58 protein-coding genes, 1 tRNA gene and 1 riboswitch (1 of these 60 running past the window's edge) are annotated in these 57,671 nt (G+C 48.4%); of the genes, 55 read left to right on the top strand and 4 right to left on the bottom strand.

Annotated elements, in window-relative coordinates:
* Nucleotides 1–233: 233 nt before the first annotated feature.
* The 25 genes from hrcA (at nucleotide 234) to DHAF_RS21360 (ending at nucleotide 24,980) form a co-directional block, all read left to right on the top strand.
* On the top strand, nucleotides 234–1,271 hold the full coding sequence (gene hrcA, locus DHAF_RS21480) for a heat-inducible transcriptional repressor HrcA (protein ID WP_005816480.1): 1,038 nt from the start codon (nucleotides 234–236) through the stop codon (nucleotides 1,269–1,271).
* Between the two features lie 17 nt (nucleotides 1,272–1,288).
* Nucleotides 1,289–1,930, top strand: coding sequence for a nucleotide exchange factor GrpE (grpE, locus tag DHAF_RS21475; RefSeq protein WP_005816478.1), 642 nt, complete (start codon nucleotides 1,289–1,291; stop codon nucleotides 1,928–1,930).
* A 25-nt stretch (nucleotides 1,931–1,955) separates the two neighbouring features.
* A complete protein-coding gene (dnaK, locus tag DHAF_RS21470) occupies nucleotides 1,956–3,800 on the top strand; it encodes a molecular chaperone DnaK (protein WP_005816476.1) in 1,845 nt (614 codons plus the stop codon).
* Between the two features lie 111 nt (nucleotides 3,801–3,911).
* Nucleotides 3,912–5,045, top strand: a complete 1,134-nt coding sequence (gene dnaJ, locus DHAF_RS21465; RefSeq protein WP_005816474.1) for a molecular chaperone DnaJ — start codon at nucleotides 3,912–3,914, stop codon at nucleotides 5,043–5,045.
* A gap of 103 nt (nucleotides 5,046–5,148) precedes the next feature.
* Entirely contained in the window at nucleotides 5,149–6,087 is a 939-nt protein-coding gene (gene prmA / locus DHAF_RS21460) for a 50S ribosomal protein L11 methyltransferase (RefSeq protein WP_015945154.1), read from the top strand.
* On the top strand, nucleotides 6,074–6,811 hold the full coding sequence (locus DHAF_RS21455) for an RsmE family RNA methyltransferase (protein WP_011460869.1): 738 nt from the start codon (nucleotides 6,074–6,076) through the stop codon (nucleotides 6,809–6,811). Before prmA ends, DHAF_RS21455 begins: the two co-directional genes overlap by 14 nt.
* A 50-nt stretch (nucleotides 6,812–6,861) precedes the next feature.
* Nucleotides 6,862–8,181 carry a tRNA (N(6)-L-threonylcarbamoyladenosine(37)-C(2))-methylthiotransferase MtaB gene (gene mtaB, locus DHAF_RS21450; RefSeq protein WP_005816469.1) on the top strand — a complete coding sequence of 440 codons (1,320 nt, stop codon included), beginning with the start codon at nucleotides 6,862–6,864 and terminating at the stop codon, nucleotides 8,179–8,181.
* Between the two features lie 37 nt (nucleotides 8,182–8,218).
* A complete protein-coding gene (locus DHAF_RS21445; protein ID WP_011460867.1) occupies nucleotides 8,219–9,349 on the top strand; it encodes a PEGA domain-containing protein in 1,131 nt (376 codons plus the stop codon).
* A gap of 43 nt (nucleotides 9,350–9,392) precedes the next feature.
* On the top strand, nucleotides 9,393–9,737 hold the full coding sequence (locus DHAF_RS21440) for a histidine triad nucleotide-binding protein (protein ID WP_005816465.1): 345 nt from the start codon (nucleotides 9,393–9,395) through the stop codon (nucleotides 9,735–9,737).
* Nucleotides 9,738–9,826: 89 nt separating this feature from the next.
* Entirely contained in the window at nucleotides 9,827–10,003 is a 177-nt protein-coding gene (gene rpsU / locus DHAF_RS21435) for a 30S ribosomal protein S21 (protein ID WP_005816464.1), read from the top strand.
* A 14-nt stretch (nucleotides 10,004–10,017) separates the two neighbouring features.
* Entirely contained in the window at nucleotides 10,018–10,470 is a 453-nt protein-coding gene (locus tag DHAF_RS21430; RefSeq protein ID WP_011460866.1) for a GatB/YqeY domain-containing protein, read from the top strand.
* A gap of 62 nt (nucleotides 10,471–10,532) precedes the next feature.
* Nucleotides 10,533–10,991, top strand: coding sequence for a YbaK/EbsC family protein (locus DHAF_RS21425; protein ID WP_015945153.1), 459 nt, complete (start codon nucleotides 10,533–10,535; stop codon nucleotides 10,989–10,991).
* Between the two features lie 70 nt (nucleotides 10,992–11,061).
* The gene (locus DHAF_RS21420; RefSeq protein ID WP_005816457.1) at nucleotides 11,062–11,673 is read left to right on the top strand and encodes an SGNH/GDSL hydrolase family protein; all 612 of its coding nucleotides are present in this window, start codon (nucleotides 11,062–11,064) and stop codon (nucleotides 11,671–11,673) included.
* 313 nt (nucleotides 11,674–11,986) lie between these two features.
* Nucleotides 11,987–13,900, top strand: coding sequence for a proton-conducting transporter transmembrane domain-containing protein (locus DHAF_RS21415; RefSeq protein WP_015945152.1), 1,914 nt, complete (start codon nucleotides 11,987–11,989; stop codon nucleotides 13,898–13,900).
* Between the two features lie 12 nt (nucleotides 13,901–13,912).
* Nucleotides 13,913–14,899, top strand: a complete 987-nt coding sequence (locus tag DHAF_RS21410; protein WP_015945151.1) for a respiratory chain complex I subunit 1 family protein — start codon at nucleotides 13,913–13,915, stop codon at nucleotides 14,897–14,899.
* 1 nt (nucleotide 14,900) lies between these two features.
* Nucleotides 14,901–15,557: a hydrogenase gene (locus tag DHAF_RS21405; RefSeq protein ID WP_005816453.1), complete on the top strand. Its 657-nt coding sequence runs from the start codon at nucleotides 14,901–14,903 to the stop codon at nucleotides 15,555–15,557.
* Between the two features lie 9 nt (nucleotides 15,558–15,566).
* Complete coding sequence (locus DHAF_RS21400; protein WP_015945150.1) at nucleotides 15,567–17,066, top strand: hydrogenase 4 subunit F; 1,500 nt, start codon at nucleotides 15,567–15,569, stop codon at nucleotides 17,064–17,066.
* Nucleotides 17,032–18,687, top strand: coding sequence for a hydrogenase large subunit (locus DHAF_RS21395; RefSeq protein WP_015945149.1), 1,656 nt, complete (start codon nucleotides 17,032–17,034; stop codon nucleotides 18,685–18,687). Before DHAF_RS21400 ends, DHAF_RS21395 begins: the two co-directional genes overlap by 35 nt.
* Nucleotides 18,688–18,704: 17 nt before the next feature.
* A complete protein-coding gene (locus DHAF_RS21390; RefSeq protein WP_015945148.1) occupies nucleotides 18,705–19,172 on the top strand; it encodes an NADH-quinone oxidoreductase subunit B family protein in 468 nt (155 codons plus the stop codon).
* 116 nt (nucleotides 19,173–19,288) lie between these two features.
* Nucleotides 19,289–19,561, top strand: a complete 273-nt coding sequence (locus DHAF_RS21385; protein ID WP_015945147.1) for a YabP/YqfC family sporulation protein — start codon at nucleotides 19,289–19,291, stop codon at nucleotides 19,559–19,561.
* A gap of 32 nt (nucleotides 19,562–19,593) precedes the next feature.
* Nucleotides 19,594–20,805 (top strand): sporulation protein YqfD, encoded by a 1,212-nt coding sequence (gene yqfD / locus DHAF_RS21380; RefSeq protein ID WP_011460858.1) that lies wholly within the window; start codon nucleotides 19,594–19,596, stop codon nucleotides 20,803–20,805.
* A gap of 35 nt (nucleotides 20,806–20,840) precedes the next feature.
* Entirely contained in the window at nucleotides 20,841–21,812 is a 972-nt protein-coding gene (locus tag DHAF_RS21375) for a PhoH family protein (RefSeq protein WP_005816443.1), read from the top strand.
* A gap of 13 nt (nucleotides 21,813–21,825) precedes the next feature.
* Nucleotides 21,826–24,066 carry an HD family phosphohydrolase gene (locus DHAF_RS21370; RefSeq protein ID WP_015945146.1) on the top strand — a complete coding sequence of 747 codons (2,241 nt, stop codon included), beginning with the start codon at nucleotides 21,826–21,828 and terminating at the stop codon, nucleotides 24,064–24,066.
* A gap of 39 nt (nucleotides 24,067–24,105) precedes the next feature.
* On the top strand, nucleotides 24,106–24,579 hold the full coding sequence (ybeY, locus tag DHAF_RS21365) for an rRNA maturation RNase YbeY (RefSeq protein WP_015945145.1): 474 nt from the start codon (nucleotides 24,106–24,108) through the stop codon (nucleotides 24,577–24,579).
* 17 nt (nucleotides 24,580–24,596) lie between these two features.
* Nucleotides 24,597–24,980 carry a diacylglycerol kinase family protein gene (locus DHAF_RS21360; RefSeq protein ID WP_015945144.1) on the top strand — a complete coding sequence of 128 codons (384 nt, stop codon included), beginning with the start codon at nucleotides 24,597–24,599 and terminating at the stop codon, nucleotides 24,978–24,980.
* Nucleotides 24,981–25,031: 51 nt separating this feature from the next.
* Here DHAF_RS21360 and DHAF_RS26205 read toward each other — a convergent pair whose 3' ends face one another.
* Entirely contained in the window at nucleotides 25,032–25,199 is a 168-nt protein-coding gene (locus DHAF_RS26205) for a hypothetical protein (RefSeq protein ID WP_193345574.1), read from the bottom strand.
* 342 nt (nucleotides 25,200–25,541) lie between these two features.
* Here DHAF_RS26205 and DHAF_RS21355 point away from each other — a divergent pair, with 342 nt between their 5' ends.
* From DHAF_RS21355 to selB, 12 genes are all read left to right on the top strand, one after another.
* On the top strand, nucleotides 25,542–25,961 hold the full coding sequence (locus DHAF_RS21355) for a cytidine deaminase (RefSeq protein WP_005816436.1): 420 nt from the start codon (nucleotides 25,542–25,544) through the stop codon (nucleotides 25,959–25,961).
* A 322-nt stretch (nucleotides 25,962–26,283) separates the two neighbouring features.
* On the top strand, nucleotides 26,284–27,195 hold the full coding sequence (gene era / locus DHAF_RS21350) for a GTPase Era (protein ID WP_015945143.1): 912 nt from the start codon (nucleotides 26,284–26,286) through the stop codon (nucleotides 27,193–27,195).
* Between the two features lie 5 nt (nucleotides 27,196–27,200).
* On the top strand, nucleotides 27,201–27,857 hold the full coding sequence (deoC, locus tag DHAF_RS21345; protein ID WP_015945142.1) for a deoxyribose-phosphate aldolase: 657 nt from the start codon (nucleotides 27,201–27,203) through the stop codon (nucleotides 27,855–27,857).
* Between the two features lie 35 nt (nucleotides 27,858–27,892).
* A complete protein-coding gene (gene recO / locus DHAF_RS21340) occupies nucleotides 27,893–28,714 on the top strand; it encodes a DNA repair protein RecO (protein WP_005816431.1) in 822 nt (273 codons plus the stop codon).
* Nucleotides 28,677–29,138 carry a UBA domain-containing protein gene (locus DHAF_RS21335; protein ID WP_011460851.1) on the top strand — a complete coding sequence of 154 codons (462 nt, stop codon included), beginning with the start codon at nucleotides 28,677–28,679 and terminating at the stop codon, nucleotides 29,136–29,138. Before recO ends, DHAF_RS21335 begins: the two co-directional genes overlap by 38 nt.
* A gap of 362 nt (nucleotides 29,139–29,500) precedes the next feature.
* Complete coding sequence (gene fdnG / locus DHAF_RS21325) at nucleotides 29,501–32,551, top strand: formate dehydrogenase-N subunit alpha (protein WP_015945141.1); 3,051 nt, start codon at nucleotides 29,501–29,503, stop codon at nucleotides 32,549–32,551.
* A 3-nt stretch (nucleotides 32,552–32,554) separates the two neighbouring features.
* Nucleotides 32,555–33,370: a 4Fe-4S dicluster domain-containing protein gene (locus tag DHAF_RS21320; protein ID WP_005816422.1), complete on the top strand. Its 816-nt coding sequence runs from the start codon at nucleotides 32,555–32,557 to the stop codon at nucleotides 33,368–33,370.
* Complete coding sequence (locus DHAF_RS21315) at nucleotides 33,370–34,053, top strand: formate dehydrogenase subunit gamma (protein ID WP_005816420.1); 684 nt, start codon at nucleotides 33,370–33,372, stop codon at nucleotides 34,051–34,053. The genes DHAF_RS21320 and DHAF_RS21315 overlap by 1 nt, the downstream gene beginning before the upstream one ends.
* A gap of 41 nt (nucleotides 34,054–34,094) precedes the next feature.
* Nucleotides 34,095–34,901 (top strand): formate dehydrogenase accessory protein FdhE domain-containing protein, encoded by an 807-nt coding sequence (locus tag DHAF_RS21310; protein WP_011460848.1) that lies wholly within the window; start codon nucleotides 34,095–34,097, stop codon nucleotides 34,899–34,901.
* Between the two features lie 64 nt (nucleotides 34,902–34,965).
* Nucleotides 34,966–35,062, top strand: a tRNA-Sec gene (locus DHAF_RS25855).
* A gap of 90 nt (nucleotides 35,063–35,152) precedes the next feature.
* Nucleotides 35,153–36,583 (top strand): L-seryl-tRNA(Sec) selenium transferase, encoded by a 1,431-nt coding sequence (gene selA / locus DHAF_RS21305; protein WP_015945139.1) that lies wholly within the window; start codon nucleotides 35,153–35,155, stop codon nucleotides 36,581–36,583.
* Nucleotides 36,584–36,587: 4 nt separating this feature from the next.
* Nucleotides 36,588–38,492 carry a selenocysteine-specific translation elongation factor gene (selB, locus tag DHAF_RS21300; RefSeq protein ID WP_015945138.1) on the top strand — a complete coding sequence of 635 codons (1,905 nt, stop codon included), beginning with the start codon at nucleotides 36,588–36,590 and terminating at the stop codon, nucleotides 38,490–38,492.
* Between the two features lie 230 nt (nucleotides 38,493–38,722).
* On the opposite strand, the gene DHAF_RS21295 is transcribed toward selB, so the two are convergent.
* Genes DHAF_RS21295 through DHAF_RS21285 form a run of 3 tightly spaced genes read right to left on the bottom strand, consistent with a single transcriptional unit; the run spans nucleotide 38,723 to nucleotide 41,704 of the window.
* Nucleotides 38,723–39,904, bottom strand: coding sequence for an ABC transporter substrate-binding protein (locus DHAF_RS21295; RefSeq protein ID WP_015945137.1), 1,182 nt, complete (start codon nucleotides 39,902–39,904; stop codon nucleotides 38,723–38,725).
* On the bottom strand, nucleotides 39,888–40,694 hold the full coding sequence (locus DHAF_RS21290; RefSeq protein ID WP_005816411.1) for an ABC transporter ATP-binding protein: 807 nt from the start codon (nucleotides 40,692–40,694) through the stop codon (nucleotides 39,888–39,890). Before DHAF_RS21290 ends, DHAF_RS21295 begins: the two co-directional genes overlap by 17 nt.
* Nucleotides 40,691–41,704: a FecCD family ABC transporter permease gene (locus DHAF_RS21285; RefSeq protein ID WP_011460845.1), complete on the bottom strand. Its 1,014-nt coding sequence runs from the start codon at nucleotides 41,702–41,704 to the stop codon at nucleotides 40,691–40,693. The genes DHAF_RS21290 and DHAF_RS21285 overlap by 4 nt, the downstream gene beginning before the upstream one ends.
* A gap of 346 nt (nucleotides 41,705–42,050) precedes the next feature.
* Between DHAF_RS21285 and DHAF_RS21280 the strand changes: the two genes are divergently transcribed.
* From DHAF_RS21280 to DHAF_RS21195, 18 genes are all read left to right on the top strand, one after another.
* Nucleotides 42,051–42,749: a GTP-binding protein gene (locus tag DHAF_RS21280; RefSeq protein ID WP_005816408.1), complete on the top strand. Its 699-nt coding sequence runs from the start codon at nucleotides 42,051–42,053 to the stop codon at nucleotides 42,747–42,749.
* Nucleotides 42,736–43,767 carry an ATP-binding cassette domain-containing protein gene (locus DHAF_RS21275; protein WP_015945136.1) on the top strand — a complete coding sequence of 344 codons (1,032 nt, stop codon included), beginning with the start codon at nucleotides 42,736–42,738 and terminating at the stop codon, nucleotides 43,765–43,767. Before DHAF_RS21280 ends, DHAF_RS21275 begins: the two co-directional genes overlap by 14 nt.
* A gap of 32 nt (nucleotides 43,768–43,799) precedes the next feature.
* Nucleotides 43,800–44,555, top strand: a complete 756-nt coding sequence (locus tag DHAF_RS21270) for a DUF364 domain-containing protein (protein WP_015945135.1) — start codon at nucleotides 43,800–43,802, stop codon at nucleotides 44,553–44,555.
* Nucleotides 44,556–44,570: 15 nt separating this feature from the next.
* Nucleotides 44,571–45,269, top strand: coding sequence for a class I SAM-dependent methyltransferase (locus tag DHAF_RS21265; RefSeq protein WP_015945134.1), 699 nt, complete (start codon nucleotides 44,571–44,573; stop codon nucleotides 45,267–45,269).
* On the top strand, nucleotides 45,270–45,788 hold the full coding sequence (locus DHAF_RS21260; protein WP_005816401.1) for a nucleoside-triphosphatase: 519 nt from the start codon (nucleotides 45,270–45,272) through the stop codon (nucleotides 45,786–45,788).
* 78 nt (nucleotides 45,789–45,866) lie between these two features.
* A riboswitch (molybdenum cofactor riboswitch) is annotated at nucleotides 45,867–45,999 on the top strand.
* Nucleotides 46,000–46,079: 80 nt separating this feature from the next.
* Complete coding sequence (locus DHAF_RS21255) at nucleotides 46,080–46,529, top strand: heterodisulfide reductase-related iron-sulfur binding cluster (protein WP_011460841.1); 450 nt, start codon at nucleotides 46,080–46,082, stop codon at nucleotides 46,527–46,529.
* A gap of 1 nt (nucleotide 46,530) precedes the next feature.
* Nucleotides 46,531–46,836, top strand: a complete 306-nt coding sequence (locus DHAF_RS21250) for a DUF2325 domain-containing protein (RefSeq protein WP_011460840.1) — start codon at nucleotides 46,531–46,533, stop codon at nucleotides 46,834–46,836.
* A gap of 395 nt (nucleotides 46,837–47,231) precedes the next feature.
* Nucleotides 47,232–48,122 (top strand): glycine--tRNA ligase subunit alpha, encoded by an 891-nt coding sequence (gene glyQ, locus DHAF_RS21240; protein WP_005816395.1) that lies wholly within the window; start codon nucleotides 47,232–47,234, stop codon nucleotides 48,120–48,122.
* A gap of 1 nt (nucleotide 48,123) precedes the next feature.
* Nucleotides 48,124–50,196, top strand: a complete 2,073-nt coding sequence (gene glyS / locus DHAF_RS21235; protein WP_005816394.1) for a glycine--tRNA ligase subunit beta — start codon at nucleotides 48,124–48,126, stop codon at nucleotides 50,194–50,196.
* Nucleotides 50,197–50,395: 199 nt separating this feature from the next.
* A complete protein-coding gene (gene ccpN / locus DHAF_RS21230; protein WP_005816391.1) occupies nucleotides 50,396–51,043 on the top strand; it encodes a transcriptional regulator CcpN in 648 nt (215 codons plus the stop codon).
* A 37-nt stretch (nucleotides 51,044–51,080) separates the two neighbouring features.
* Nucleotides 51,081–51,902, top strand: coding sequence for a pyruvate, water dikinase regulatory protein (locus DHAF_RS21225; RefSeq protein WP_015945133.1), 822 nt, complete (start codon nucleotides 51,081–51,083; stop codon nucleotides 51,900–51,902).
* Entirely contained in the window at nucleotides 51,895–54,543 is a 2,649-nt protein-coding gene (gene ppdK / locus DHAF_RS21220; protein ID WP_015945132.1) for a pyruvate, phosphate dikinase, read from the top strand. Before DHAF_RS21225 ends, ppdK begins: the two co-directional genes overlap by 8 nt.
* A gap of 214 nt (nucleotides 54,544–54,757) precedes the next feature.
* The gene (locus DHAF_RS21215; RefSeq protein WP_005816387.1) at nucleotides 54,758–54,925 is read left to right on the top strand and encodes a type II toxin-antitoxin system YafQ family toxin; all 168 of its coding nucleotides are present in this window, start codon (nucleotides 54,758–54,760) and stop codon (nucleotides 54,923–54,925) included.
* Between the two features lie 115 nt (nucleotides 54,926–55,040).
* Nucleotides 55,041–55,250: a hypothetical protein gene (locus DHAF_RS21210; RefSeq protein WP_005816386.1), complete on the top strand. Its 210-nt coding sequence runs from the start codon at nucleotides 55,041–55,043 to the stop codon at nucleotides 55,248–55,250.
* Nucleotides 55,178–55,330, top strand: coding sequence for a GNAT family N-acetyltransferase (locus DHAF_RS26830; RefSeq protein ID WP_080518312.1), 153 nt, complete (start codon nucleotides 55,178–55,180; stop codon nucleotides 55,328–55,330). Before DHAF_RS21210 ends, DHAF_RS26830 begins: the two co-directional genes overlap by 73 nt.
* Nucleotides 55,331–55,369: 39 nt before the next feature.
* Entirely contained in the window at nucleotides 55,370–55,852 is a 483-nt protein-coding gene (locus DHAF_RS21205) for a DUF3795 domain-containing protein (RefSeq protein ID WP_015945131.1), read from the top strand.
* Nucleotides 55,853–56,054: 202 nt separating this feature from the next.
* Nucleotides 56,055–56,747, top strand: coding sequence for a hypothetical protein (locus tag DHAF_RS21200; RefSeq protein ID WP_015945130.1), 693 nt, complete (start codon nucleotides 56,055–56,057; stop codon nucleotides 56,745–56,747).
* A 180-nt stretch (nucleotides 56,748–56,927) separates the two neighbouring features.
* A protein-coding gene (locus DHAF_RS21195; protein ID WP_015945129.1) for a hypothetical protein crosses the window boundary here: on the top strand, nucleotides 56,928–57,671 show its 5' portion. The gene runs 153 nt beyond the window's last position; 744 of the gene's 897 nt are visible here — the first part of the coding sequence; it begins with the start codon at nucleotides 56,928–56,930; its stop codon lies off the right edge, out of view.

The raw sequence follows: 57,671 nt of genomic DNA, 5'->3' as shown, positions 1-57,671 counted from the left end.
TCCGATAGCTGGAGAAATTGAATTTAAATTCAATTTCTCCGGCTATCGAAATTTTACCCGTGAAATTCCATCCAAAAAGCTGAAGAAGATAATGCCGTCCAAACCATTTTTTTACCTTGTCTGCTACTTGACAATATAAATAGTGAGAGGTACTATAATATCATAAATCGTTAGCACTCATTAAGGTCGAGTGCTAACAAGAGGAAAACGAGGGTGGAAAGGCGGTTATGTGTATGCAGATGGACGAGCGAAAAAAGAAGATCCTGCGGGCTATCGTACAGGATTATATCAGTACTGCTGAGCCTGTCGGTTCACGAACCATCGCCCGGAAATTTGATTTAGGCATCTCGCCGGCCACCATTCGTAACGAAATGTCCGATATGGAAGAGTTGGGTCTTATTGAGCAGCCCCATACTTCAGCAGGCCGCATTCCCTCGGATGCGGGTTATCGGTATTATGTGGACTGTCTCCTGGAGAAATCCAGTATTGCCGATGATGTCAAGGATGTTATTGAAAAAGAGACCACGAAAAGAATTGCGGAGATTCAGACGGTCATTGCCCATTCCAGCAAGCTCCTTTCTGAACTCACCCATTTGACCAGTATCGTCATCGGGCCGGACAAGGGAAAGAGCGCCTTTAATCAGATGCACTTCCTGCCTTATGAACCCGGCAAAGCCATCATGGTGGTCGTCAAGGAAAATGGCGTGGTGGAGAATCAGATTGTCGAGATTGGGGAAAATGTAACAGCCGAGGAGCTTCAGAGAATTGCCAACGTATTTAACCATAAGATGCGTGGGCATTCTATGGAAGAAGTGAAACGGGATATGCTTCATGAGATATACAGCGAACTGACTCGTCAACGCTTCCTGATTGACAATGCCTTAGAGCTTCTTTCCGCCGTTCTGAGCAATAGCCCTGAAGAGTCCAGTAAAGTCTACCTGGGTGGAACTCTGAACATGTTGAACCAACCTGAATTCCGGGATGTAGAAAAGATCAGAAACCTCTTCCAGATTTTCGAAGAGGGAGCCCAAATCATCAAAGTATTGCATCCTCAGAAAGAAGGTTTGGCAGTGACTATCGGTGGGGAAAATAAACTGAAGGAACTTCGGGACTGCAGTATTATTACCGGGACCTATTGGATTGATGGAGAGCCTTTGGGAACGATCGGCTTGATTGGACCTACCCGTATGGATTATGGGAAGGCTATGGCCATGGTGGATTACATGACAAGAACGCTCACAGAGCTGCTTACTGTGCGACGAAGGAATTAGGAGAGGTGGTTTCAATAATGGTGAACTGGGGCGGGAAAACCCCCCCATCGGGTCAGACCGAATGGGAAACTAAAAATACTCAAGAGTCAAAGGAAAATTTGACCGATACTGTTGAAGAAATCCTTAGCGAAGCTGTCCAAGAGGAAGAAGTGGGGAATGAATCTTCTCCGGAGCAGGATGTTTCTTTAGAAGAAAAAATACTCACTCTTCAGGCAGAACTTGACCAGACCAAGAACCAGGCAGAGGAATACTATACTCATCTCCAGCGCTTGCAGGCTGAGTTTGACAACTATCGCAAACGGACCCAAAAGGAGAAGGAGGATTTCGCCAAATATGCCTCAGAGCGTGTTGTAGAAGGGTTGCTGCCTGTATTGGACAATTTTGAACGGGCAGTGGAAGCTTCCAAGACCACTCAAGATATGAAGTCCTTTTCCCAAGGAGTAGAGATGATTTTCAAACAACTGCAAGGCATTCTTGCCAAGGAAGGATTGGCGGCGATTGAAGCCGTGGGGCAGCCTTTCGATCCCAACCTACATGAAGCCGTCCTTCAGGTGGATTCAGAAGACTATCCGGAGAGCACCGTGGTGGAGGAGCTTCAAAAAGGTTATTATCTTAAAGAAAAAGTAATACGTCCTAGCATGGTCAAAGTGTCCCGCTAGGTGCGATAAGGAGGAAATAGTGAACATGGGTAAAGTGATTGGCATTGACTTAGGAACCACCAACTCTTGTGTGGCAGTTATGGAAGGCGGCGAGGCTGTCGTTATCACCAATGCGGAAGGGAATCGGACGACTCCTTCTGTAGTTGGTTTTTCCAAGACCGGAGAACGCTTGGCCGGTCAAGTGGCTAAGCGTCAGGCGGTTTCTAATCCGGATAAGACCGTCATCTCCATTAAGAGACATATGGGAACAGATTACAAAGTGAAAATTGACGATAAGAGCTATTCTCCCCAGGAGATTTCCGCAATGATTCTGCAAAAGCTGAAAGCAGATGCCGAAGCTTATCTGGGACAGACGGTCACAGAGGCCGTCATTACCGTACCGGCTTATTTCACCGATGCCCAGCGGCAGGCTACCAAAGATGCGGGAACCATCGCCGGTCTGGATGTTAAGCGGATTATCAACGAGCCTACAGCGGCGGCTTTGGCCTATGGTTTAGACAAGCAAGAGGATCAAACCGTTCTGGTCTTTGACTTAGGGGGAGGAACCTTCGACGTATCCCTGCTGGAGCTTTCCCAGGGTATGGTTGAGGTTAAAGCCACCAGCGGCAACAATAAACTGGGTGGGGACGACTTTGACCAACGCCTGATTGACTATATGGTAGCTGAGTTTAAAAAAGATCAAGGTGTGGATTTGGCCAAAGACCGTGTTGCCCTCCAACGCTTGAAAGAAGCAGCCGAGAAAGCCAAAGTGGAGCTTTCCGGAGTGAGCACCACCAATGTGAACCTGCCCTTTATCACCATGACTGGCGAGGGACCGGCTCACTTGGATATGAATATTACACGGGCTAAATTTGAGGAATTGACCGCGGATCTGGTCGAGGCTACCCTTGGACCTACCCGTCAGGCTTTAGCCGATGCCAAACTCTCTTGGAACGAAGTGAATCAAGTCATTCTCGTAGGCGGATCCACCCGGATTCCTGCCGTACAGGAAGCTATCAAAAAGCTGAGCGGCAAGGAGCCCCATAAAGGTGTCAATCCGGATGAAGTGGTAGCCTTGGGTGCTGCCATTCAAGGCGGAGTTCTGGCCGGGGAAGTGAAGGATATTATTCTCGTGGACGTTACTCCCCTGTCCTTGGGTATTGAAACCCTGGGTGGTGTCTTTACCCGGATTATCGATCGCAATACCACCGTTCCTACCACGAAGAGCCAGGTTTTCTCTACTGCGGCGGACAGCCAAACTTCTGTGGATATCCACGTCCTCCAAGGAGAGCGTGAAATGGCGGCCTATAACAAAACCTTAGGCCGGTTCCAACTTTCCGGAATCCCCCCCGCTCCTCGTGGCATCCCTCAAATCGAAGTGAAGTTCGATATTGATGCCAATGGTATCGTCCATGTTTCCGCTAAGGATATGGCTACAGGTAATGAACAAAAGGTCACCATTACCGCTTCCACAGGCTTAAGCCAGGAAGAAATCGAGAAGATGAAAAAAGATGCCGAAGCTCATGCCGATGAAGATAAAAAGCGCAAAGAATTGATTGACGCTAAGAACCAAGCAGACTCTATGGTCTACCAAACCGAAAAGACCCTGAAGGATTTTGAAGGCAAGATCCCTGACAATGAAGCAGAGCCCATCAAGAAAGCTCTTGAAGAATTAAAGACCGCAGCCGCCGGGGAAAATATCGAGCTGATCAAAGAAAAGACCGAAGGGGTAACCAAGGTCCTCTATCCCATCATCGAGAAGATGTATCAGCAAACCGGCGGAGCAGCACCGGGACCGGACATGGGAGCAGACCCCGGAGCGGGCGGCGCTCAAGGGGATGACAATGTGGTGGATGCCGAATATACTGAAGTAGATAAGGATCAAAAATAATCAGAGTGAAGGAAAGAATTGGGTACAGGGGTTTTCCCCTGTGCCCAATCATCATGTGCTGAAGGCTGATAAGGCTTCAGGAGGGAGAATCAGGAGTGATGGAGGAATAACATGAAACGGGATTATTATGAAGTACTTGGTGTCTCTAAAAGCGCAGACGAACAAGAAATCAAAAAGGCCTATCGAAAACTGGCCCGCCAATATCATCCTGATGTGAACCCGGGAGATAAAGACGCGGAAGAAAAATTCAAAGAGGCAACTGAAGCCTATGATGTTTTAAGCGATACTGAAAAACGTGCCCGCTACGATCAAATGGGCCATTCCGCCTTCGATCCCAACCAACAAGGTTTTGGCGGGTTCGGCGGAGATTTCGGCGGCTTTGGGGATATCTTCGATATGTTTTTCGGCGGCGGCGGTGGCGGTGGTCAGCGGCGGCAGGGTCCTACCCGGGGGAATGACCTTCGCTATGACTTAACCATTACTTTTGAAGAGGCTGCCTTTGGTACCGAGAAAGAGATTCAGGTTCCCCGTCAAGAAACCTGCACGGAATGCCATGGCTCCGGTTCAGCCCCCGGCACCCATCCTACCACCTGTTCCCAATGTCACGGAACAGGGCAGGTTAAAGCTACCCAACGGACTCCTTTTGGCGCGATTCAAACAGCAAGAACTTGCCCTGCCTGCAATGGCTCAGGTCAATTTATATCTTCTCCATGTAAGGAATGCAGTGGCAAGGGAACCACACGGAAGGTCAAAACCATTAAAGTCACTGTCCCCCCAGGGTCGGAGGATGGCCTTAACCTTCGTTTCAGCGGCAATGGGGAAGCAGGGCTGCGGGGAGGCCCATCAGGAGACCTTTATGTGGTCCTCAATGTGAAAGCCCATAAATTCTTTGAAAGAGAAGGGAACGACGTCTATTGCGAGATTCCCATAACCTTTGTACAGGCCGCCCTCGGGTCGGAGCTCGATGTTCCCACCTTGGATGGCAAAGTCAAAATGAAGATACCCGAAGGCACCCAGACTGCTACGGTGTTCCGGCTGAGGGGTCATGGTATTCCTTACCGCCGCGGCAACGGGAGAGGGGATCAGCATGTGAGAGTAGTTGTGGCCACTCCGACTAAACTCACCGACCGCCAAAAGGAGCTGCTGCGTGAGTTCGGGGAAGTCACCAGCGATCAGCAGCAGATGGGCAAAAAATCCTTCTTCGAGAAGGTCAAAGAAAATATCCGGGACGCTATAGATCTGTAGGGCGAATCAGGGGGAATCAAAGGGACAGGTCCCTTGATTCATAGTCGTCCTGAAAACTGAAAAATGGGACCTGTCCCCCTGATTCAAAAAGGAGCACTGAAGCATGAATTGGCGTGAAATTGCGGTAACTGTTTCATCGGTAGGAGAGGAAGCTGTTGCCGATCTTTTTTATCAACTGGGCTGCCCAGGGGTGAGTGTGGAAGATCCGGAGCTTCTCCAAAGTTATGTGGAATCCGGGAATTGGGATTACCATGATTTTGGCGAGATTGCCTTGACCGGAACTTCTGTGGTCAAAGGATATATCTGTGAAGATCACGAACTCCAGCCTAAGCTCCGTCAGCTTGACGAAGGGCTGAAGGAATTGCTTCAGCGCTTTCCGGAGTGGGTTCTCCAGGTGAAAGGCCTGACTGTGCAGGAAGAAGATTGGGCTACCTCTTGGAAAGCTTATTTTAAGCCCGTGCGCATTGGCCGGCATTTTTTGATCAAACCCTCTTGGGAAGAAGTAACCCCTCTGCCTGAGGACATTATCCTGGAGCTGGATCCTGGGATGGCTTTTGGTACGGGAACTCATGCCACCACCTCCTTGTGTTTGGAGACCCTGGAGGAGACGGTGAAGCCGGATATGCGGATCTTTGATCTGGGAACAGGCTCAGGGATTCTGGCTATCGCAGCAGCAAAATTAGGCGCTCAGGTGGAGGCCATCGATTTGGACTCCGTTGCCGTAAAAGTAGCCCAGGAGAACGTGGAGCTCAATCAGGTAGCAGACCGGATCAGTGTCCGGCAAGGAGATCTAGGAACAGTGCTGCAGGGACAGGCCGATTTAGTGGTGGCCAATATCATTGCCGATGTTATTCTGATGCTGATCCCTGACTTAAAGCGCATCATGAAAGAGGATGGAGAGTTCCTCGCTTCGGGGATTATCGGACACCGTTCTTCCGATGTGGAAGCAGGATTGGGCGAGCATGGTTTGGAAGTTCTGGAGAAGAAGGAAGATTCAGGCTGGGTCCTCTTGCGGGCGAGGTGGCAACGTGCATCGCTTTAAAATCTCCGAACTGGGGAACCATGTCTTCTGGCTTAAGGGACCGGAAAGAGAACATCTTGTCCGGGTCCTGCGTCTTGCGGTGGGTGACCGGATCATCGGTTTTGACAACACGGGGGCGGAGTACAAGGCAGTCGTTAATAAAATAGAAGAGCAAAGCGTAACCTGCGGCATCCTGGAGCAGGATTACCCGGAAGTAGAAGCGGTTACCCGGATTTATCTGGCAGCCGGCCTCTCGAAAGGGGAAAAGATGGAGTGGGTCATCCAAAAGGGAACGGAATTGGGAATGGCGGGTTTAATCCCCCTGCGCACCAAACGGGCTGTGATGAAGCTGGAAGGGAGCAAGGCTGCAGACCGGGTGGAACGCTGGCAAAAGATCTCCGGCGAGGCGGCTAAGCAATCCCACCGGGTCCGGGAACCGCAGATCTTTTCCGTAACCGATTGGCAGGGGCTTAAAGCTCTGCTTCCGCCAACTACCCAGTGGCTAATTCCTTATGAAAACGAGAAAACCAGGACCCTCTCCTCGGTGCTGAAGGACTTCAGTTCACAAGAGCCGATAGCACTGATCATCGGCCCGGAAGGGGGCTTCGAGGAAGGGGAAGTTCTTTGGGCTCAGGAGCACCTCAACGCCCAAAGCATCTCCTTAGGCCCGCGCATTCTCCGGGCGGAGACGGCGGCCCTTGCCGCTCTGACCTTGGTGTTAGGGCATTATGGTGATTTGGGCTGAACCCTTAATCCGTCTGCCTTCAGGCCTAAAAACTATCTGCGGGGGTGACTATGAGTACATTACAGCAAAAAAATCCAGCGTCGGTGTGTTTTGTTACCCTTGGGTGCAAAGTGAATCAGACCGAGAGTGAGGCCTTAGGGCAGCTGTTTCGAAATAACGGCTATCATGTGGTGTCTTCCACAGAGAAGGCGGATGTGGTGGTGGTCAATACATGCACCGTGACCAATACCGGGGGTGCTAAGTCCCGGCAAACCATCCGGCGTATGGTCAAGGCTCATCCTGACGCTTTCGTGGTGGTTATGGGGTGTTATGCTCAGACCGCCCCGGGAGAAATCCTCGGAATTGCGGGAGTCGATCTGGTCTTAGGAACCCAGGATCGGGGAAAGATCCTGGAACTGATTGATCAGGTGAAAAAGGAACAGCAGCCCAAGAGCAGCGTCCGCACCATCTGGGATGCGAAAACCTTTGAAGAACTGCCCTTGATCGAAGAGGAAAGCAGGACAAGGGCGACCTTAAAAATCCAGGAGGGGTGTAATCAATTTTGCACCTATTGCATTATCCCTTATGCCCGGGGACCGGTCAGAAGCAGAATCCCTGAGAATGCCGTCACAGAGGCGGAAAAGCTGGTTGCGGCAGGGTATAAAGAGATCGTGTTGACAGGAATTCATACAGGGTCTTATGGAGAGGATCTGGGAGAGGATTGGGATTTGGCCCGGCTGGTCAAGGCGCTTGCTCAGATTAAAGGGCTGCACCGTTTGCGCTTGAGTTCTATTGAACCTATGGAATTTACCCCTGAACTGATCGATGTGATCATCAATTATCCCGCGGTCTGCCCCCACCTGCATATTCCTTTGCAATGCGGCAGCGATGCCATTTTAACTCGCATGAAAAGACCTTATACTGTAAAGGAGTTCAAAGAGCTCATTCAACGCTTAACGAGCCTGCAGCCGGGGATTGCCATTACCACGGACGTGATCGTTGGTTTTCCGGGGGAGACGGAGCAAAATTTTCAGGAGACGCTGGAGACAGTTCGTTCCTGCGGTTTTTCCGGAATTCATGTCTTTCCTTATTCCAAGCGCGAAGGAACTCCTGCTGCCAAGTATCCTGAGCAGATCCCCAACAAAATCAAAGAGGAACGTGTCAAAGCTCTCCTGGAAGTGGCCAGAGAGAGCCAGGAAGACTATGTCCGCAGATTTATCGGGCAGAGGGTGGAAGTCTTGATCGAGCGGGTCAGTCCGGAAGGAGTAGCGGCAGGTCATACAGGGAACTATATTCAGGTGCACTTGCCTCCCCGTGAAGGAAAACCCTGGGAAGGCGGCGAATTGGTAGAGTGCGTACTGGAAAAAAACCATGTGCGGGTTAATGGATAACTTTATAGGGTAGCCAACTTTATGGGGGGAAAACCACATGAAAAAAGACAGCCCTTCTGCAAAAGAACGGTTTTTTAAGCCAACAGGGTGGAAAATTACAGGTTTGGTTTTAGTTCTCGTTATCTTACTGGGCCTGGGCGCTTTTTTGATGATGCCCCCAGTGACCTTTCCCGCGCCCCATCTGGTATTCAACCGGCATACCATTCCCCCTTTCATAACTATGGTTGAATCCGGCGGGAAAGTTGCAACCTGGAATAAAGCCAAGGGCGAAATGACCATCGAAAAGACTGGGGACAGTATAAAGCTTCATATCGATACCGACCGGAGCCGGAAAATCCCCATCTATATCAATGGCAGTTATGTGGGGAAATCGCCCTTGAATAAGCGCCTTTTTCCCGGAAAATATGAAATCGTAGCTAAACCTCCCGGATATATGGGCTCTATCCGGCATTTGAAGCTGACCAATGAGTATCCCAAGGATAAACAGGTCACCTTGCCGGTGGATGAACATCATTATCAGGATTACCTGGACGAGATTCTTCGGCTCGGTTATACTCCCATAAGAGTAATGGATTACTATAACCATGTTCCAATAACGGATAAAACCCTTATTCTAAGGCATGATGTGGATGAAGTGGCGGATTATGCCTTAAAAATGGCGGAAATAGAACAGACCCGGGGAGTCAAAAGCACCTACTATTTCCGGTGGCGCACTGCTGATCCGGAAGTGATCCGGAAAGTAAAGGCCATGGGTCATGAAGTGGGGCTGCATTATGAGACGTTGGCTTTCTACGCTCAGGAGATGGGCTTAAAATCAGCCGATGAGGTAACTCCCGCTGTCCGGCAGGAGCTGAGGAGACGCCTGAAATTTGAAATAGCTGAATTCGAACGACTCCATGGGGATATCTATACCATCGCCTCCCATGGAGCGGAAGAGAACAGGCAGCTGAAACTTACCAATTTTCAGGCTGTTATGGAAGGAGAAAATCCTTTGGATTATGGCCTTATCGGAACAGCTTATGGAGCGATCATCGAAAAGTTCACTTATGCCAGTGATGTGGGCGGTATCTGGGAACCGTTCCCCTATCTGCAATTAGAGGATAATAAAGGACCATTTTATTTCCTCATCCATCCTATTCATTGGGCTTCAAGTTTCTCTGAAGATTAGCGAACAGCGGGATTTTTGCATATAATATAGAGGGAGGGTTTTTATGTCGGAGTGCATCTTTTGCAAAATAATCAATAAAGAGATTCCCAGTCAGGTTGTTTTCGAGGATGAGCATGTGTTGGCTTTTAAGGATATTAATCCTGTAGCCCCGGTACATCTGCTTGTGATTCCTAAAAAACATAGGGAAAGCCTCAATGACATCGACGTTGCGGATGAAGCTTTATTAGGGCACATTTTGGTGGTGGCTAAAAAACTGGCACAAGAGTCGGGTATCGCTGATTCAGGTTATCGTGTGGTCAACAATTGTGGTGACGATGGAGGTCAGGTGGTGAAGCATTTGCATTTTCACGTGATTGGCGGACAGCCTTTGGGTGTAAAAATCTGTTGAAAAGCTTTCAGAACTTGACGCAGTCCATCTCATCCAGTATAATTATCTAGTATATCTGTACATGATCCAGTGGAGGGAGGGATAAGATAATGAGCGAAATTAAAGTCGGTAAAAACGAATCCCTGGATAGCGCACTCCGCCGGTTCAAGCGTACTTGTCAGCGTGCAGGCGTATTATCAGAGGCTCGTAAACATGAGCATTATGAAAAGCCTAGTGTTAAGCGGAAGAAAAAATCCGAAGCTGCGCGTAAACGTAAGTTCAAATAAGGAGTTGCACTGAATTGTCCCTGAAAGAACGCCTCGTTGAGGATATGAAGGTTGCCATGAAGGCCAAAGAGGAGGGGAAGGTTAGACTTTCCGTCATCCGCATGGCTCGGGCCGCCATTAAAAATGCTGAAATAGATAAGCAAGTTGAATTTAACGATGAGCAAGTCATCGAAGTCTTAGCTAAAGAAGTTAAAATGCGTCGTGATTCGATCGAAGAGTTTTCTAAGGCGAATCGCCCCGATACAGTGAAAGCCCTGGAAAAGGAAATCTCCGTTCTCATGGAATACCTTCCTCAGCAGCTTTCTGAAGGGGAGATACGCCAGTTAGCCCAAGAGACGATTACCGAAGTCGGTGCTCAAGGACCGAAAGATTTGGGGAAAGTCATGGGCAAAATTACTCCGAAGACAAAAGGACGCGCTGACGGCAAACTGGTTAACCAGATCGTGCGTGAACTTCTAGGATCTTAGCTCACTAAAAGCCTGATTGCATAGTTTAGCAATCAGGCTTTTAACATGTTAAGGAGGTCATTATGTCAGTTGAAATGGTGAAGGAATTTTTTCATAGTAAGGAAATGAAGGTACCTATTCTGAAGTTTAAAGATATCAGTACGGTTGCCAAGGCTGCCGAATCCTTGGGTGTTACCCCGGGGGAAATTGCCAAGTCTCTTCTGCTCCAGGTTCATGATGATTTTGTCATGGTGCTCATGGCCGGGGATAAGAGGCTGGATAACCGGAAGTTTAAGGATACCTTCAAAGGGAAGCCCAAAATGCCTGCGGTTGATCAGGTATTGGCGATGACCGGGCATCCGGTGGGAGGGGTCTGTCCTTTTGGCTTAAGCCAGGAAATTCCCGTTTATTTGGATCAATCATTAAAGGAGTACTCTGTAGTCTATCCGGCTGCCGGCGCTCCTGATGCGGCTGTAAAGCTGACCGTCGCGGAATTGGCAGAGCTTGTGGCAACAGACTGGGTGAACGTGGCTCAGGAGTAATTGATTACCATATCGGGTGCTTGGTGCATAATTTATGTAAGGAGCACATTGAAAGGTGGTAGCAAGCCCTATGCATGGTATCTATCTGGCCTTAGGTGACTCGTTAACGACAGGTTATGGGGTGGGGCTCAATTGTTCGTTTGCTACCCTGTATTATTCAACCTTGTTGTCCTGCTTTCCGAATCTAGGCTATGAGAATCTGGGGGTTAATGGTCTGACAAGCGGCCAACTGGTTGCTATGGTCGAACAGCCCCATGTACAGCGTTTAATTCTGCAGGCCAGAGTCATTACGGTGACCATTGGCTCAAACGATCTGCTCGCCCTTGGCAAGGGTTTAGCTTTAGGCCAATGGGTCAACCCTGAGCTGACTTTGCGGGATTTCCAACAAAATCTTATGTTATTGGGGGATAAGATAAGAAGGGTTAATTCATTAACCATGCTCAAGATAGCCAGTATCTATAATCCCTTACCCCCTATGGATAAGCAAACCAATCTTTTTGCTTATACTTTGCTCAAACAGGCCAATCATAGTGTCACGCAAATGGCCAGACAATGTGGAGGAGTTGTGGTGCCGGTTGCCAAGGCATTTAGCGGCCAGGAAATGCTGCTGCTCAGCTCCGACCATATTCATCCTAATCTGGCGGGACACCAGGTAATGGCAGAGCTCTTTGCCCGATATTAATGAGTCATCTGAATAGGCGGAAAGCACACCCAAGTTTTTGGGTGTGTTTTTTGCGCAATAAAATTGAATTTGCGGGTTTAAGCTTGATTTAGAAGGCTAGGGAGTGGAATGACGACTCAATTACCCAGGAGCTATGGATCAGGGGGAATAAGCAGGAAAATGCAAGCTTTCGCTACTTGTGTGTTGAGATGGAAAAGGGGTAAGATTAGGAGGTGCGTGTTATATAACAATTACTTATAGGCAACTTGTCCAACCTTAGAAGTTGTTTGTGTTGTAGTACAATTATTTTTATGCTGGAAGGAATGAGGTTGTGATGATAAACATAGAGCGGGGTATTCGGGTAGGAACCATGGGTCTATCCTTAATGATAGCAATCCTGGGCATTCTCTTTCTGGGTTGGAATTTCCATATGGACAACTTTTCAGGGCAATGGCATGGGGAAGGCTTTTCTTGCGATGGATTGACAGCCTTCTTCCTTTTAGTGCTCTTGCTTGGGCAAGGTATTGCATCTCTCTATGGTCTGGGCTATATGAAAGATTATGAGGGGAAGCGTTCTCTCCTCTCCTTTTCCTTATCCTGGGCAGCTTTTCTGGGGAGTATGGCTGGAGTTTTAATCGTCAACAATGGCTTCTATTTTCTTTTTCTTTGGGAACTCATGTCCCTTTTTTCGTTCTTGCTGGTGATATATGAACACGAAGAGAGCTCCAATCGTCGGGCGGCGTTCATTTATTTTGTCATGACCCATGTGGGAACGGTTTTTTTGATTGCGGCAGTTCTCTATCTTTACAGTAAGACCGGAAGTTTTCTCTATGGGGATTGGGCTGCCATAACCCCGACTTTAAGTCCGGGGGAAAAGAACGGTCTTTTTCTATGCTTTCTGATTGGTTTTGGTACGAAGGCGGGGTTGGTGCCTTTTCATATCTGGCTTCCCTACGCTCATCCCGTTGCCCCTTCTCCAGTGTCCGCATTAATGTCCGGGGTGATGGTTAAAATTGCTCTCTATATGATGATGAGATGGGTGTGGTTGACCCTGGCCCCCATGGAACTTTGGTGGGGCGGGTTAATGCTGGCACTCGGAGTGCTCTCTGCTTTTATCGGAATTCTCTATGCTTGTGTAGAACAGGATGTAAAGCGTTTGTTGGCTTATTCCACAGTAGAGAATATGGGTATTCTTACGATGGCTTTAGGAACGGCCATGATTGCCCGGACCCTGGGCTATTCGGACCTAGTGGTCCTTGCCCTGGCTGCTTTCTTCTGGCATGGGATTCATCATCTCCTTTTTAAGTCCGGCTTGTTTATGGCCGCGGGAAATATCATCCAGGCAACACATACAAAAAGACTTGACCAAATGGGTGGTTTACTTAAGAAAATGCCCAGGACGGGCTTGTGGGCAATGGTTGGCGCTGTGGGGCTTTCCGCGCTTCCACCCTTGGGAGGTTTTTGGGGGGAATGGTTGCTATTTCACGCCTTATGGAAGACTTCCGTTCAAGTGGAAGGGGGACTGTTCAAGCTGGCCCTGCCCTTGAGCCTGGCAGCTTTGGCGTTTATTTCTGCCTTAGCTCTGGCAACTATGGTGAAGTGGTTTGCCGGAGCCTTCCTGGGGCAGGCTCGGTCGGCAAATGCTGCAAATGCTCAGGAGCTGCCTTGGCCTCAGACGGTATCTATGGCAATGGCCATGATGCTGACCCTCCTGGCAACGCTGTATCCTCAAGGCCTTTGGAAACTAATAAGTGTCCCCATTCACGTGTTGAAAGATACAAGCGATTCTCCACTCACCGACAGTTTAGCTCTGCCGCTTTGGGCAGATTTCTTTAACCTGATCACCCCTTACATCTTGCTGTTAGGCCTTTTTTCAGTGACACTCTATCAGTTATCCGCAAGAAAGCGCAAGAGAGTAGCAGGGACCTGGAACTGTGGTGTGCCTTTAACCCCTCGTATGCAATACACGGGCTTAGGGATAACCATGCCCTTGCGGATAGCCCTGAAAAAGGTTTTGGCCTTTCGCCCCATTATTGATAAAAAGTTTGGGGAAACCCCCTATGTGTTACAGTCCTTGCACTATCGCGGCCGAACCCGTGAGATGACGGAGGAAGTGTTCTATCGGCCTGCCATGAAGTTGCTTTTGCGGTGTGCAGAACGAGTTCGCATCCTGCAAACCGGCAGTATTCACACCTATTTAGCTTATATTCTGATCACCTTAGTGGTTGTGTTGATTTGGACTATGTAAGGGGGAAAGAGGATGTTGAATTTTGGAGAATGGAATGGTGGAATAATCTTCTTTTCCATGCTGCACTTGCTGATATTTTTGTTGGCTGCGCCTTTACTGCAAGGCTGGATAAAGAAAGTAAAAGCCTTTTGGCAGATGCGCCAGGGACCGTCCCTCTTCCAGCCTTACCGGGATCTTTGGAAGTACATGAGGAAAGAGGAGGTTGTCTCAGAGCATGCTTCCTGGATCTTCCTGGTTACGCCTTCCCTTGTTTTAGGAAGTACGATCCTTGCCGGTTGTGTTGTTCCCGGTCCCTGGGGATGGGCGCCCATCCACTCCATGGGTTCTCTGTTTTGGCTGGCGGCAAGCCTAGGTCTGGCCCGGTTCTTTCTGGCTCTTGCCGGCCTGGATGCGGGGGGAACCTTTGGCGGTATGGGAAGCAGTCGTGAGGTTTTCGTAGCAGCTTTAGTGGAACCTGGATTTATTCTGAGCCTGGCCGTCCTGGCCCTGATGACAGAGACGACTTCGCTCGTGGGAATGAGCGCTGCGCTGCAAGGGCTATCCATCTTTGAAACGCCCCGGATTCTTGCCTTGTTCGCTCTTTTTGTGATCGTCATCGCCGAGCTGGGGAGGATTCCGGTCGATAACCCCGATACCCATCTGGAATTGACGATGATTCACGAAGGAATGCTCTTGGATTACTCGGGCCCCTCTTTAGGTTTTCTGACTTGGGCGGAACAGTTGAAGCAATTGCTTTTGCTGCAACTGCTGGCTTTCTTGATTTTACCTGTGAATATTCAGGTTATGAACAGCTGGAGCGGGGGAATTCCTTTTGGGATATTGCTTAGCCATGGAATTCTCCAGATCGGTTTCCTCGCTTTACTGGGTACCTTCTTTGCTACCCTGGAGAGCATCAATGTTAAAGTCAGACTTTTTCGGATTCCCAATGTCCTGGCTATGGGTTTGGCCGCGGCTGTCTTGGCTCTCTTAACTCTTTGGATTACGAAAGGGGGGATATGACGTGGAAGGAACGTTGGAAAATCTTCAACAGCTGGTGCTCTTTGCTCTTTTAGCCCTCGGTCTCTATATAGTCGGTTGTGTCAAACTGAAGAAAGCCCTGATGGGTTGGACTTGGCAGGCAGTATTTCTCTCAGCGCTGATTTTCCTGGAAGGAGTAAAAGAATCCGAATGGGAGATCCTTGCCATTGCTCTCCTCTCTTTATTGGTCAAGGGAGGAGTGATTCCTTGGGTGCTAAAACGTACCGCCGATCTATCCCACACCCAATGGGTAGGAGAAGTCTTTCTTCACCGAACCTCTTCCCTGGTGGCGGCAGCGGCCTTAACCATCCTGGCCTATGCCATAACTCAACCGCTGCTCTCCTTAGTGGAGCCTGCACTGCGTAATGGTTTGGCCATTGCTTTTGCCTTGCTTTTTTATGGGCTGTTGCTTATGGTGATTCGCAAAGTAGCCTTGGTTCAAGTAGTAGGAATTCTCTTGATTGATAATGGAATCTTTTTAGCGGGTTTCCTGCTCACCAGCGGTATGCCTCTTTTAGTGGAAGTAGGGGTGATCTTCGATGTTTTAATCGGGGTTTTAATTTTAGGGGTCCTGGCCCAGCGGATGATTCTGAAGTTTGACTCGCTGAATGTTGAGCGGCTTAATTCTTTGAAAGGGTAGGAAAGCTGAATGTTTATAGTTGTTGCCATTGTGGCAGCTTTTTGTATGTTGATCTCCACAAGCAGCCGGGCATTGAGGCTGTTCAATAGTTTGGCGCTCATAGCCCTGCTTGGGCTGGCTGGGGAAATGATTCTGCGGGTGTTCGGCCAGGGCCCGCAAAGCATTTGGGGAGGATTTTTTTCCTGGGATGCTTTGAGTGCCTTGCTTCTCGGTGTGATTGTGGTGATTGCCGCTTATGTGATTGTGTATTCCTTTTCTTATATGGAGCATGAGGTAGCAGCAGGGAAGGTCCCCCAAAGCCGGCTGCCCCGGTATTACTTCTGGGTCTGGATGTTTATCGGTACCATGCTTTGGGTGGTCAGTACTCCCAACTTGGGACTCTTGTGGGTAGGCATAGAAGGGACGACGTTGGCGACGGCTCTCCTGGTGGGCTTTTATCGGGAAAAAACCGCTGTTGAAGCCGCCTGGAAATATATCGTTCTTTGTACGGTGGGCATCAGCTTTGCTTTGTTGGGAACGATGATTCTCTATGCAGCATCAGGGCGGATCAATGGCTATAGCCTGGCTGCTCTGGACTGGAGACTTCTGGTGGGAATGGCCCCCCAATTGGATCCGGCCTTAGTCAAGTTGGGCTGTATTTTTGCTTTTATCGGATATGGGGCTAAGGTTGGCTTTGTTCCTATGCACCCCTGGCTGCCGGATGCCCATAGCCAAGCCCCTTCTCCGGTCAGTGCCTTATTATCCGGGGTTTTGCTTAACTGTGCTCTATATGCCATTCTGCGCTGGCATATCCTGGTCCGCCAAACAGGTCTGGGCCCGGATTTTTCCGGAAAGCTGCTGCTTGTCTTTGGATTAATCTCTCTTGGTGCTATGGTGGCTTTTATTCTTTTGCAAAAAGACATTAAACGCCTCCTGGCTTACTCCAGTGTGGAGCATATGGGGATTATCGCTTTGGGCTTGGGACTGGGCACTCCTCTTGCTGTGTGGGGGGCCTGTTTTCATCTCATTCTTCATGCATTGACAAAGGCCAATCTCTTTGTGGTTGTTGGCCGTGTGGTGCAGATGATGGGTACTCGCCAGATCCCCAAGATTCGAGGTGTTATGAGCTTATGGCCTTATACGGGTGGGATTCTGTTTATGGGTTTGCTGGCTATTACGGGGATGCCGCCCTTTGGAACCTTCCGTTCTGAAATCAGCATCATGGCCGGATTCTTCCAGAATCATCACCCGATCTTAGGTTTTCTAACGGCTTTATTTTTAGCGGTTATTTTTGCGGGGTTCCTTTATCACTTTTTGGGGATGCTGTTTGGTACACCGGGTGAACGCTGCTTGAAAGATAAGGGAGAAGGCAAAGAAGTGCTTTGGTTAGCTGTTCCCATGATTCTGGTCCTGATGTTGGGAGTGTTCGTTCCGGAACCCCTCAACCAGGCCTTAAATCAGGTTGTGGAATTGATTCTGGGAAGGGGTGGGGAGTATGGAGAGTTCGGCAAGCTTACGCAATTATTTTGAAGAGCGGGTACTTAAGCAACCGGAGGATTTTTCCTTTGGTCTCTGGACAAAAAATGAAGGACTGGTTTGGCTGAAGCCTGCTTGCCTGCCTGAGGTCATGGAGCAGCTCTGGCTGAAGGTTCCAAGCCGTCCTTTGCTGATGACCCATGTAGGAAATGATGAACGCAGCTTAGGTCATGGTTTTGTGATCTATCTGCTCCTCCAATTCCCCGGTGATTTCACCCTTACTTTAGGAGCCCGGGGAATCGAGAAGAGCTTTCCTTCCTTAACCCTTCTTTGTCCGGCTCTGAACTGGCCGGAACGTGAGGTAAGGGATCTGCTGGGGCTTCACCCTGATGGGCATCCTGATCCGCGCCCTCTCGTTCTTCATCCGGGCTGGACAGAAGGTTTCTATCCTTTGCGGAAACCTTGTCCTGAGACCCCCGTCTCTATAGGCGGCGAATGCCCAGGGGAGGCACTGAAAGAAGTCTCCTTCAACCCTCAGCCCCTTTCTTTCACTGAAGCTGAAGGTGAGGGGACCTTCGAAATTCCGGTAGGACCTGTTCATGCCGGGATCATTGAACCGGGTCATTTCCGCTTTCAAACCATTGGGGAAACGGTTCTGCATCTTGATGCCCAGCTTTTTTATACTCACAAAGGGATTGAGAAGCTTCTGGAAGGCAAGGATCTTGAAGAAGGATTAAAAATTGTGGAGCGGGTGTGTGGAGTGTGTGCGGTCAGTCATGCCCTGGCCTATTGTGAAGCGGTGGAGAAGCTTAAGGGGATGGAGGTTCCCCGCTGGATATTGGGCTGGCGGACTGTGCTGGCTGAGCTGGAAAGGCTTTATAATCACGTGGGGGATATCGGCAACCTCTGCGCCGGAGTGGGCTTTGCCCTGGGCAATGGGAATGCTTTGCAGAATAAAGAGCAGCTCCAGCGTCTCAATCATCAGTTATTCGGGCACCGTTTCCTGCGGGGAAACATCACCCCCGGTGGAGTCAAGAAGATCCCCCAACGGGAGGAAAGGGCATACCTGCAGAGGCGGTTGGCTGAGCTGGAGCAGGATTTTGAAGAGTGGCTGCCGCTGATTCTGGAGCATGACGGGTTTCGCCAGAGAGCGATAACCACCGGAGTTCTAAGCAAGCAAAGTGCCCTGGACCTGGGAGTCACCGGTCCGGCGGCTCGTGCCTCAGGAATCTCCCAGGACTGGAGGGAGCGCCATGCTCATCTTTTGTATGAGGAGCTGAAGGTGGAGCCTCAGGTGGAGCAGGAAGGGGATGTCTGGAGCCGGCTGATGGTTCGGGTGCGGGAAGTGAAACAAAGTTTTGCCTTACTTGCTGAACTTCTTGAGGGAGATTTTTTACAGGATACAGTGGAGCAGGGCGGTTCTGCTCTTAACGGTTCAGAACCTTTTTCACCCCAGCCCTATTCTTTCGCCTGGGGTTGTGCCGAATCTCCCCGGGGAACGGATGTTATCTGGCTGATGCTGGATGATGAGGGGAAGATTTATCGCTGCCGGATTCGTTCAGCCTCCTATGCCAATTGGGCTGCAGTTCCCTTGGCTGTGCAGGGGAACATTGTTCCGGATTTCCCGTTGATTAATAAGAGCTTTGAGCTATGCTACAGCTGTTGTGACCGTTAGGAAGGGAGGAAAAGCTCATGTGGAATTTGCTGAAACGAAGCTTGAAGATGGGTCGGTTAAGTGAAAAACGATTGGAGCAGGGCGAGGCCCACCTCCGTTCCCTCCGTCAATCCTGGCATATTCGGCACCTGGATTGCGGTTCCTGCAACGGGTGTGATTGGGAAATGTCTGCCCTTCTCAACCCCATCTATGATTTGCAGCGCTTTGGGTTGGATTTTGTGGCTTCTCCGCGCCACGCGGATATTCTGATGTGCACCGGCCCCATGTCCACTCATCTGATTCAGGCTGCGCTGGCAACCTATGAAGGGACCCCCAACCCCAAAAAGATCATTGCCGTAGGGGATTGTGCCCTGGATGGGGGAATGTTTAAAGAGGCTTATGCAGCCCATAATGGTGTGGGAGAAGTGTTACCTGTGGATATCAAGATTCCGGGCTGCCCTCCTTCACCGGATGAGCTGCTGAAGGTCCTGCTTCAGTTAAAATGAACAGATGTAGAATCAGGACATAATCCGTAAGATCTTTTGCCTGCTTTGTCCTTCAAGCTTGGACTATTTAACCTCCTTCCTTCATAAACATGGTTTTAGAAGGGAGGAGGTTATTTATGTTGGATAAACTCACCAAAAATGTAGGGGAAGCGCTGGATTTTCCCCCGGATGTTGCCGGAAACGGGCCGCGTATTACTGTTACCGGCCGTCAGGAAGTTCTTGTGGAAAACTACTTGGAAATCGTTGAATTTACGCCAGAAGAGATTCTTTTACATACAACGGAAGGCCAGTTAACGATTACCGGCAAGGAACTTGTGCTTAAGACAGTATTGGCAACAGAGCTATGGATTGTCGGACAATTTACAGCTTTAGCCTATGCGCAAGGTTGAGTTTTTGTATACTATAGAGGAGGGGACTCCAAATGATTGCTAGGTTCCGAGAGTTTCTGCAAGGGCGTGTTCTTTTTGTGGCCCGGGGAAATCAGCTGCCTCGATTTATTAATGAGGGAATACGCCAGGGCATTGTATTCTATAAAACCCAGCGCTCAGAAAAAGGCGTAAGAGCCCAAGTGAAGATTCAGGACTTCCGCCGCTTAAAGCGGCCTGCCCGCCTGACTCATACCCGAGTGCGCATCGTGGCAAAATACGGATGGCCTTTTGTAGCCGCACGCTGGTGGCGGCGGAAGTTCTTATTGGCTGGGATTATGATTATCGGTGTGGCACTGGCTGTCTTGTCCCAGATGATTCTTTCTATTTCCGTGTCGGGGAATACGACGATTTCCAGTCAGGAGATTTTTGACAGCGCCGAAAAACATGGGCTCAAGACGTGGACGCGGCAGGATTCCGTGGATTTAAATGAAGTTTCCAAACTATTGGTTGAGGAATTCCCGGATGCCGCCTGGGTCGGTATCAGCAAACATGGCACTCGTGTGGAGATTAAAGTAGTGCAAAAAGTCCGTCCTCAGGTTCCGGGTGAAGCTGGGAATTTAGTAGCCAGCAAGGCTGGATTGGTTCAGCAGGTTATGGTCATCCAAGGGACTCCGCTGGTTCATGAAGGGGAAATTGTCAAGCCGGGGCAGGTCCTGATTCAAGCACCAAGAGCTATCCACAATCCCAGCGCCAGACCGCGAACGGACCGCCAGCTGCAACAAAAGGATTATATTCCTGAAATAGTTCCCGCTGCTAAAGGCTTTGTACGCGGGAGGGTCTGGTACAGTGCCGAAGCTGTGGTGCCTTATGATGAGGAACGGATCATTGAGAGTGGAAATGTTGCCAAAGGCTGGGGTATAAAATTCGGTGCACGAGTCATAATGGTAACAACACCGGAATCGCCTTTTAATTTGGTCAAAGAGGAAGTTCAATATCATGGGGTAACCTTATGGAGGAATTGGCGACTTCCTGTCGAAATAGTATCTGTGCAGTATAATGAACTGCAGAAGAAGCAGATTGAACGAAATGAAATGGAAGCTCGCCAGGCCGCAGAGGAATTGGCACGGGCGGAAGTCCATGAGACGATTTCCCCGGGAGCTCGTATTCTGGAGGAAAAGGTTCGTGTCTTGGAACAGGCTGACGGTGAGCGCGTGCGCATTGAAGTAGAGTCGTATGAGGATTTAGCGGTTTACCCGGAGGAATAATTCGTGTAGGAGTTTTAGCACCAGGGGGCGAAAAATTGACGAAAGAAGCAAAGGTCTATTTGCAGGATGCCACTGAAGCAATGAACTTGCTTGGGACGGAAGATGCTCATTTGAAGATGTTGGAGAAACACTTGGGGACACGGCTGGTGGTGCGGGGGGAAGAAATGACCATTACCGGAAGTGTCGATGAGGTTGACAAGACGGAAGCTGTGGTTAAGGAGCTGTTGGACATGGTTCGGCAAGGGCACCTTTTGACTCCCGCAGGCGTTGCTTATGTTATCTCCCAAGTGGAAGAAGGTCATGGTCAAGGCATGGCTGATGCTCTCGCCAAGGTTATTGCCACCACTCACAGGGGGCGCCCCATTAAGGCGAAGACATTGGGCCAGGCAAAGTACCTTGAAGCCTTAGAGAATCATTCCATTGTCTTCGGCATCGGACCGGCAGGAACAGGAAAGACCTATTTAGCTGTAGTGATGGCCGTATTGGCTCTGCGGGCTAAAGAGATTAACCGTATTGTACTGACCCGGCCGGCAGTTGAGGCGGGGGAAAAGCTCGGTTTTTTGCCAGGAGATCTGCAGGAAAAGGTGGATCCTTATTTAAGGCCTCTCTATGATGCTCTTTATGACTTGCTGGGGCCGGAGACGACACAGCGCTATGTTGAAAAGGGGACCATTGAGATTGCTCCTTTAGCCTATATGCGGGGCCGTACTCTGGATGATTCTTTTATGATTTTGGACGAAGCTCAGAACACCACTCCTGAGCAGATGAAGATGTTCCTGACCCGCCTGGGGTATGGGTCCCATGCCGTGGTTACAGGAGATGTGACTCAGGTGGATTTGCCCCGGGGCCATTATTCCGGTTTAAAAGAAGTCCAAAATATTCTCAAAGGCCTACCGGATATTTCTTTTCATTACTTTACTGCTGCCGATGTAGTACGCAATCCTCTCGTTCAAAAAATTATTCAGGCTTATGAAAAGGCTGAAGAAACTTCAGAACCAGGTCAGTGAAAGAAGGATGCGTTTGAACATTCGTAGATTAGGCTCCTTAAAGCTTTTTTCTGATATAAGCACCACTTGGCGGCATATCCAGGTACTGGTGGTGTGTTTTGTGCTGTTCACAAGTATTCTGTCTTCAGGACTCTTTGTCTCCAAACTTCACCTGAAGTTGGGTGATCCCAGCCCTCAGCTTGTGACGGCTCCTTATGAAAAGAATATTGAGGATTTAAAAAAGTATTACCAGGATCAAGAAGCGGCGGCGGAGGCGGTTAAGCCGGTTTATACCCAGGATGAAGAGTATCTGACCAGCATTTCCCGGGATTTGAGCACGGCTTTTACTGCTTTGGAGGAAGCAATAGCCAGTGATGAAGATAAGGCAGATGTGCTGAAAAAACTGCGTCAAGTTGCTCCTTTTAATGTTCTGCCCCAGGAAGCACTGGAAGGCCTGTTGGATTCCTCCCTGGATTTATTGGAAGAAAAAGAGCAGAAAGCCACGGAAGTTATTTTAGTGAATGCCCGCGGTAAGGAGACAGGTGCCCACACACCTCAAGATGTCCCTGCCTTACGCCAAAAGATTAAGCAGGATATTAATGAAGCCTCTTTCCCGGACGAGTTCAAGGCTTTTCTCAACGAGTTCGTGGATGCTAAAATCACTCAGCCCACCTTGCTGGAAGATACAGAGGCTACAGAGAAATTAAGGCAGAACGCACGGGCTTCGGTACTCATGGAATCGCAGCGTTATAAAGCCAATCAAAAGATCGTCGGACCGGGAGAAATTGTTGACGAGAAAATCATGCAGGTTCTGGTGGGCTACGGACTGGTTGAGAACCAGTCTCCTTGGCGTTCTGTTGCCGGTATCGCCTTGATTGTCTTAGCCAGTATCGTTACTATGACATTTTATGCTCATCAATACCGGAAAAACGTTTCCGATATATCTAAAAAACTGCTGCTCATTGCTTTAATGATGTTCCTGGTCCTTGCTATGGGGAAAGCGGTCATCTCCCTGAATCTGGGGGATGCCGAATATAATGCCATGACCGGTATCTTGATCCCTGTGGCCTGGGCTACTATGACCATCGCCATTCTGGTGGATGTGGAGATAGCTTATTTTTCGGCGGCACTTTTGTCTGTATTTGTGGGTTTATTGGCTGATCCCACTATGTCTACCCATTCAGGTTGGCTGATTGCTCTGATCGCCTTGTTTGGCGGCTTTATTGGTGTTCATAGTGTCTCCCTATTAAGCCAGCGATCCGATTTGGCCCGGGCGGGACTTTATATTGCAGCATTCAATGTGCTTACGGCCAGCTGTATTGCTTTAATCTCAGGAATGGGTATCTCTGCCTGGCTGATCAGCATCGGTTTAGGGATTGTGAACGGGATTTTTTCCTCAGTTCTTGCGGTGGGAACTCTTCATTGGTTTGAGACTGGTTTTGGAATTACCTCGGCAGTACGCTTATTGGAACTCTCCAATCCTAACCGCCCCTTGTTGAAGCGGCTTTTGATGGAGGCGCCGGGTACTTATCACCACAGTGTGCTGGTGGGCAACCTGGCGGAAGCAGCGGCAGAAGAGGTACAGGCCAATGCGATTTTGGTTCGGGTAGGAGCCCTATACCACGACATCGGCAAACTGAAGAGGCCTTATTTCTTTATTGAGAATCAGTTCGCCCAAGATAATCCTCATGATAAAATAGCTCCCACTCTCAGCGCCTTGATCATCACCTCCCATATAAAAGACGGGCTGGAGATGGCCAAGGAAGAAAATCTGCCTCAGGTCCTCCAGGACATTATTGCCCAGCACCATGGGGATAGTGTCGTCAGCTTCTTCTACCATAAAGCTATGGAAGATAACGCTAATGTCCCCGAAGAAGCGTTCCACTACGAAGGGCCTAAGCCTCAGACCAAAGAGGCCGCCCTGGTCCTTCTGGCAGATAGTGTGGAAGCGGCAGTTCGTGCTATGAAACAGCCCACGCCAGGGCGTGTTGAAGGCTTGGTTCGTAAAATCATCAAGGACAAGCTTAATGATGATCAGCTTAGTCAGTGTAATTTGACCTTCCAGGATTTGGATAAAATTGCCACCGCTTTTGTCCGGATTTTGAGCGGCATCTTTCATTCCCGGGTAGAGTACCCCGATATGCATACCAAACAGCTGCCGGAACCGGGGAAGATTGAGGATGTCCGGGAGATGGAGCAAGAGGAGCTTGCTGCGGAAGGAGAATCCGCGGAAGCAAAAGGAGAATCCAAGACGGAAAAAGCGGATAATTCGTAATGGAAGGGGGTGAGGAGCCGTTTAGGCGGTTCCGCACCGATGTATTTGGATATTAATTGGGAAGAAGACTCCATTCCTGAAAATGAGCGTGGATCACTTACAGGGCTTTTAGAGCAGGGAATTGCCAAGGCCGTCCATTTATCCGCGGAGTCCGAGGAGGCTGAGGTCAGCCTGACCTTAGTGGATGATGCCAGAATCCATGAACTGAATCGAGATTATCGTGGCGTGGATCGGCCAACCGATGTGTTGTCCTTTGCCCTGCAGGAGGAAAGGTCGGATGAACCGGACATCCTGGATTACGAGGACCATCTGCTTGGTGATATAATTATTTCAGTGGAGCGGGCCAGAGCTCAGGCTATTGATTATGGACACTCCTTTGAACGGGAACTGGTCTATTTAGCGGTCCATGGAACTCTCCACCTTCTGGGCTATGATCATATGGAAGAAGAGGATAAAGAGGAAATGCGCCGGCAAGAAGAAGCAGTAATGAGTCAAATCGGTCTTTTGCGTTAAGGTAAAGGAAGATGACTATGGGACAATATCATAAAAAACCTTCCAACTGGGAAAGCTTTGGCGATGCTTTTCAGGGAATTCTCTATAACTGCAAAACCCAGAGACATTTTCGCTTCCACTTATGCACCGCCGCATTAGTTCTGCTCATTGCTGCTTGGCTGGGACTGGAGCGCTGGGAATGGGTGATTTTGCTGCTGACCATCGGCAGTGTCATGGCAGCAGAAGCTTTTAATACGGCGGTGGAGCTTGCCGTAGATTTAGCTGAACCAAACTTCAACCCACAGGCCGGCCTAGCCAAAGACGTAGCGGCCGGGGCGGTTTTGATCACGGCGATTATAGCGGTTGCTGTCGGGGTCGTGATTTTTGGGCCTCGTTTAGCCGGCCTGCTTGGGCTGAGTTGAAAAAGGCCTTCGGAGGCGGAGTTTCCAGAAGGCTCCGGATGTCGTCGGGAGTCACCGGATGTCTCCAGGATTTTGCTTTACATCGGTCGCTCCATAAGCTGCGCGGACAAAACTAACGCTCAAGCCCTCCGCTCCGAAAGGTGCCCCGCCAAATCGCTCCTCGAAAGCACTGCTTTCGCACTTGTTCTCAATGGCGGGTTGGAAATGTCCTGTTTCCAACCTTTCTCTGCTGCAGGCTTTTCGCGAAGTTTTGTCTCCGCTCGCTTAAATTCGCTTCCTACCGTAAGGCAAAATCCTTGGGCTGCTTTTCGGGCCTGAGCGAGTGGGGCGTTGTGGGAATGCGGGGCAGGAAGCTTTGCCTGAGCGGCTTTTTCCGCCTTTACCGACGCCGCTTAAGCGGCAGAGTCGGCTGCTGGGAGAAAGCTCCAGGAAAGCTGGACAGCAGAGCTTAAGAAGACCAGCAAACATGACTTTGAAAAAGCCCTGTAAGCCGTAGCTTTACGGACAAAATCCAAGATTCAGGGCTAAGCCCCAAGAGCCAAGCAAACGAAAGGAGCCGCTATGGACTCACCAGAACAAATTTCTCCAGAGCTAATCGAAGAACTAATCCGCCGGGCCCAGAAAGCCTATCAAAGCGCCTATGTCCCCTATTCCAACTATCCGGTAGGAGCTGCTACCCTTTGGGAATCCGGGCGCATCATCGCCGGATGTAATGTGGAAAATGCCAGCTATGGCTTGACTATCTGCGCGGAGCGCAATGCTGTTTTCCACAGTGCCTATCATGGAGAGCGCCGCTTGAAGGCGGTGGCGGTGGCAGTGCCCACGGATGCCTTTCCTTCGCCCTGCGGTGCCTGCCGCCAGGTGTTGCGGGAGTTTTCCCAGGATTGCCTGGTTATTTTAGTCAATGGCAAGGGGCAAACTAAGATGACCCGCTTGAGCGTTTTGCTTCCCGATTCCTTTGGCCCTGAATTCTTAGGTTAAGCCTTGGCTGGAATTTTTCTAAAACGGTCAGAAAGTATAGGCTGGCGCTGGATAACTTTGCAAGCATAAGTGCAACCAGCGCCTTTGCCTCATTTACGAGCATGGGGTTAAGGCAAACAAAGTATGAAGACAATATCTTCGGGCGAGGTGGGTTTTCTTATTCAAACAGGACTAGTCCGTTAAAAATTGCCCTTTACGAAATTTGCGAAGCTAGCTTAGTAAAATTCAGAATGGCCGGATTTTCAACTACCTTTGCAGCCTATCCCTATAACATAGATACCAAAGCAGTCATAACGATTAAACATTAAGGAAGTGAGCAAATTTGCACGGTTCTGAACCTAATAGAGATTTTCGCTCGGGATTTGTCACAGTGGTTGGCCGTCCTAATGCCGGAAAATCTACATTACTTAACCAACTTTTAGGGCAAAAGATTTTAATCATGTCCGATAAACCTCAGACCACCCGGAATAAGATTCATTGTATACTGACCGAGGAAAGAGGGCAGGTCGTTTTTCTGGATACGCCGGGAATTCATAAGCCTAAGCACAAGCTGGGCGAGTTTATGGTGGATTCGGCTTTGGAATCCCTTCGGGAAGTGGATCTTATCCTGTATATGGTGGATACGACCGCTGAGTTTGGTGCCGGCGAGGAATACATATTAGAAAATCTCAAGCACGTAAAGACTCCCTGTATTCTTCTGCTGAATAAAATTGATCTTATTGAAAAAGATAAATTATTAAAGCTTATTAAGGACTACTCTGCTTTGAAAGATTTTCTGGCGATTCTTCCTATTTCAGCTAAAACCGGAGAGAATAAGGATGAACTGCTGAAGCTGATTTTCAAAGAAATGCCTCAAGGGCCTATGTATTATCCTGAGGATGAAGTCACGGATCAGCCGGAACGCTTTATTATGGCAGAGCTGGTGAGAGAAAAGGTGCTTCAGCTTACCCGGGACGAAGTTCCTCATTCTATTGCCGTCGTTGTGGAGAGTGTGGAAGAAAAGAAAACCCTGATCAAGGTCCGCGCCCTGATTGTAGTGGAACGGGATTCCCAAAAAGGCATTATCATCGGTCATGGGGGAAGTCTCCTCAAAGAAATCGGTCGTTTGGCCCGCCAGGATATTGAGACCCTGTTGGGCAGCAAGGTCTTTCTGGAGCTCTTTGTCAAGGTTGAGAAAGATTGGCGCAATCGGGGAAGGAGTCTCCGGGAATTCGGATATTCGGATCGGAGTTAGAAAGGATGAGAACAATGAACTTAGCAGGCATGATCGATCATACACTTCTCAAACCGGAGGCTACAGAAAAAGATATTGTGAATCTATGCCATGAAGCCAAGCAGCACAAATTTGCCACAGTCTGTATTAATCCGGCCTATATCTGCACTGCCGCCAAGCTTTTACACGGCAGCGGTGTGGGAGTAGCCACAGTCATCGGCTTTCCTTTGGGAGCGACCATGACGGAGATTAAAGTTCAGGAAATTTTCGCCGCTAAAGCACATGGTGCCCGGGAAGTGGATATCGTGATCAATATAGGCTGGGCGAAATCGGGCAATTGGGAAGCTGTGGCGAAAGATATAACACGGGCTGTGGAAGCGGCTCATTGCTGTGGTGTCACGATCAAGGTCATCATTGAGACCTCTTTGCTTACTGAAGAGGAGAAGCAAAAGGCGGCAGAGATCGTCAAGGCATCGGGAGCGGACTATATCAAAACGTCCACAGGCTTTGCCGGCGGCGGAGCTACAGTGGAAGATGTACGCAATCTGAAAGCCTGGGTGGGTCAATCCGTCAAAGTGAAGGCTTCGGGAGGAATACGTTCCCGTGAGACCGCGTTACAGATGGTGGAGGCCGGAGCTGATCGCCTGGGAACGAGTTCCGGCGTGCAAATAATCACGGTATAAGAACGGGATATTTACAAAGACTATGAGGTGAAGATGTGGGAGTTTACCACGCCGATGCTTTGGTGATTCGAAGCCGGGAGTATGGAGAATCAGACCGTTTGCTCACTTTATTTTCAAGAGAATACGGGAAAATCCAAGCTGTTGCCAAAGGGGTGCGTAAACCGAAAAGCCGTCAAAGAGCAGGAGCCCAGCTGTTTACCTATGCAGAATACCTATTACATAAAGGTAAGTCACTGGATACTGTCAACCAGGTCAGCCCCAGGGAGAGCTTTCCCCATTTATGGACGGACTTAGATATGAGCATGGCGGCTACGGCAATGGCAGAGCTTCTTGATCTGGCAACTCTTCCCGGACAACCTCATCCGGAACTGTTTACCCTCACCTTTTCCAGTTTATTTCTCGTGGAAAGCTGTGATCCGGCTTTGGTTCAGTGTACCTACGCTTTGAAGCTGATGAATTATCTCGGCTATCGCCCGCGTTTAGTGGAATGTGCCGAGTGCGGGCAAAGAGTTCAAGGGGAGCGGTTATTATTCAGCCCGGACGCCGGTGGGGTAGTTTGCCGCCAATGTCAAACTCAGGGAAGTTCTCCCGCCGTCGGGAGATGGGTCAGTGGGGGAAGCCTAGGGCTAATGCGCCAGCTTCTTCAAGGAGAGCTGGAAAAATTGAACCGGCTGCGCTGGAACCAATGGAGCAAAAAAGAGATCCTTGAGGTTTCACAGTATTTTTGCGAACAAACCTTAGATAAATCCTTAAGATCTTGGAGTATGGGGAACCGCTTGGTCAACGTGGGACAAAACCCAAGCGGAAAGGATGATTTAAATGAGCGAAGAGATGTGGACGGAACTGGAGAAAGTTGATATTCTGTGCGACCGCTTAAATCTAAGCTATGAAGAAGCCCGCCGTGCCTTGCTAAGGTCCAACGGGGATGTGATTCAAGCGTTGGCGGATTGCGAAAGAGAGAAAGCCCTTGAAAATGGGATGGTGGGAAAGATGTGGAGCGGCACCAAGAATCGTTTCAACAAGCTTTGGCAAACCCAGGTTAAACTCAAGCACAATGACCATACCGTATTCAGTATCTCTGCTCCCCTTGGCCTTGCCATAGGCTATATGGTGTGGAGACGGCCTGCTCTGCGGGTGCTCGGCTTGGCGGGAGCAGCCATGGCAGCTATGCAGAATTATGAACTGGAACTGGAGTCCATGATGGATGATCATGAGTTTGAACCCTATTATCATGCATCTTACCCCATGAGCTATCATGAAAATGAAATAGGACTTCAATAGGCAAAAGACTTCGGAGAAATGTACTCTCCGGAGTCTTTTCTTATTGAAGCCTTCAGTGCTTATCTGTATTATTTACGGAATAAACAGAAAGTAACTGAAAGTTATCACTTTCTTTATTGTCTAAATTATTTGACAATTCTTATGTCCTATGGCAGAATAGAAAATATATTTTTTCGTTATTGAAAATAAATCTAAAATTCATAGGGGTGATTTTTGACGTTTAAATAAGAGATAGTTATTTAAAATATTCACATACAAAACTGCTTTCTTAACACTAGAAAAGACAGTTAAAGAGGGGTTTTACGTAAATTTTTGTTTCGGCGAAAGCCGGGGCAATTGTAATAATAAGAGGGGGAGAGTAAATGGAAGTAACTCGTCGTGGGTTCCTTAAGCTTTCTGGGGCATCCCTGTTTGCTTTGGCTTCCGGTCTTGGCTTTGATCCACAGATCGCCCAAGCCCAGGGATTTAGTCTTAGAATTGAAGGAACAACTAAGATTCCTAGCATTTGCCATTTCTGTTCCGGCGGGTGCGGTTTGCTGCTTCATATTAAAGACGAAAAACTCGTTTATCTGGATGGAGACCCGGATAATCCGGTGAATTCCGGTGCCTTGTGTCCGAAAGGGGCCAGTTTGGGTCATGTGGCCAATGCCAAGGACCGTGTCACAAAGCCCAGATACAGAGCTCCCGGGTCCAGCGATTGGCAGGATATTTCCTGGGATGAAGCGATTAATAAGATCGCCTCAAAGATCAAGGAAGTTCGTGACACAACCTGGATGGCTACGGAAGAAATTGGTGGTACAGCCTACAATGTAAACCGCGCTGATGGCATTGCCGTTCTCGGTTCAGCCGAAGTGGATAATGAAGAATCCTACCTGATCAAGAAACTGTCCGAGCTCATCGGAACACCTTATAACGAACACCAGGCCCGGATATGACACGCTCCCACGGTGGCAAGTTTGTCACCTTCATTTGGCCGCGGAGCTATGACCAATTCCTGGACGGATATGCAAAACACGAAATGCTTCCTGATTGCGGGCAGCAACTGTGCGGAGAATCATCCCATAGCTATGCGTTGGATCAATAAAGCCAAAGAAAACGGCGCCAAGGTGATCGTGGTGGATCCGCGGTTTACCCGTACCGCCTCCCAAGCAGATATCTTTGCCCAGGTTCGTCCCGGTGCGGATATTGCTTATTTAAATGCAATCATCAATTATATCTTAGAGAACAAACTCTATGATCAAGACTATGTACTCAACCATACCAATGGGCTGTACAAGATCAGTAAAGACTTTAAATTTGCCGATGGACTGTTTTCCGGATTTGATCCCGAGACCAAAAAGTATAATTTTGACAGCTGGGCTTATCAGCTTGATGCCGAAAACAAACCGGTGAAAGCGGAAAGTCTGGATGATCCTGATTGCGTATTTGGCAAGCTTAAAGAGCATTTCTCCCGTTACACTCTGGAAGTAGGGGCCGATATCAGCGGTATACCTGCTGAAAAAATTAAAGAAATTGCTGATACCTTCTGCAATACCAGACCAGGCAGCATTCTTTATGCACTGGGCATGACCCAACACACCACCGGCGTTCAGGGAATCCGCAGTTACGCGATCATCCAGCTGCTTTTGGGCAACGTAGGTAAAGCAGGCAGCGGCATCCAAGCCTTGCGTGGTGAGCCCAATGTTCAAGGCTCCACCGATATGGCCAATCTCTTTAATAACCTGCCGGGTTACTTGCCGGCCCCGGTTCATACGGATAAGGATCTGCGCAGTTATCTGGTGCGCAGCGGCTCGGCTTTTGAAAGGCATATTATCTCTCAGCTCAAAGCTTGGTTTGGCGAAAATGCCACCAAAGAAAATGATTATTGCTTTAATTACCTGCCTAAGTACAACTCAGGCAAGAACTACAGCATGGTAAAACTTTGGGAAGCTGCCAATAGCGGACAATTCAAAATGCTGCTTAATTTTGGCTCGAATTCCATGGTATCCATCCCTAACCGGCAAATCGTCCGTGAAGGCTTGGCAAAGCTGGATATGCTGGTCATCGCGGATGTTTATGAGGTTGAAACTGCCCAATTCTGGCGTGAAAAGGATCCGACCACAGGCGAGCTCCTGGTCAATCCGGCCAAAATCAACACAGAAGTCATCCTGCTTCCCGCAGCTTTCGTCTATGAAAAAGGGGGCACGCTATCCAACTCCGGCCGCTGGATTCAGTGGAAGGATGCTGCTCTGAAGCCGCCAGGGGAAGCTAAGCCTGACCTGGATATTCTGGATCATATCTACCATAAACTTAAAGAACTTTATGCCGGCAGTACCGATCCTAAGGATGAACCCATTCTCAAGGCCCGGTGGGACTATGGTCATGAACCGGATCCGCTGAAAGTTCTCCAGGAGATCAGTGGTTATGATGAAACAACTGGTAAAGTGCTGCCTACCCTGGCTGATTATTTAAAAGCTCCTATCGGCTCAGCTTCGTCAGGCTGTTGGATTTATGCCGGTGTTACAGGCAATGGCAACCTGGCTGCCCGCCGGGACAACAGTGATCCCTCGGGGCTTGGTCTATACCGCAATTGGAGCTTCTCCTGGCCGGGTAACATCCGCATCCTTTATAATCGCGGCTCCTGTGATATGAACGGTCAGCCTCTGGATGAGAACCGCAAGCTGATTTGGTGGGATGCGGCCAAGAATTCCTGGGAAGGCAATGACGGTGCCGATGTGCCGGACAAAACCAAAGGCCCGGATACCCCGGAAGGGAAACAGGTTTTCCGCATGAATCCTGAAGGAGTAGGCCGCTTATTCACTGCGAAATATTTCAGTGGAATTCCTGCCACACCTGCAGCAGATGGCTTGCCCCATATTGGCGTTAGACCGGCCGGTCAATGTAATGACGGTCCTTTGCCGGAGTTTTATGAGCCGGTGGAAAGTCCGACGGTCAATAGTCTGCATCCGGATGTAAGCTCTAATCCTACCGTGCCCATCCCGAACTTCCTGCCTGGTGTTACGAACCATGGCAGCAAGGAAGATTTCCCTTATGTACTAACGACCTATGCCTTAGTTGAGCATTTCTGCGCCGGCGGGATCACGAGAAATATCCCCATGCTCAATGAGCTGATGCCTCAGCCCTTTGCCGAGATCAGCAAAAATCTGGCCCAAAAGATCGGAGTCAAAGAAGGGGACATGGTAGAAGTATCTTCTGCCCGTGGCAAAGTTCAAGTAGTCGCCCTGGTAACGGACAGAATTCAGACCTTAAAGATCAACGGTCAGGATTCCGAAACCATTGGTATGCCTTGGAGTTGGGGCTTCGCATCCCTAAGTCCCGGACCGACGACCAACAACCTGACCATCAGCGCCATCGATCCCACTGCAGGCACCCCGGAATATAAATGCTGCCTGGTCAACATAAGGAGGGCGTAGCAGATGAGTAAAAAAATGATTCTCGTGGACACCTCTAAATGTACCGGCTGCAAGGCCTGTTCCGCAGCCTGCAAGGAATGGAATGAGTTACCGGCTGTTAAGACATCATTGGTCAAAAGTTATCAGTCGACCAAAGATTTGGATCCTAACACCTACACTTATATTGCCTTCGATGAAAAGTACGAAAACAATACCATGCTTTGGATGATGCGGAAAGCTCAATGCTTTCATTGCGCCGATGCTGCCTGCTTAAAGGCCTGCTCCTCTGAGGCTATATCCAAAACGGAGACCGGATTTACGATCATTGATGAGGACAAATGCATCGGCTGCGGATACTGCGTGACCAACTGCCCCTTTGATATTCCCAGGATTGATCAGACAACCCAAAAGGCCACCAAGTGCACCGGCTGCTGGGAACGGGTGGAGAATGGCCTTGAGCCCGCTTGTGTCGCCATTTGCCAGCCGGGAACCCTGACCTTTGGGGATGATGCCGAAATGATGCAAAAGGCTGAACAGCGCTTGTCTGAGCTGAAGCAGAGATATCCCAAGGCCAATCTCTATGGCAAGGATGTGGTAGGGGGAACACTTTATAAGTATATCCTCCTGGATACTCCGGAATCCTATGGTTTGCCGGCCAATCCCACGGTTCCCTTTACCCTGACCCTTTGGAAGGATATCGCCCGCCCGCTGGGTGCGATTGCTTGCGGTGGCGCGGCGGCAGCAGTTCTTGTTGGAACTTTGGTCAATGTGGCTAAAGGAAATTACAGCAAGGATCATTTTGTTGAAGATGACCACCAGGGGAAAGGAGGGTCACTGTAATGGCGCAAAACTCCAAACAAGTCCCGGAAGGAAAAGTTCTGAGATTTACAGATGGGGAACGATTCAGTCACTGGGTTCATGCAGTTTCCTTTTTAATTCTTCTCTTTACGGGTTTAGCCGTTTTGTCGGTCACCTTCCGGCCGGCTATGGCCATCGTCGGAGGAATTGACAACGCCCGCATGATTCACCGGGTTGCGGCCCTCTTCTTCGCCGTTGCTGTCGGCATGAAGTTCTTTATCGGTGACACCAAGCATCACTGGGGGTGGATTCGTTCTGTCTTTACCTGGACGAAGGCCGATGTGATGCATGTCAAAGCCTTTGCCGTGGAATTCTTCGGCGGGCATGGCAATTACCCTCCCCAGGCAAAATTTAACGGAGGGGAAAAAATCAACTCCCTCTTCACCATTTTTGGCTCTATCTTTATCACCATCAGCGGGTTGATCATGTGGTTTCCCCAGTACTTCCCCATAGGCTTAGTGCGCATAGCCTATCCTGTTCACGACCTATCCATGATTTTCATGACCACCGCTCTGATCGGGCATCTCTACCTGGCCCTGATCCATCCCGAATCACGGGCTGCTCTGCCGGGCATGCTTAAGGGTTATGTATCCAAAGGCTTTGCTAAGTCCCATCATGGCGCCTGGTATGAGGAGATTGAAAAGCAGGAAAAGGCGGGGAAATAGGTTGATCAGCTGCTTATAATGATAGCTTCATCAGCAAATAAATGATCCGGTCTGCTGCCGGCCCGGGTGCCGGTTTGGGCTTAGGGGCTGGCGGCAGACTTTCTTTAGGAGGAAACGTTGTGCGGAAAAATATTCTGACCACTGAACAAGAAGAACAGCATTTGGTTGCAGTAAAAGATAACTATCTGAAGCTGCAGGGGGAAATAAAGCTTTGGCAGCAGGAGCACGCTTCCAGCCTGGCGGCTGATTTCCGGCTTGAACCTGCTTCCCCGCGGTTTACTTTGGATAATTTGCCTGAAGAAAGCATTATTGATTTGTGGCAAAGACTCAATCAAGTTGCCGATGAACCACAGGAAAAAGCTGATTTGCGCACCCTCCTGGAACAATTTAAGCAGGGCGAGTCTCTGGATAATGCAGCTGCTGCCCGATTGCAACTGGCTCTGGCCGGTGTTGCCCAGATGCTCTGCCAACACTTGGTTCCCAAACCCGGGGAAGATAATCAACCCTTTGGGACTTGCCCGGTCTGCGGAGAGAAACATTTTATGACCCTTTTGGCTCCGCCGGTCGGCAAACGCTACCAGCAATGCCTGGTCTGTGGTTATCAGCGACCTGTCGATGCCTCCGGCTGCGCTTGTTGCGGCAGCATGGATGCCAAAAAACAAACCTACCTTAAATCTGAACAGTATCCTGGGCTGGAAGTAGCAGTCTGTTCTGACTGTGGCTCCTATTTCAAACAGGTGGATCTGAGAAAATTAAGTGTCGACGATCTGGTCTGGGAGGATATACGGACTATGCCTCTCAACTATGCTGCCGAAAAATGGCTGGCCGGGCAACATGGTTGGAATTAGGGAACTTTAAAAAATTGAGTTGCCTATTTGAAAAGCATACCAGGTATGATATATAATACACTATGGGAATGGATGGATCCCGGTGGGTTCCGCGGACTTCAAATCCGTTGTCGGGTGGGTGATCCGGCCGAGGTAGGTTCGACTCCTACACATTCCCGCCAAAGAATGTAATAGTGGTGATTTGCGGACATGATCAATGCAGTGTGCTCTCTGCTCAATTCATGTCCCTTTGCTATGAGGAGGCACTGTTTTTGGAGAAGGATTTAGAACGATTAAAAGCGCTGAGAACCATCGCTCCGATGAATGAAATCCTGGATCATGCTGAAGTCGCGGCCTTGGCCGAGGGGATTGGCAAAGCTGTGCTTGGTGAAACAATAACCCAGGTCATCGATGATTACAGAAAACAGTTGCTTGGAGATAAGTCCTTTGCGGCATCTATGTCCCACCTGTCCCGCCAGGAGATCACCTTGCATTTGGTTCAGGAACTCAAAGATAAGCTCGACGCCCAGGATAGTACCTGCTTGAAAAAATTGATCAATGCCACAGGAATTGTCCTGCATACGAATCTGGGCAGGGCCCCTCTGCCGGATTCGGCCATCGGCTTAATTCAAGAAGTCAATGAAGGTTACAGCAACCTTGAATTTGATCTGGAAACCGGCAACAGGGGTTCCCGCCATACCCATATCGAACCTCTGATTACCCGTTTAACCGGTGCTGAAAGCGCCATGGTGGTAAACAATAATGCTGCTGCAGTGTTTATAAGCCTTAATACCTTAGCTAAGCAGAGAGACGTCATTATTTCCAGAGGGCAACAGGTGGAGATTGGCGGAAGCTTCCGTATACCGGATATTATCGCCTCCAGTGGCTGCACGATGATCGAAGTCGGCACAACGAATAAAACGAAACCAGATGATTATGCCAAGGCCATTACGGAAAATACGGCCGTGTTGTTGAAAGTTCATACCAGCAATTATAAAATCTCCGGCTTCACAGAAGAAGTGCCACTTCAGGATTTAGTGGAGCTGGGCAAAATAAAAAATGTACTGGTGATGGAGGATTTGGGCAGCGGCTGCCTTTATGATCTGAGCAAAATCGGACTGCCCCATGAACCAACTGTACAGGAAGTTATCGCTGGCGGTGCGGATCTTGTCACCTTTAGCGGGGATAAATTGCTGGGCGGTCCACAGATTGGTGTCATCGCCGGCAAAAAGGCTTTGATCGACAAGATTAAAAAGAATTCTTTTGCCCGCATTGTCCGTTGCGATAAAAGTTCTATTGCGGCTTTAACTGCAGTTTTGAAACTCTATATGAATCCTGAAAAAGCCCTTGCCCAGATCCCCGCCTTAAACATGCTGGCCTTAAAAGAGGCAGACTTGCTGCTGCGGGCAGAGGAGCTGGAGCGGCAGCTCCAGGCCGCCTTGGGTGAACGCTGTCAAGTGGAAATCGTGGATGTTCATGATGAAGCAGGGGGTGGCTCCTTGCCGGATGTTCTGTTAAAAGGCAAGGCTGTATCCTTAACGATCGACGGTTTATCGGCCAACCGGCTCCAGGAGCTCCTCAGACAAGAGCCCATCCCGATTATTTGCCGGATCGTTAAAGACAAAGTCCTGCTGAATGTCCGCACTATGTCGGAAAAGGAATTTCCCCTCATTACGCAAACCATGCAGAACATCGTGGGGTGAACTGATGAAAAAGATTGTCTTAGGAACCGCCGGGCATATTGACCACGGCAAAACATCCTTAGTGAGAAAACTGACCGGTATTGATACAGATCGCCTTGAGGAAGAGAAGCGGCGGGGGATGACCATTGAACTGGGTTTTGCCTCCCTGACTCTGCCCTCGGGTCAGATTGTATCCATCATTGATGTGCCCGGACATGAGAAATTCGTGAAGACTATGGTGGCCGGTGTCACCGGTATCGATCTTGTGATGTTGGTCATTGCCGCTGATGAAGGTATTATGCCGCAAACCAGAGAGCATCTGGATATTTTAAACCTGCTCAATGTTACAACCGGTGTCATCGCCCTGACCAAAACGGATCTTGTGGACGACGAGTGGCTGGAAATGATCATTGAAGATATCCGGAATGCACTGCAAGGGACAACTTTGGCGGAGAGCCCCATTGTCCATGTATCTTCCGTGACCGGGGAAGGGATTCCCCAACTGAGGGAAACCTTGGATCAGCTTGCCCAAAAGGTCCAAGTCAAGGAAAGTCAAGAATTATTCCGGCTGCCCATCGACAGAGTCTTTTCTATGTCAGGGCATGGGACGGTAGTCACCGGCACGATAACCAGCGGAGTGGTTCACAAAGGCGATACCCTGGCCATCTATCCTTCCGGACTTAATGCACGGGTCAAGGGAATTCAGGTCCATAATATGAGTGTCGACGAAGGGACTGCCGGCGATCGGTGCGCCTTGAATCTCACCGGAATCGAAAAATCTGAAATCCAGCGGGGCGACACCATTGCTCGTGAAGGAACCCTGATTCCAATCCGGATTGCGGATGTGCTGATTTATATCGTCAAAGGGAAAGGGAATTTGGTACACAATCAAAGAGTACATGTGCACACCGGAACGAAAGAGGTTCTGGCCCGGGTCAGGCTTCTGGGTACTGATGAGATCCCTGAGGGGGAGAAAGGTCACGCACAGCTGCGTTTTGAAGAACCCATCGTCATTCTGCGCAAAGACCGATTTATTATCCGCAGCTACTCCCCTGCTGTGACCATCGGCGGGGGCTGGGTTTTGTATCATACCACGAAAAACAGACAGCGGTTTTCCCCGGAAAGTATGAATGCTATGAGCATCGGTGAGCATGGCACCAGGGAAGAGCTAGTCACCTTAATCTTAAATTCCTCGGAAAAACCCCTTAGTTCGGGTGACCTTTGGCAGGCTTTGAATACGGAGCGGGCTGAATTACAGGAAACCCTGGATAAGGAAGTCGCTTCAGGAAAGTTAATTATCTTGAAGGAAACTCGTAAATACTTAAGCATCAACCAATATGAAAAATATTTTAATAAAATACAATCCGCCTTCCGGAAAATGTATCAGAAATATCCCTACCGCTACCAGATGGATAAGGAAGAACTGAAAAGCGGGGCTTTTTCCGGGATGGAGCCGAAAGATTTTGCAGCATTGCTGAATTATTTCCTTGCTAATCAGCGTTTGCTTGCGGATGGAAACTACCTGTCGGAACCTGACGGTAAAGCCTTAGCCAGAATTCTGGCAGCCAAGGAAACAGCCCTGATTGAAAAGGTGTTTTTAACTTATGATCTCAACACAGGAAGTATTCAGCAGGCCGCCAAAGATACAGCTATGAAAACAGGGGACGTTGAGGAAGTAGTGAAATTCCTGCTCAAATCAGGCAACCTGGTGGATCTGGGGCAGGGAATTCTCGTCCATAAAGAAGCTTTACAAAAAGTCTGCCAAATCGTCCGCTCGTTAATGGACGCCCAAGGAACCATCAGCGTGGCGGAAATCAGGGATGCCCTGAATATTGGCAGAAAGACCGTCGTCGCTTATTTGGAATACCTCGATAAACTGAAAATCACCCTAAGAAAAGAAGACGTTCGCATACCGGGAGCCCACTACTAGGGTGAATCAAGGGGACAGGTCCTGTTTTTCAATCCATGGATCAAGATGACAAATGGCAGTTCTTGGATTTTTGATAAAGGAAAAGGGCTGCTGCGGTTAAGGCAGTCTGGGATATGACAAAAGACGGCTTCCGTGGAAGTCGTCTTTTGTTACACCTGCGACGTTTGCTATGTATGATATGACGATTAATTTGAAAAATGGGACCTGTCCCTTTGATTCACCTGCGATGATTATTTAAAAACGGAGTTTGCGACAAGAGCCTTGTATTGCTCTTCGGTCAGATCACTATGATAGAAAAGCTTATAGTAGCGTGCTGTCTCTTGATAGAGATCGTACTGAGCTTGCTCCGGATAGAGCAGCTGGGTAAGCCAAATCATGCCAATATAGCGGTTGACTGAAGGTGGGTTGCCCATCCAGTTATAGGGACCCAGGGGAACTTCATAATATTTGCCGTTTTTGATGGCTTTTATTTCCTGCCAGGATTTTTCTCCGGAGACAGTGCTGTAGATGCTATCCGGAGCAAAGACAATCACATCGGGATCCCATAAAACGATTTGCTCCATATCCACAGGGTTGCCGTTGCCTTTGCTGGAGACATCACTGACAACGGCTGCGTTATTGCTGATCTGATCGAGAATTTCAGCGTGGTAAGAACCTTTCGCCAGGACATTCAGGCCGTTTTCACCAAGGCAATAAAGCAGATTAGCCTTGCCGTCTTCGCCGACCTTGGCCATAATATCTTCGGTTTTCTTAAATACTTCTTCACAATACTGGGCAAGGACTTCAGCCTCTGCCTCTTTATTAAGCAGCTTGCCTAAAGTCCGGTAGGCTTCGGGCATCGTCTCGGTGGTTGCTCCGATATGGACTGTGGGGATGCCCACTTGATTCATAATGCCATCCATATCTTCAGCAATGCTGGGCTTGGTGTCACCAATGTCGATAATGATCTGAGGATCGGCTTTAGCGATTTCCTCCAGATTAAGGTCGCCTTTGCCATAGAACTGCCCCAGTACCGGAAGGTTAGCATATTTCGGGTCCAGATATTCCTGGGCAGAAGGGTCCCATTTGCCGGCTAAGCCCACAAACTGATCGGCGGCTAAAGGAAAGAGTACGATTTGAGCCATGGTGCCCGAGGCTGCAATCCGGGTGATGTTGGCGGGAACTTCTACAATGCGTCCGGCTGAATCCGTAAAGTTGACCAATTTGTCCTGGCCGGGATCTCCCTGAGTGGAAGTTTCCGGAGCGGATTCCTTGCCGCCGGGGGCGGCTGCGCTGGGACTGCAGGCAGTGGTAAAGGTTACCAGGAGCGAAGCAGCTAGGAGCATGGAGATAAGTTTTTTCCTCATAATGTGAATAATGCCTCCTTTTTCTTTATAATATAGTTTTTTAAGATAGTTAAGAGCAGCTTTCACGGAGAGAATCCGCTTTAAGAATGCTCTTGGGAACGCAGACTCTTACCTGATCCTTATAGAGACTTTGAATCTCAACATCCACTCCGTAAAGGGTTTTAATCAGGTTTTCCGAATAGATCTGATGAGGCTGTCCATAAGCGAGAACTTTGCCATCCTTCATCGCCAAGACTTTATCGGAAAAGAGAAAGGTCTGATCGGGGTTGTGAGTGGATTGAACAACCGTGTATCCGTCCTTGGCCAGAGCTTTGATCTGGTTTTGAACCCGGATCTGATTGCCAAAATCCAAGTTGGCGGTAGGTTCGTCAAGAATAAGTATTTTAGCTTCCTGAACCAAGGCCCGGGCGATGAGTACGAGCTGCCTCTCTCCGCCGCTGATCTGAGTATAGCCTCTGTTTTTAAGATGGGTGATTCCCAGCCTTTCCATAGCTGCTTCAGCAAGGCGAAGCTGCTTATGGCCCGGTTTGGAGAGAGTGGATACCTGTATGGCGGTCCCCATCAGCACCATGTCAAATACGCTGTAATTAAATGAGGGATAATGGGACTGGGGGATATAAGCGACACAACTGGCCATGTCCTTGATCCCCATATGTTTTACATCCAGGTTATTCAGAGAGATTCGTCCCTTGTACCCATGAAGCAAACCGAGTATACAACGAAATAAAGTGCTTTTCCCTACTCCGTTGGGGCCTAAAATCGATAACAGCTCATAATCCTCTGCTGAGAAACTAATATCCTTGAGAATAAGCCGTTGATCATAGCCAAAGCTGAGGTTGGATACTTCGATACTCAATAGGTCTCCCCCCTTCGGGTAATCAGATAGATAAAGAAGGGAGCTCCGACTAAGGCAGTAAGAATTCCCAGAGGAATCTCTGTGGTAAGCAGATTGCGGGAAAAGTTGTCGACGATAAGGAGAAAGACTGCCCCCGTAAGCATCGTAGCCGGCATCAGTGCAGTGTAGTTGCTTCCCACAAGCCTGCGGGCCAGATGAGGAATGACCAAACCGACCCAGCCGATCACGCCGCTTACCGAGACGCTGGCCGCCGTAACAAAGGTGGCACAGATGATGACCAGCAGGCGGATTTGTTTGGCATTGACCCCCATAGTTTTGGCTTCATCATCACCAAGGGTGAGTATGTTGAGCCGCCAGCGCAGGAGCAGCAAGGGGATCAAGCCGACGGCCATAGGCAGAACTGCGAAAGCAATATCGCTTAGTTTCGACCCGGATAAACTGCCCATCAGCCAATACGTGATCACCGGCAGTTGATCATTAGGGTCGGCGACCAACTTAATAAACGAGGTACCGGCTGAAAAAAGTGAACTCACCATGATTCCGGCTAAGATCAAACCAAGCAGATTGTTGCCCTTGGCTTTTTTACTGATAAAATAAATAATAGCTACAGTAAGGAGGCTGAAGGTAAAAGCACTCAGAATGATTAAGCTATTGCCGCCGTGATGAAGTATGGCCAGGGCAGCACCAAAGGCAGCTCCTGATGAGGCTCCCAGAATATCCGGAGAGGCCATGGGATTCTGAAAAACGCCCTGATAGGCAGCTCCCGCAGCCGATAGACAGCAGCCGACCAAACAAGCCAAAAGAATCCGGGGTAAACGAATGTTGATCAGCACGATTTCCAAACGGTCGGCCCAAAATTGCTCGACGGGAAAAATTTTAGATAAGAGAATTCCGAACAATTCCTTGGGCGGAATGGGATAACGGCCAAGCTGAAAAGAGATAATGATGGTGATCAGTAAAAGGATGCCAAGACCTACGACCATAGAGATGCCTTGGTTTTTACGCTTCATTTTGTTACCGCCTTTAAAAATAAACTGGAGACATTTTTCACTGGGGACATTTTTCACGAGGAATGGGTTAAGTGGAGTAATTTGTTGGAATTTAATATTTACTAAGATTATACAAGTATAAAAAAGTTAAGTCAACGAATATGAGTAAACTAAAATAGATATGAATTAATTAAAATAAACTGGAAATAGAGCCTGATTGGTTGTAAGATAAAAATAAAGTGAAATATATATTGTTATGTATATTTGTATTGGTTTAAATTTAGGGTTGGTGCAAAGGCCAGTTCTTGGCAGAGATATTTCCTAATATAGTGGGTGATGTGGCGCCCGGGCTTGGAGGAGGTTGTCCATGAAACTTATTACTGTGGCGGGGCCCCCGTCATCAGGCAAGACTTCGGTCATCTTAAGGCTGGTTGAGTCTATGCCGGAAAAGAAGAAGATCGGTGTCGTAAAATTTGACTGTTTGACTTCTTTTGATAATTTGAGCTATGAAGAGGCAGGGATCCCTGTGCAGACCGGTTTTTCAGGGAAGATCTGCCCGGATCATTTCTTTGTCAGTAATATTGAAGATGCGGTACAGTGGGGGATTCAATCAGGTTTTGAACTGCTGATCACGGAAAGTGCAGGGTTATGCAACCGTTGTTCCCCTTATATCAAAGGTATCCTATCCATTTGTGTCATCGATAATCTATCCGGTATCAATACCCCCCGAAAAATTGGGCCGATGCTGAAATTTGCCGATATCGTCGTGGTTACCAAAGGGGATATTGTCTCCCAGGCCGAGCGGGAAGTTTTTGCCTTTAATATCACTCAGGTCAATCCCGCCGCCCGGATCGTCTTTGTCAATGGCATTACCGGACAAGGGGCTTTTATTCTTGCCAAGCATTTGCAGCAGGCCAGGGACATTGAAACCACCCGGGATATGAAACTGCGCTTTACCACACCGGCGGCCGTCTGTTCCTACTGCACAGGTGAGACGAGGATTGGAGAGCCTTATCAGATGGGAATGATGAAGAAGATGGAGTTTGGCAATGATGAAAAGCAATGATTTTTTACACCTGGTCCATAACCAAAGCCTAAAGGATCTGCTTAAGGAGTATCCGATTGGAGCTGATTTCCTGACCAATTTGCGCTTGGGCGATATCAAGGCCGAACTGACCCTGCCGGAGGCATTGCAGGAAGCGGATGGGGAAATTCTCGCCGAGTTTGGCATGGACCCCTTCGGAGTAGTACAGGGTTTTTGTCAGTTTCTTGAAACCTTTTCCCTGCAGAAAGGTTCCCGTACGGTGATTTCTTTTCTGACCATCCACGGGGGATACAATAAGCTGAAAGAACCTGAGGACATCAACTTTACCATTTATCCCGGCGAGATTATCAGTATTGTCGGCCCAACCGGCTCAGGAAAGAGCCGGCTGCTCAATGATATCGAGTGTCTGGCTCAAGGAGATACGCCCACCGGCCGAGTGATCCGGATCAATGGCGAGGAACTGGATGATCTCCAGCGTTTTGAGATGGAAGGAAAACTGGTGGCTCAGCTGTCCCAGAACATGAACTTCGTCATGGATTTGACGGTTCGTGAGTTCTTGGAAATGCATGCCAAGAGCAGGCTGATTCCTCATGCGCAGGATGTAATTGGCCGATGTTTTCAATGTGCCAATGATCTGGCGGGAGAAAAATTTTCCGAGGAGACGAAAGTAACCCAACTCAGCGGCGGACAATCCCGGGCCTTGATGATCGCCGACACAGCGTTTATCAGCGAGTCTCCTATCGTTTTGATTGACGAAATAGAGAACGCGGGGATAGATCGGAGGCAAGCCATCACCCTCTTGGCCCATCGGGAAAAGATCATCTTGATTTCCACCCATGATCCCCTCCTGGGCTTAAGCGCCGATAAACGGATTGTGATTAAGGACGGTGGAATCGCCAAAGTCATCCATACAACAGAGGAAGAAAGAGCCAGCCTCAAAACCATCGAAAAACTGGATAATGTCCTGGGGGAATTGAGAAACCGTCTGCGCTTGGGAGAGATGATTGACCAGCTGCCGGATTGGGCGGCCATTGAGTAAGGATTAAACAATGAGGAAAAGAGGTGCGGAAGATGTGGGAGATCTATGACGCCATGATCAACGGGATTCCTGAAGATTTTTTGGTGGATGAGCTGGTCTGCGGAACGACCCATTCCGTGATTCGCAGCGGGAACGGAGTGGGACTGGGCCCCAATCGTCCCTTTGAAACAAGAATGCCGATGCTCACCCAAAATTTGCTGGGCCTGCCCCTGCGGGTGGCAGCAGGCTGTGTCAAGTCCTGGAATTATGTAGAGGCTTCTATCGGATTGGCGGCGATCAACGCTTATTACAATAATCCTCAAGTAGCCAGAGAACATGGTGTAATTTTCTCCGATGCCAAAAGGGTCGAGGACCGCATGAACGACCCCTTTATCATGTCTCAGAATGAAGTGAAAGGCAAAAAGGTTGGGGTGGTGGGTCATTTCCCCCATTTGGAAAGCCTTCTGGAGCCGATCTGCGATCTTTCTATTCTGGAGTGGAGTCCGGAGGAAGGGGACTATCCCCTGCCGGCCAGTGAATTTATCCTGCCGGAGTGTGACTATGTCTATATCACTTGCGCTTCGGTAGTGGATAAGACGCTGCCCAGGCTTCTGGAATTGTCAAGGAACGCCCGGCGGATCACGTTGGTTGGCCCGGGGACCCCGCTGGCTCCTGTACTTTTTGAGCATGGGCTTCAAGAGCTTTCGGGCTTTATGGTTAAAGATAATGCCCGGGCTTTTCGAATCGTAGCCGGGGCCGAGAAAGTGAAGATATATTCCGCGGGACAGAAGGTGACCATAAAAAAATAAGCAAGGGGGAGCAGGATGAATTTCGAATGGAATGAAAATACGGTGAGATGGTATCAGGACGCAGAAAGGTACACCGGGTTTTTCAAGAATATTGCTGAGTTGGTAGGGCCTAAAGTGGCGGAGCACTCTTCTTTATGTGATATTGGCTGCGGCATAGGACTGGTGGATTTAGAGCTGAGCAAAACCATTGACAGTATTACCTGCATAGATAGGCATCCTTATGCCATTGAGATACTTAAACAAAGAATTCAGGCCGAAAATATCAGGAACATCACTCCTTTGCTGATGGATTGCAACGCCATCGAGGCGGGGTGGGATGTTATCTTAATCAGCTTCTTCGGCAGCCGCGAGTTGGAACAATTTTTGCCCCGCTGTAAAAAACTCATCGCTGTGGTGGGCAGAAAGAGCCAGACAGAGCTCTATCCGGAAAAGTATCGGAAATTCCAGAAAAACACCTCTGAAGAGGTAGAGGGAAATTTAAACAGCAAGGGAATAGCTTATTCCCTAACCGAAACGGCTTTTGAATTTGGCCAGCCCTTTCGGTCGGAGGAAGATGCCCGGGATTTTATCAGGACCCAATCCCATGATATCAACCCCGGAGATTTGGCAGGTTTTCTGGCGGAACGCCTTGTGGCAACAGGTAAAGAGGACTTTCCCCTCTATCTGCCGCGCCAAAAGGCTGTAGGAATATTTGAAATCGAAGGGAGGCTGTAAATGCACATCTTTTTGACCGGGGAGATCCAAGTGGGCAAAAGTACCATCGTCGATAAAGCACTGGCTCTTTGCCAGGTAACCTACGCAGGATTCAGAACCTACTTTGGCCCGGACAGAGGTTCTCCCAACCGGCGGCTTTATCTGGCTGCAGCCTCGGGAGAGAAGGTCTATCAGGAAGAAAACAGTGTGGTTCATTTTTCTGAAAATAGTCCCCCCCAAGTCTTTACAGAGCGGTTTGATGGGTATGGGGCAGAACTCGTTCGCTGTGCCGGAAACCAGGCTCAACTTATCGTGATGGATGAATGCGGCAGCCTGGAACGGGAGGCTCTTGTCTTTCAGCAGGAGATCTTAGCAGCCATAGAAGGTCCGGTTCCGATTCTTGGCGTGATCAAGCAGGCCAGCAGCGGCTGGACGGATCGGATAAGATGTCATCCCAAGGTAAAGCTGGTTTCCGTGTGCCGGGAAAACCGGGATGCGCTCCCTCACATCATCGCCTTGTATTTGCAGCAGTGTTTATAATGATTAAAACCAATCTGATCAAAACCTATTGAAACATAACTAAACCCAATATATAATAAGAATAGTGATTGAGAAAAATTTCATAATGATCTCCGAGCCGGAGCAACCTAAAGAGTCATCCATGGTTGGTCGGCCAGGGCTGTACGCCCTCGGGGTATATCCAGAAATGGCTATGCCTTCACGTTTGAGAAGGAGGTGGATTCCCAATATGTTGGGTTTACTAGAGGTTCCACTTTCGTTAAAGTGGAACCTTTTAACGTTTAAAGATCGGTTGGACTGGAGCCCGCCAACATGGAGAAAGAAGGTTGGTCAACAATGGGATTGAATTGTATGAAAATGATGGGGATACCGACTTTTGCGGAAAGACCCGATGCCGAATATTTGTTTTTTCCCGGATGTAATCCCTTTGCTGACAGGTCAAAAGGGGAATGGAATATGGTCTGTATGCAGTTGCTTAGGGATAGAAAAATTGATTTTGCCGTTCTGGGTAAAGATCAGTGGTGTTGTGGGGATAAAGCCTGCCAATTGGGCTATGGAGAGCTTTCGGGTTTAATAAGCCAAAGAAATATCACTGCTTGGCAGGAGTTGAAAATAAAGAAGATCGTAACAAGTTGTCCCCGCTGTTTTTATAACTTCCAGCATAAATATCGCCGGTATGGCGGAAACTTCGAAGTTATCCTGCTTTCTAGGCCTTGTGATGAGAAACTGAGTATCCAGACTTTACAGGAAGGGGTTTGGTAAAATGAAGTTAGCGATCATAGGCGGATATAATTTTGAGCGGCACAGCAAATCCATGGGCAAGCTGAAAAATATCGAACTGCGCTTCCACGACGGCGTGCCCAAAAAAAACAACAAAAAGGTATTGGAAAACCTCATCAAGGACACAGATTGTGTGATTATCGTGCAAATGGTCTGTTCCCATTCCAGCATGTGGGATGCCAAAGATGTGGCCAGAAAATATAATAAGAAGATCTATTATTCCCAGGCAAAGGGGCTTGCCTCAGTGCTGACTATGATTGAAAAAGAGCATGGGATTAGGACAGCTTAGTTTGACAAAAGAACCAAATCATACTATAATTATTTCCAAATTGAATCCTATGGTGTAATGATAAGAGGAAGATTCGGGTATCCCTTAAGAGAGTTTGGCAGGGTGGAAACCAGACGGGTAAGCGGATCAGGGCACTTGGAGCACGTTTTAAAGAAGGAGGATTTCCTTGAGAGCTGCCTTTTCAGGAGTTTGGGAACCAGGCGGCTTATATGGAGATCAAGCAGGGTGGAACCGCGGGAAGGATACTCTCGTCCCTGTAGCGAAAGCTACGGGACGGGAGTTTTTTGCATTACAGGAAGCACAAAGACAACCAGGCAGTCGCCTTTGCCAGCCAAGTTTTCTTTAATGTCCCGGTAGCTCAAGAGATTAGGTAGTAAAAAATAGGGAGGTTAACCATGAAATTTCAGGACATGATCCTTTCCCTGAATCAATTTTGGGGAGAACAAGGGTGCATCATTGCTCAGCCTTATGATATGGAAAAAGGCGCCGGAACCTTTAATCCCAACACCTTCTTGCGTGCCCTGGGGCCTGAACCGTGGAAAGTGGCTTATATTGAGCCTTCCCGCCGTCCTACGGATGGACGCTATGGAGAAAACCCCAACCGTTTACAGCATTATTTTCAATACCAGGTTATTATTAAGCCTTCGCCGGATAATATTCAGGAGCTCTATCTGCAAAGCCTGGAACGTTTGGGAGTTAACCCCAAAGAACATGATATTCGCTTTGTGGAAGACAACTGGGAGTCGCCGACCCTGGGGGCCTGGGGGTTAGGTTGGGAAGTTTGGCTGGATGGCATGGAGGTCACTCAGTTCACCTACTTCCAACAATGCGGGGGGATTGACTGCAAACCGGTCTGTGCCGAGATCACCTACGGTCTCGAGCGTTTGGCCATGTATATTCAAAATAAAGAGAGTGTCTATGATATTGAGTATGTAGGAGATATCACTTACGGCGATATCTACCTCCAAAACGAGATCGATTATTCTCATTACAATTTTGAAGCCGCCGATGTGGAAGCCCTGCAAACCTGGTTTGAAATGTATGAGAAGGAAGCCATTCGGATCGTGGAGAAAGGATTGGTCCTTCCTGCTTATGATTATGTCCTGAAATGCTCCCATACCTTCAACCTTCTCGATGCCCGGGGAGCCATCAGTGTGACTGAGCGGACGGGCTATATCGCCCGGGTCCGCAATTTGGCCCGTCTTTGCGCTCAGGCCTATGTGGAGCAGCGTGAAAGATTAGGCTACCCCCTACTCAAAGAACAGTCCGGAAAGGAGGCCGAATAAGATGGCTAAGGATTTTCTCTTAGAGATCGGCACAGAAGAGATCCCGGCGAAATTTGCCCCGGGAGTGCTGAACCAACTTCGGGAACAAGCCCAGAAATACTGCCAGGAGCTGCGTCTGGATTATCAAGACCTGAAAGTTTACACTACACCCCGGCGTTTTGCCGTGCTTATTCAAGGCCTGGCCGAAAAACAAACGGATTTTACAGCAGAGGTCAAAGGGCCTGCCGTCAAAGCGGCCTATGATGCGGAGGGAAACCCTACTAAGGCTGCTCAAGGCTTTGCCCGGGGGCAAGGGGTGGAGCCCAAGGATCTTTTCGTTCAGGAATTAAACGGTGTGTCCTATGTCTATGCCCGGAAATTTGAGCTGGGCCAGCCTACCTTGCAATTATTGCCCAAGCTTTGCACCGATTTGATCACCGGACTGCATTTTCCCAAGCCCATGCGCTGGGCCGACCTGGAGTTCCGCTTTGCCCGCCCCATTCGCTGGATCGTTGCCTTATTTGGCAGTGAGGTCATCCCCTTTGAGTTTGTGGGGCTGGCATCGGGAAAAGCCTCCCGGGGGCATCGTACCTTAGGCGGACCTGTAACTTTGGATAGCCCGGCGGACTATGAAAAACAAATGCTCCAGGCCTTTGTCATGGTGGACCCGGAGCAGCGCCGGCAATCCGTCTGGGAGCAAATCCATGCCCTCGCCGCTAAAGTGGGGGGAGATGTGGAGAAGGATGACGATCTTCTGGATGAAGTAACCCATATCATCGAATACCCTACCGCTCTGCTCGGTGAAGTGGCTCCGAATTATATGCATCTGCCGGAACCGGTGATCACCACTCCCATGAAAGAGCATCAGCGTTATTTCCCTGTACGGGATAAGGAAGGCAAGCTGCTTCCCTATTTCATTACCGTACGCAATGGGGATGATTATGCCCTGGCGAAGGTCAAGGCCGGGAATGAGAAAGTTCTCAAAGCCCGTTTGGAAGATGCGGCCTTCTATTATCGTGAAGACCAAAAAACACCTCTTGCTGAGCTGGTCGAAAAGCTGGATAAAGTCACCTACCATGAGAAATTAGGCAGTGTCCGCCAGCGGGTGGAGCGGATTCGGACCCTGGCCCGGGGGATAGCAGCTCGATTGGGGATGGAGAGCGAAAAGCAGGACTTGGTTGAGCGGACGGCACTGCTGGCCAAAGCGGATCTGGTGACGTTGATGGTCTATGATTTCCCGGAGCTTCAAGGGATTATGGGAGCGGATTATGCCCGCATGGTTGGTGAAAAGCCCGAAGTGTGCACAGGGATTCTCGAACATTATCAACCTCGTTTCGCCGGGGATGAATTGCCGCAATCCTACACCGGGCAAATCGTCAGTGTTGCCGATAAGCTGGATGCTATTGTGGGTGCCTTTGGCATCGGGATTCAGCCTACCGGGTCTCAGGATCCCTATGCCTTAAGACGCCAGGCTCAAGGGGTCGTAGGGATCATTCTGGAAGCAGGCTGGGATATCTCTTTGGAACAGCTGATTGCTGCTTCTTATGTGAACTTTGCCGAGCAAGGAATCAGTCTGCTTCCTTTAGCCGATCTGCAAAGTGCTCTCCAGGATTTCTTCCAGCAGCGGCTGCGCTTTGTGCTTCAGGAGCAAGGGGCGCGTTACGATACCCTTGATGCGGTCCTCGCCCAGGGCAGCAATCAGATCACGCGGGCAGCCAGGAAGGCCCAAGTTCTGGCGGCCAAGCGGGAAACAACGGAGTTTGTTCCCTACTCCCAAGCTTATATTCGCTGCTTGAATCTCAGTAAAAAGGCTCAAACTCAGCCTTTGGACCCTAAGAATCTTATCGATCCTACAGAAATTGCCTTGGCTGCAGCTCTTGTCCAGAGACAGGAAGCTTTTGCCGCCCTGATTGAAAAGGGTGACTACGCAGAAGCCTATGCTTTGGCTTCTGAACTCATCCCCATGATTGAAGCATTATTTAATGCGGTCATGATCATGGTGGAAGATGAGATCCTCAAGCAAGCCCGTCTGGCTCTCCTTGGTGAATGCGTCGCCATCCTCGGCTGCCTGGGAGATCTCAGCCTCTTAGCATAATTGGATAAGCCACTGCGGCGCTTTTGCATAATTTCAGCAGAAGCGCCGTTATTTTTTTTTTGAATTGGATACTATAAGTTGAAGGAAATAGAAAAATTGTGTGGAATATTTATCTGTATTACGCAGATTAGTATGTCACATTTGGCACGTATAAGGAATATATGTATACACGAGTGAGAGATGAATGAGGTGAAAAGGGTTGGAGTTTACGGAACGTCAAGCAAGAATTGTAGAAATCGTAAAGAATTCAAGCCCAATTACTGGGGAACAAATCGCTGCAAAGCTTGATTTGACACGAGCGACCCTGCGTCCTGACCTGACGATTTTAACCATGGCAGGGGTCCTCGAAGCCCGACCGAGGGTAGGATACTTTTATAAGGAGAAGAAGAAAACATCACCTTATATGGATCGACTTCGCCAGCTCAGGGTGGGTGATTTTAAATCCCTTCCCATATCTATCCGGGAAAACATCAGTATTTATGATGCCATAGTCACTATGTTTACCCAAAATGTCGGAAGTCTGACAGTGGTTGGGGAAGGCCAAACCTTAAGGGGAATGGTGTCCCGGAAAGATTTGCTTAAATCTACCCTGGGTAAAACCGATCTTCAGCAGGTTCCCGTGAGTATCATTATGACCCGGATGCCTAATATTATTATGACGACAGCGGACGAACCGGTTCTCGAAGCAGCAAGGAAATTAACCCTGCATCAAATTGACACCTTGCCTGTTGTAGAAGCCTTTATTGATGAAAAAGGTGAGGAGCGCTATGAAGTCATAGGACGTTTCACCAAGACGAACGTTACGAAACTCTTTGTTCAGATCGGGTCATTAGGTGCCCAATCATGACCTTTTGGACCCTAATAATTGACCTCGGAGGTGTACAGTGACAAAGGAAATGCCTGTCATATACATAATTTCAGATGCTTTGGGTGAGACGGCTGAATATGTCAGCCGGGCAGCGGCAGCTCAATTTTCGGGGATTCGGACCAAAATCCGCAAGGTACCCTATGTGCAGGATGAAATCCACATTGACGAAATCCTCGAAGAAGCAGCCAAGGAGCAAGCGATTATTGCCTACACCCTTGTGGTAAAAAAACTGCGGAATTATTTAGAAGAAAAAGCCAAAGACTATGGATTGCGAACCGTGGATATTCTCGGCCCTCTGATTAAGATGCTGGCTGATCAGACCGGCCTTTTGCCCAGCTATACCCCTAATGTAACTCATATATTGGATGAACAGTATTTTCGTAAAGTGGATGCCATTGAATTTGCGGTAAAATATGATGATGGCAAGGATCCCCGGGGAGTGCTTTTGGCGGATGTGGTGCTGATCGGAGTGTCCCGGACATCAAAAACTCCCTTAAGCATGTATTTGGCCCATAAAGGCATCAAGGCGGCCAATATTCCTCTGGTCCCTGAAGTCTCTCCGCCGCAGGAACTTTTCAGAGTTCCCTCACAGAAAGTCATTGGCTTGACGTTAAAGCCGGATCTTTTGAATCAAATTCGCACGGAACGGTTAAGGACTTTAGGATTAGGATCCAGTGCGGACTATGCAAATTATGAGCGCATTGTGGAAGAACTGGAATATGCCCGGGGAATTATGCGTAAAGTAGGTTGCCCGATCATTGATGCCACGGGAAAGGCTATTGAAGAAACGGCATCAAGAATACTAGAGATATTGTATAAGGGGGAGCGAAATGTCTAAGAAGTTTGTTTATTTATTTCGTGAAGGTCAGGCTTCCATGCGGGATTTATTAGGCGGTAAGGGTGCCAATTTGGCAGAGATGACCAATATCGGGCTGCCCGTACCTCCAGGGTTCACCATTACCACAGAAGCATGCAATGACTATTATGCCCTGGGTCGCAACCTGCCGGAAGGACTATGGGAGCAGATTGGTCCGGCCTTAGGAGATATAGAAAAGGCCACAGGGAAAAAATTCGGGGACAAAGACAATCCCCTGTTGGTCTCTGTCCGTTCCGGCGCGAAATTCTCCATGCCCGGTATGATGGATACCATCCTTAATCTCGGACTTAATGATGAGACAGTAGAGGGTCTTGCTGCCTCTACTCAGAATGCCCGTTTTGCCTATGACAGCTACCGGCGTTTTATTCAAATGTTCGGTGATGTGGTGCTGGAAGTAGAGCATCATGAATTTGAGAGAATTCTGGAAGAAGCCAAGGAAAAACAAAATGTCAATTACGACTCGGAGCTTACGGCAGAGAGCCTCAAAGGAGTCGTGGAGGGGTATAAAAGGCTCATTCAGCGCCGTACAGGCAGCCCTTTCCCGTTAGAGCCTATGAAGCAACTGGAACAGGCCATTTTAGCCGTTTTCCGTTCCTGGAACAATGATCGGGCCATTGTCTATCGGAGGATCAATAGCATTCCCGATAATATCGGCACGGCAGTCAATGTGCAATCCATGGTCTTTGGCAACATGGGCAACGACTCCGGTACGGGAGTGGCCTTCACCCGCAATCCCTCCACAGGTGAGAGAGTTCTTTATGGTGAGTATCTTATGAATGCTCAGGGTGAGGATGTGGTGGCAGGTATCCGCACTCCTCAGCCTATCAAAAGCCTCGAAGATGAGAACCAGGCGATTTATGCTCAATTCGTAAAGACCTCCAATAGCCTGGAAGCCCATTATCGGGATATGCAGGATATTGAATTTACCATTGAGCGGGGACGGCTCTATATTCTCCAGACCCGGAATGGGAAACGCACTGCTCCGGCAGCCATCCGCGTCGCCGTGGAGCTGTGCCGGGAAGGAGTTATCTCTAAGGAAGAAGCCATTGCCCGGATTGAGCCTGGTCAGTTAGACCAATTGCTCCACCGCCGTATGGACAGTGAAGCTAAATTAGAGGTTATTGCCAAAGGACTTCCCGCTTCACCGGGGGCAGCCTCCGGCAAGATCGTTTTCGATGCCGATGAGGCTGAGCGCCTGGGTCACACCGGCGAGAAGGTCCTCTTGGTGCGAACTGAGACCACACCGGATGATATCCACGGAATTTTGGCAGCCCAAGGCATTCTGACCAGCCGGGGGGGCATGACCAGCCATGCCGCTGTAGTTGCCCGCCATATGGGTAAACCTGCGGTATGCGGCTGTGAGGCCCTGCGGATTGATTATGCCCATAATACAGTGACTATCGATGGGGTTACTTATCCGGAAGGAACCTTATTCTCCATTGACGGGACGACCGGCCGTGTCATTAAGGGAGCGGTTCCCATGATTGATCCGGAGCTCAGCGAAGAGTTCAAGGAGTTACTGGGCTGGGCTGATGAGATTCGCACACTTAAGGTCCTGGCCAACGCCGATAACCCCCGTGATGCTCAAAAGGCCCGGGATTTTGGAGCCCAGGGCATCGGGCTTTGCCGGACTGAGCATATGTTTATGGATCCGGCCCGTATACCCATCGTTCAGGAAATGATTCTCGCCCAGACTCTGCCGGAAAGAGAAGTAGCCTTAGCGAAACTTCTGCCTATGCAGGAAGAGGATTTCTACGGGATTCTTAAAGTTATGGCCGGGTTCCCGGTCACCATCCGTCTTCTCGATCCTCCCCTCCATGAATTCCTCCCCAATGTCGAGGAACTGGTGGTGGATATCACCAAGCTGAAACTGCAGGGAGATCGTGAAGAAGAACTGAATGAGAAAGAAGTTCTCCTGAGAAAAGTCCGTGCCCTCTCCGAAATGAACCCCATGCTGGGGCATCGGGGCTGCCGTCTGGGGATCACCTTCCCTGAGATCTATGCTATGCAAGCCCGGGCAATTTTCCAGGCAGCGGCCCGCCTTGTCAAGGAAGGCTATGAGATCTATCCGGAGGTTATGATCCCGCTGGTTATTCATGTCAAGGAACTGGCAAAACTCCGCAAAGTCACCGAGGAGGCGGCCCAAACTGTTATGGCAGAACAGGGCGTAACCTTCGCCTATACCATAGGCACCATGATCGAAGTCCCCCGGGCTGCCCTGACCGCCGATGAAGTGGCTACAGCCGCCGATTTCTTCTCCTTTGGCACCAATGACCTGACCCAGACCACCTTAGGCTTCTCCAGGGATGACGCCGAAGGGAAGTTCCTTCCGGCTTATCTGGAGCAAAACATCCTTGAGCACAACCCCTTTGCCGTTCTTGACCGCATTGGCGTGGGCAAGTTGATGAAAATGGGAGTACAACTTGGCCGGGAAGCCAATCCAGGCCTCAAAGTGGGCATCTGCGGTGAGCATGGGGGAGATCCCTCATCCATCGAATTCTGCCACCAAATCGGCCTGAATTATGTGTCTTGTTCACCATTCCGGGTGCCTATCGCTTGCCTGGCTGCGGCCCAGGCGGCTGTAAGCAGCAAGGGGCAATAAAAGTAACCATTAAACAAATATAAACAGGGTATTGCCACTTAATTTTAAGGAGCAGTACCCTGTTTTTTATTGGGTTAGGGAACACTTTTTTGGTTGGACTATGGAACAGTTTTTGATGCGGAAAAGTGGAAATTGGTATATTTACCAAATGTAATCAGAGTTTTTATTCTGGTGCTAAATAAGAGATTGCTCTGCTTGCAGCAATTATTTTGTAATGCTGAAGCGCGGGTATGATTCCAGATTGTTCGAGTATGTGGTCGGCGAAATAGCCAATGGCCGACCACTGGCAGAGAAATATAATGACCATGCCTTGAAAGGCAGTTTTGAAGGGTTTAGAGAGTGCCATATACAACCGGACATATTGTTGAAAAAGATATTTTGACGCTGACTCTCACCCGGACAGGCACGCATGGGGATTTGTTTAAGAAATTAGAATATTCATAGTGTTCCTGATAAACAGAATTTGAAGGACAGCTTTCTGAAAGGAGCGTGCGGGGATGATAATAGAAAAAATAAGCCCAAATAACCGTGAAAAAGCCATGGCACTTGTGCTATCTGTTTTTATGCGGTATGAAATGCCTGATTATTCAGAGCAGGGTATTCAAACTTTTAGAGACTTTATAAACAATAAAGAATCACCAAAAGCACCGGGGATAAAATCACGGTTAATTCTTCTCCGTACGCGGTCGAGGTTTATAAAAAATTAGGATTCATATCCGATGGTGCTGAACAGATTGCGGAAGGTATGAGATTTACACCGATGATATATATAAAATGTGCTCCATAATGTGAAAATATTCTTATGGCTATTTGGAGGCTTATGATAATGGATAAAGATTTAACTTCGTTTTGCGGCTTATGGTGTAATGATTGCATCCCTGGAAATGAAAAACTGTATGCGTTGGCATCAGAACTATATCAATTACTTATGGATATTGATTTAAAAGACTATGTAAAACTTAAATCGCAAAAAGTTGCCGAGTTTAGGGATTATGATATATTTATCAATGTATTAGAGGCTTTTGAAAAGTTGCATTGTTACAATTACTGCCGAAAAGGCCCTTGCTCGGAAGCTGGGTGTGCTCAATCCTGTAAAGTCCGTGTTTGTGCAATTAAAAAAGGACTTGAGGGCTGCTGGGAATGTAATGCATATTTTTCATGCGAATACATAGCGGAAATGCAATTATTTCATCCTGATATTAAACATAACTTAGCTATGATTAAAGAACTTGGTACAGATAATTGGCAAGAACGTAGAGGAAGACACTATAATTGGAGCAAGCAATTAGGGATTAGATTTACCCCATAGAGCGGGAATATTAACACTTAATATTTATAAGGGTAAGTATCCTATTTTGTTGTATACACTAGTTAAAGTCTCTATTGAAGGGTGACGACAAAAGCGTTACAGTATTATTAGAAGAAGACTAACATGGAGAAAACTACGACCTTGAATTTAAGTTACTCCTGACGTGGAAAGAATTCAAAGATTATTATCATTGGAGAGGAAAATGATGAGACTTAGGTTATTAGTTATAATATTTATTTTGACTTTTTTACTTAACGGATGTAATAAAGCCGAAGACAATTCATATCAATTAGATTATTTTGAAGTAATTAAAGTTAAGGTAGATAACCTGCATTTGGATAATAGTTGTAAAATTTTTGAAGAAAAAAGAATTGATAATGGAGTTAGTGTATTTCTTTATAAGGATAATGAAAACCATCAAATAAACGGTGGGATTAGTTTAAAAGATAAATTTTATGATCTAGGTGAAGTGTCAGTCGATAACACACCGGACGATTTAATGGGAATTGAAGAAGTCCAGGTGTTTGGAAAGAAGGCAGTAAAGATTTATGGGATTTTGGGTGCCAATTATGCCCAGGCATTTTATCTTCTTGTTGAAGAAAATTTAGAAGAATCAATATTACAAGAATCAATAATACAAATAGAAGGGTATACAGTGGAAATTGATTTAGACGAAGATGGCAAGAAAGAAATAGTTTCAACTTTAGGCACAATTCCCGAGACAAAAATATTCACGTTTAAAAATGGCACAATATATGGGTCTGATATTAATAAATCTATTGGGGCAAAATCGGTATTATTGCAAGATAACGATAAAAAATTATTTCAAGTGTACTTCGAGTCAAACAAACCAGAGCAATATGTGTATCATGAAGGTTCTCTTTTGAAAAAGTAGAATTCTTATTTAAAAAATAGAACACTTTTTGAAACAAAATCAACCGGAACATTTAATGTGTTTCGGTTGATTTTTGTTTTCCGGTATCTATGATTAATAGGGGGAATTGGTTAGAGTATGGCGAAGTTAAAAGCATTAAGGTGCAAAAATCATTTTGACGCCTCACAGAGGAGGATGCAGATGAAAAGGTCATTGTTCGCGCTGTTGCTTATCTTGGGATTGTTAAGCCTTTTTGGTTGCGGAAATATTATGAACAGCGATGAGAATACAATTCAGAATACAGATGTTACAGATATTACAGTCATCGAAACTGACTTATTGTTTAATGTTGAAGACGTAGCCGACGCTTTTAATGTAACAGAGTCATTTTATTTTCCTGACAGAGAAGCGCTGTTGAAATTGAATGAAGTAGAGCCCAAGGGTTTTTACTATCTCGATGGTGTGCTTCTGGTTTATATTTTTACGAGCGAAGAAGAGTGCGTCAAGGCTATCAAAAATATTAATGAAATACTTACGGAAGAGAAACTTCTGGACGCAGCGACACTGTATTTTAAGCAAGCGGATTTTGAGCCTGTTGTCTATAAAGCCAATAATGCATTGGTAGCTTATGTACCGAGATATACAATACGCACGAAAATGAATCAATCCATGGAACGATTGTCATTTATGAAAGAAGCAAGAGGGAAAGGCCTTACCACTAGAATGTTAAATACTTTGGGCAACTTGGGATATTCAGAGCAAGAAATATTAGATTTACCACAAGAGGATATTAAGCTAATCTTTGCGCCGGGAACTCATCTGGATGGAATGGGATTCGACCCTGATGATGTACAAAAAAGCGAACTCAGTAAGGTTGGGATAGATATGGGTATGAGCGTTATCCTGTACAACCTGGGTTATGAATATGAGGAAATGTTGGCACTA

Source organism: Desulfitobacterium hafniense DCB-2 (assembly GCF_000021925.1).
GTDB classification, from domain to species: Bacteria; Bacillota; Desulfitobacteriia; order Desulfitobacteriales; family Desulfitobacteriaceae; genus Desulfitobacterium; species Desulfitobacterium hafniense.
The sequence above is the reverse complement of the archived record's forward strand: the minus strand, read 5'-3'. Positions and strand labels throughout refer to the sequence as shown.

Coding starts and splice junctions, on each gene's coding strand:
- hrcA (WP_005816480.1), top strand. CDS start 234: ATGCAGATGGACGAGCGAAAAAAGAAGATCCTGCGGGCTATCGTACAG.
- grpE (WP_005816478.1), top strand. CDS start 1,289: ATGGTGAACTGGGGCGGGAAAACCCCCCCATCGGGTCAGACCGAATGG.
- dnaK (WP_005816476.1), top strand. CDS start 1,956: ATGGGTAAAGTGATTGGCATTGACTTAGGAACCACCAACTCTTGTGTG.
- dnaJ (WP_005816474.1), top strand. CDS start 3,912: ATGAAACGGGATTATTATGAAGTACTTGGTGTCTCTAAAAGCGCAGAC.
- prmA (WP_015945154.1), top strand. CDS start 5,149: ATGAATTGGCGTGAAATTGCGGTAACTGTTTCATCGGTAGGAGAGGAA.
- mtaB (WP_005816469.1), top strand. CDS start 6,862: ATGAGTACATTACAGCAAAAAAATCCAGCGTCGGTGTGTTTTGTTACC.
- DHAF_RS21445 (WP_011460867.1), top strand. CDS start 8,219: ATGAAAAAAGACAGCCCTTCTGCAAAAGAACGGTTTTTTAAGCCAACA.
- DHAF_RS21440 (WP_005816465.1), top strand. CDS start 9,393: ATGTCGGAGTGCATCTTTTGCAAAATAATCAATAAAGAGATTCCCAGT.
- rpsU (WP_005816464.1), top strand. CDS start 9,827: ATGAGCGAAATTAAAGTCGGTAAAAACGAATCCCTGGATAGCGCACTC.
- DHAF_RS21425 (WP_015945153.1), top strand. CDS start 10,533: ATGTCAGTTGAAATGGTGAAGGAATTTTTTCATAGTAAGGAAATGAAG.
- DHAF_RS21420 (WP_005816457.1), top strand. CDS start 11,062: ATGCATGGTATCTATCTGGCCTTAGGTGACTCGTTAACGACAGGTTAT.
- DHAF_RS21415 (WP_015945152.1), top strand. CDS start 11,987: ATGATAAACATAGAGCGGGGTATTCGGGTAGGAACCATGGGTCTATCC.
- DHAF_RS21410 (WP_015945151.1), top strand. CDS start 13,913: ATGTTGAATTTTGGAGAATGGAATGGTGGAATAATCTTCTTTTCCATG.
- DHAF_RS21400 (WP_015945150.1), top strand. CDS start 15,567: ATGTTTATAGTTGTTGCCATTGTGGCAGCTTTTTGTATGTTGATCTCC.
- DHAF_RS21395 (WP_015945149.1), top strand. CDS start 17,032: ATGGAGAGTTCGGCAAGCTTACGCAATTATTTTGAAGAGCGGGTACTT.
- DHAF_RS21390 (WP_015945148.1), top strand. CDS start 18,705: ATGTGGAATTTGCTGAAACGAAGCTTGAAGATGGGTCGGTTAAGTGAA.
- DHAF_RS21385 (WP_015945147.1), top strand. CDS start 19,289: ATGTTGGATAAACTCACCAAAAATGTAGGGGAAGCGCTGGATTTTCCC.
- yqfD (WP_011460858.1), top strand. CDS start 19,594: ATGATTGCTAGGTTCCGAGAGTTTCTGCAAGGGCGTGTTCTTTTTGTG.
- ybeY (WP_015945145.1), top strand. CDS start 24,106: ATGTATTTGGATATTAATTGGGAAGAAGACTCCATTCCTGAAAATGAG.
- DHAF_RS21360 (WP_015945144.1), top strand. CDS start 24,597: ATGGGACAATATCATAAAAAACCTTCCAACTGGGAAAGCTTTGGCGAT.
- DHAF_RS21355 (WP_005816436.1), top strand. CDS start 25,542: ATGGACTCACCAGAACAAATTTCTCCAGAGCTAATCGAAGAACTAATC.
- deoC (WP_015945142.1), top strand. CDS start 27,201: ATGAGAACAATGAACTTAGCAGGCATGATCGATCATACACTTCTCAAA.
- DHAF_RS21335 (WP_011460851.1), top strand. CDS start 28,677: ATGAGCGAAGAGATGTGGACGGAACTGGAGAAAGTTGATATTCTGTGC.
- DHAF_RS21320 (WP_005816422.1), top strand. CDS start 32,555: ATGAGTAAAAAAATGATTCTCGTGGACACCTCTAAATGTACCGGCTGC.
- DHAF_RS21315 (WP_005816420.1), top strand. CDS start 33,370: ATGGCGCAAAACTCCAAACAAGTCCCGGAAGGAAAAGTTCTGAGATTT.
- DHAF_RS21310 (WP_011460848.1), top strand. CDS start 34,095: ATGATCCGGTCTGCTGCCGGCCCGGGTGCCGGTTTGGGCTTAGGGGCT.
- selB (WP_015945138.1), top strand. CDS start 36,588: ATGAAAAAGATTGTCTTAGGAACCGCCGGGCATATTGACCACGGCAAA.
- DHAF_RS21285 (WP_011460845.1), bottom strand. CDS start 41,704: ATGAAGCGTAAAAACCAAGGCATCTCTATGGTCGTAGGTCTTGGCATC.
- DHAF_RS21280 (WP_005816408.1), top strand. CDS start 42,051: ATGAAACTTATTACTGTGGCGGGGCCCCCGTCATCAGGCAAGACTTCG.
- DHAF_RS21275 (WP_015945136.1), top strand. CDS start 42,736: ATGAAAAGCAATGATTTTTTACACCTGGTCCATAACCAAAGCCTAAAG.
- DHAF_RS21270 (WP_015945135.1), top strand. CDS start 43,800: ATGTGGGAGATCTATGACGCCATGATCAACGGGATTCCTGAAGATTTT.
- DHAF_RS21265 (WP_015945134.1), top strand. CDS start 44,571: ATGAATTTCGAATGGAATGAAAATACGGTGAGATGGTATCAGGACGCA.
- DHAF_RS21260 (WP_005816401.1), top strand. CDS start 45,270: ATGCACATCTTTTTGACCGGGGAGATCCAAGTGGGCAAAAGTACCATC.
- DHAF_RS21255 (WP_011460841.1), top strand. CDS start 46,080: ATGGAGAAAGAAGGTTGGTCAACAATGGGATTGAATTGTATGAAAATG.
- DHAF_RS21250 (WP_011460840.1), top strand. CDS start 46,531: ATGAAGTTAGCGATCATAGGCGGATATAATTTTGAGCGGCACAGCAAA.
- glyQ (WP_005816395.1), top strand. CDS start 47,232: ATGAAATTTCAGGACATGATCCTTTCCCTGAATCAATTTTGGGGAGAA.
- glyS (WP_005816394.1), top strand. CDS start 48,124: ATGGCTAAGGATTTTCTCTTAGAGATCGGCACAGAAGAGATCCCGGCG.
- ppdK (WP_015945132.1), top strand. CDS start 51,895: ATGTCTAAGAAGTTTGTTTATTTATTTCGTGAAGGTCAGGCTTCCATG.
- DHAF_RS21215 (WP_005816387.1), top strand. CDS start 54,758: ATGCTGAAGCGCGGGTATGATTCCAGATTGTTCGAGTATGTGGTCGGC.
- DHAF_RS21210 (WP_005816386.1), top strand. CDS start 55,041: ATGATAATAGAAAAAATAAGCCCAAATAACCGTGAAAAAGCCATGGCA.
- DHAF_RS21205 (WP_015945131.1), top strand. CDS start 55,370: ATGGATAAAGATTTAACTTCGTTTTGCGGCTTATGGTGTAATGATTGC.
- DHAF_RS21200 (WP_015945130.1), top strand. CDS start 56,055: ATGATGAGACTTAGGTTATTAGTTATAATATTTATTTTGACTTTTTTA.